The 51,426-nt window shown below is 58.3% G+C and carries 46 protein-coding genes, 2 tRNA genes and 1 pseudogene; 32 read left to right on the top strand and 17 right to left on the bottom strand.

The window, feature by feature from the left end; genetic code table 11:
- Nucleotide 1: 1 nt before the first annotated feature.
- From AC2FNU_RS07745 to AC2FNU_RS07735, 3 genes are read left to right on the top strand one after another with little or no spacing between them, the layout of a single operon-like run.
- A complete protein-coding gene (locus AC2FNU_RS07745; protein WP_496786806.1) occupies nt 2-835 on the top strand; it encodes a dihydrodipicolinate synthase family protein in 834 nt (277 codons plus the stop codon).
- A gap of 5 nt (nt 836-840) precedes the next feature.
- On the top strand, nt 841-2,337 hold the full coding sequence (locus AC2FNU_RS07740) for an aldehyde dehydrogenase (RefSeq protein WP_496786803.1): 1,497 nt from the start codon (nt 841-843) through the stop codon (nt 2,335-2,337).
- Nucleotides 2,334-3,674: an NAD(P)/FAD-dependent oxidoreductase gene (locus AC2FNU_RS07735; protein WP_496786800.1), complete on the top strand. Its 1,341-nt coding sequence runs from the start codon at nt 2,334-2,336 to the stop codon at nt 3,672-3,674. Before AC2FNU_RS07740 ends, AC2FNU_RS07735 begins: the two co-directional genes overlap by 4 nt.
- 3 nt (nt 3,675-3,677) lie before the next feature.
- On the opposite strand, the gene AC2FNU_RS07730 is transcribed toward AC2FNU_RS07735, so the two are convergent.
- The 4 genes from AC2FNU_RS07730 to AC2FNU_RS07715 all read right to left on the bottom strand — a co-directional run bounded on the left by AC2FNU_RS07730 (nt 3,678) and on the right by AC2FNU_RS07715 (nt 7,876).
- Nucleotides 3,678-4,412 (bottom strand): SDR family NAD(P)-dependent oxidoreductase, encoded by a 735-nt coding sequence (locus AC2FNU_RS07730; protein ID WP_496786798.1) that lies wholly within the window; start codon nt 4,410-4,412, stop codon nt 3,678-3,680.
- The gene (locus tag AC2FNU_RS07725) at nt 4,409-5,140 is read right to left on the bottom strand and encodes an SDR family NAD(P)-dependent oxidoreductase (protein WP_496786796.1); all 732 of its coding nucleotides are present in this window, start codon (nt 5,138-5,140) and stop codon (nt 4,409-4,411) included. The genes AC2FNU_RS07730 and AC2FNU_RS07725 overlap by 4 nt, the downstream gene beginning before the upstream one ends.
- Nucleotides 5,141-5,154: 14 nt before the next feature.
- A complete protein-coding gene (locus AC2FNU_RS07720) occupies nt 5,155-6,258 on the bottom strand; it encodes a mandelate racemase/muconate lactonizing enzyme family protein (RefSeq protein WP_496786794.1) in 1,104 nt (367 codons plus the stop codon).
- Nucleotides 6,259-6,328: 70 nt separating this feature from the next.
- Entirely contained in the window at nt 6,329-7,876 is a 1,548-nt protein-coding gene (locus tag AC2FNU_RS07715) for a trimethylamine methyltransferase family protein (protein WP_496786792.1), read from the bottom strand.
- A 229-nt stretch (nt 7,877-8,105) separates the two neighbouring features.
- On the opposite strand from AC2FNU_RS07715, the gene AC2FNU_RS07710 reads away from it, so the two are divergent.
- The 3 genes from AC2FNU_RS07710 (at nt 8,106) to AC2FNU_RS07700 (ending at nt 10,706) form a co-directional block, all read left to right on the top strand.
- A complete protein-coding gene (locus tag AC2FNU_RS07710; protein WP_496786790.1) occupies nt 8,106-9,572 on the top strand; it encodes a flavin-containing monooxygenase in 1,467 nt (488 codons plus the stop codon).
- A complete protein-coding gene (locus AC2FNU_RS07705) occupies nt 9,573-10,574 on the top strand; it encodes an alpha/beta fold hydrolase (protein WP_496786788.1) in 1,002 nt (333 codons plus the stop codon). It begins immediately after the preceding gene.
- A 55-nt stretch (nt 10,575-10,629) separates the two neighbouring features.
- Nucleotides 10,630-10,706, top strand: a tRNA-Met gene (locus AC2FNU_RS07700).
- Between the two features lie 201 nt (nt 10,707-10,907).
- Here AC2FNU_RS07700 and AC2FNU_RS07695 read toward each other — a convergent pair.
- The gene (locus AC2FNU_RS07695; protein ID WP_496786786.1) at nt 10,908-11,483 is read right to left on the bottom strand and encodes a ZrgA family zinc uptake protein; all 576 of its coding nucleotides are present in this window, start codon (nt 11,481-11,483) and stop codon (nt 10,908-10,910) included.
- 207 nt (nt 11,484-11,690) lie between these two features.
- Here AC2FNU_RS07695 and AC2FNU_RS07690 point away from each other — a divergent pair, with 207 nt between their 5' ends.
- The 10 genes from AC2FNU_RS07690 to speB all read left to right on the top strand — a co-directional run bounded on the left by AC2FNU_RS07690 (nt 11,691) and on the right by speB (nt 22,703).
- Complete coding sequence (locus AC2FNU_RS07690) at nt 11,691-12,962, top strand: imelysin family protein (protein ID WP_496786784.1); 1,272 nt, start codon at nt 11,691-11,693, stop codon at nt 12,960-12,962.
- A 79-nt stretch (nt 12,963-13,041) separates the two neighbouring features.
- Entirely contained in the window at nt 13,042-13,335 is a 294-nt protein-coding gene (locus tag AC2FNU_RS07685) for a (2Fe-2S)-binding protein (RefSeq protein WP_496786809.1), read from the top strand.
- A complete protein-coding gene (gene bfr / locus AC2FNU_RS07680) occupies nt 13,283-13,768 on the top strand; it encodes a bacterioferritin (protein WP_171091394.1) in 486 nt (161 codons plus the stop codon). The genes AC2FNU_RS07685 and bfr overlap by 53 nt, the downstream gene beginning before the upstream one ends.
- A gap of 13 nt (nt 13,769-13,781) precedes the next feature.
- Nucleotides 13,782-15,275 (top strand): di-heme oxidoreductase family protein, encoded by a 1,494-nt coding sequence (locus AC2FNU_RS07675; RefSeq protein ID WP_496786782.1) that lies wholly within the window; start codon nt 13,782-13,784, stop codon nt 15,273-15,275.
- Nucleotides 15,276-15,278: 3 nt separating this feature from the next.
- Complete coding sequence (locus AC2FNU_RS07670) at nt 15,279-16,289, top strand: imelysin family protein (protein ID WP_496786781.1); 1,011 nt, start codon at nt 15,279-15,281, stop codon at nt 16,287-16,289.
- A gap of 3 nt (nt 16,290-16,292) precedes the next feature.
- Nucleotides 16,293-17,378 (top strand): DUF1513 domain-containing protein, encoded by a 1,086-nt coding sequence (locus tag AC2FNU_RS07665; protein WP_496786780.1) that lies wholly within the window; start codon nt 16,293-16,295, stop codon nt 17,376-17,378.
- A gap of 102 nt (nt 17,379-17,480) precedes the next feature.
- Entirely contained in the window at nt 17,481-19,370 is a 1,890-nt protein-coding gene (gene speA / locus AC2FNU_RS07660) for a biosynthetic arginine decarboxylase (protein WP_496786778.1), read from the top strand.
- A 25-nt stretch (nt 19,371-19,395) separates the two neighbouring features.
- Entirely contained in the window at nt 19,396-20,619 is a 1,224-nt protein-coding gene (locus tag AC2FNU_RS07655; protein WP_496786776.1) for a saccharopine dehydrogenase family protein, read from the top strand.
- A 75-nt stretch (nt 20,620-20,694) separates the two neighbouring features.
- A complete protein-coding gene (gene nspC / locus AC2FNU_RS07650; RefSeq protein WP_496786774.1) occupies nt 20,695-21,864 on the top strand; it encodes a carboxynorspermidine decarboxylase in 1,170 nt (389 codons plus the stop codon).
- On the top strand, nt 21,861-22,703 hold the full coding sequence (speB, locus tag AC2FNU_RS07645) for an agmatinase (RefSeq protein ID WP_496786772.1): 843 nt from the start codon (nt 21,861-21,863) through the stop codon (nt 22,701-22,703). The genes nspC and speB overlap by 4 nt, the downstream gene beginning before the upstream one ends.
- Here speB and AC2FNU_RS07640 read toward each other — a convergent pair.
- Nucleotides 22,700-23,290: an HD domain-containing protein gene (locus AC2FNU_RS07640; RefSeq protein ID WP_496786770.1), complete on the bottom strand. Its 591-nt coding sequence runs from the start codon at nt 23,288-23,290 to the stop codon at nt 22,700-22,702. The two genes, speB and AC2FNU_RS07640, sit on opposite strands and share 4 nt — an antisense overlap.
- A 101-nt stretch (nt 23,291-23,391) precedes the next feature.
- Here AC2FNU_RS07640 and AC2FNU_RS07635 point away from each other — a divergent pair, with 101 nt between their 5' ends.
- Nucleotides 23,392-24,225, top strand: a complete 834-nt coding sequence (locus tag AC2FNU_RS07635; protein WP_496786769.1) for a LysR family transcriptional regulator — start codon at nt 23,392-23,394, stop codon at nt 24,223-24,225.
- Here AC2FNU_RS07635 and lptF read toward each other — a convergent pair.
- Entirely contained in the window at nt 24,222-25,361 is a 1,140-nt protein-coding gene (lptF, locus tag AC2FNU_RS07630) for an LPS export ABC transporter permease LptF (RefSeq protein WP_496786767.1), read from the bottom strand. The two genes, AC2FNU_RS07635 and lptF, sit on opposite strands and share 4 nt — an antisense overlap.
- Nucleotides 25,362-25,571: 210 nt before the next feature.
- On the opposite strand from lptF, the gene AC2FNU_RS07625 reads away from it, so the two are divergent.
- Both AC2FNU_RS07625 and AC2FNU_RS07620 read left to right on the top strand, forming a co-directional pair.
- Nucleotides 25,572-26,498 carry an alpha/beta hydrolase gene (locus tag AC2FNU_RS07625; protein WP_496786765.1) on the top strand — a complete coding sequence of 309 codons (927 nt, stop codon included), beginning with the start codon at nt 25,572-25,574 and terminating at the stop codon, nt 26,496-26,498.
- A 181-nt stretch (nt 26,499-26,679) separates the two neighbouring features.
- The gene (locus AC2FNU_RS07620; RefSeq protein WP_496786763.1) at nt 26,680-26,880 is read left to right on the top strand and encodes a hypothetical protein; all 201 of its coding nucleotides are present in this window, start codon (nt 26,680-26,682) and stop codon (nt 26,878-26,880) included.
- A gap of 128 nt (nt 26,881-27,008) precedes the next feature.
- On the opposite strand, the gene AC2FNU_RS07615 is transcribed toward AC2FNU_RS07620, so the two are convergent.
- A tRNA-Trp gene (locus tag AC2FNU_RS07615) sits at nt 27,009-27,084 on the bottom strand.
- Nucleotides 27,085-27,226: 142 nt separating this feature from the next.
- Between AC2FNU_RS07615 and AC2FNU_RS07610 the strand changes: the two genes are divergently transcribed.
- Nucleotides 27,227-27,931: a lysophospholipid acyltransferase family protein gene (locus AC2FNU_RS07610; protein WP_496786761.1), complete on the top strand. Its 705-nt coding sequence runs from the start codon at nt 27,227-27,229 to the stop codon at nt 27,929-27,931.
- Here the strand turns inward: AC2FNU_RS07610 and AC2FNU_RS07605 are convergent.
- The 5 genes from AC2FNU_RS07605 to AC2FNU_RS07585 all read right to left on the bottom strand — a co-directional run bounded on the left by AC2FNU_RS07605 (nt 27,928) and on the right by AC2FNU_RS07585 (nt 35,102).
- The gene (locus AC2FNU_RS07605; protein WP_496786759.1) at nt 27,928-28,173 is read right to left on the bottom strand and encodes a MoaD/ThiS family protein; all 246 of its coding nucleotides are present in this window, start codon (nt 28,171-28,173) and stop codon (nt 27,928-27,930) included. The genes AC2FNU_RS07610 and AC2FNU_RS07605 overlap by 4 nt on opposite strands.
- A complete protein-coding gene (locus tag AC2FNU_RS07600) occupies nt 28,166-30,421 on the bottom strand; it encodes a xanthine dehydrogenase family protein molybdopterin-binding subunit (RefSeq protein WP_496786757.1) in 2,256 nt (751 codons plus the stop codon). The genes AC2FNU_RS07605 and AC2FNU_RS07600 overlap by 8 nt, the downstream gene beginning before the upstream one ends.
- Complete coding sequence (locus tag AC2FNU_RS07595) at nt 30,421-30,900, bottom strand: (2Fe-2S)-binding protein (protein ID WP_117868038.1); 480 nt, start codon at nt 30,898-30,900, stop codon at nt 30,421-30,423. The genes AC2FNU_RS07600 and AC2FNU_RS07595 overlap by 1 nt, the downstream gene beginning before the upstream one ends.
- Nucleotides 30,897-31,763 carry an FAD binding domain-containing protein gene (locus AC2FNU_RS07590; protein ID WP_496786755.1) on the bottom strand — a complete coding sequence of 289 codons (867 nt, stop codon included), beginning with the start codon at nt 31,761-31,763 and terminating at the stop codon, nt 30,897-30,899. The genes AC2FNU_RS07595 and AC2FNU_RS07590 overlap by 4 nt, the downstream gene beginning before the upstream one ends.
- 126 nt (nt 31,764-31,889) lie before the next feature.
- Nucleotides 31,890-35,102 (bottom strand): reductive dehalogenase, encoded by a 3,213-nt coding sequence (locus tag AC2FNU_RS07585; RefSeq protein ID WP_496786753.1) that lies wholly within the window; start codon nt 35,100-35,102, stop codon nt 31,890-31,892.
- Between the two features lie 75 nt (nt 35,103-35,177).
- On the opposite strand from AC2FNU_RS07585, the gene AC2FNU_RS07580 reads away from it, so the two are divergent.
- Entirely contained in the window at nt 35,178-36,080 is a 903-nt protein-coding gene (locus tag AC2FNU_RS07580; protein ID WP_496786751.1) for a LysR family transcriptional regulator, read from the top strand.
- 38 nt (nt 36,081-36,118) lie between these two features.
- A pseudogene (locus AC2FNU_RS07575) lies at nt 36,119-36,487 on the top strand (SDR family oxidoreductase); the annotation flags it as partial.
- A gap of 5 nt (nt 36,488-36,492) precedes the next feature.
- Here AC2FNU_RS07575 and AC2FNU_RS07570 read toward each other — a convergent pair.
- The 3 genes from AC2FNU_RS07570 to AC2FNU_RS07560 form a co-directional block, all read right to left on the bottom strand.
- The gene (locus AC2FNU_RS07570) at nt 36,493-37,764 is read right to left on the bottom strand and encodes an NAD(P)/FAD-dependent oxidoreductase (protein ID WP_496786750.1); all 1,272 of its coding nucleotides are present in this window, start codon (nt 37,762-37,764) and stop codon (nt 36,493-36,495) included.
- A gap of 166 nt (nt 37,765-37,930) precedes the next feature.
- Nucleotides 37,931-39,088: an acyl-CoA dehydrogenase family protein gene (locus tag AC2FNU_RS07565; RefSeq protein ID WP_496786748.1), complete on the bottom strand. Its 1,158-nt coding sequence runs from the start codon at nt 39,086-39,088 to the stop codon at nt 37,931-37,933.
- A 140-nt stretch (nt 39,089-39,228) separates the two neighbouring features.
- On the bottom strand, nt 39,229-39,792 hold the full coding sequence (locus tag AC2FNU_RS07560) for a TetR/AcrR family transcriptional regulator (RefSeq protein ID WP_496786746.1): 564 nt from the start codon (nt 39,790-39,792) through the stop codon (nt 39,229-39,231).
- 304 nt (nt 39,793-40,096) lie between these two features.
- Between AC2FNU_RS07560 and AC2FNU_RS07555 the strand changes: the two genes are divergently transcribed.
- Nucleotides 40,097-40,561: a nuclear transport factor 2 family protein gene (locus AC2FNU_RS07555; protein WP_496786744.1), complete on the top strand. Its 465-nt coding sequence runs from the start codon at nt 40,097-40,099 to the stop codon at nt 40,559-40,561.
- Between the two features lie 11 nt (nt 40,562-40,572).
- Nucleotides 40,573-41,193 (top strand): pyridoxamine 5'-phosphate oxidase family protein, encoded by a 621-nt coding sequence (locus AC2FNU_RS07550; RefSeq protein WP_496786743.1) that lies wholly within the window; start codon nt 40,573-40,575, stop codon nt 41,191-41,193.
- 215 nt (nt 41,194-41,408) lie between these two features.
- Here AC2FNU_RS07550 and AC2FNU_RS07545 read toward each other — a convergent pair whose 3' ends face one another.
- Nucleotides 41,409-42,071, bottom strand: coding sequence for a TetR/AcrR family transcriptional regulator (locus AC2FNU_RS07545; protein WP_496786742.1), 663 nt, complete (start codon nt 42,069-42,071; stop codon nt 41,409-41,411).
- Between the two features lie 65 nt (nt 42,072-42,136).
- On the opposite strand from AC2FNU_RS07545, the gene AC2FNU_RS07540 reads away from it, so the two are divergent.
- From AC2FNU_RS07540 to AC2FNU_RS07505, 8 genes are all read left to right on the top strand, one after another.
- A complete protein-coding gene (locus AC2FNU_RS07540; RefSeq protein WP_496786740.1) occupies nt 42,137-43,453 on the top strand; it encodes a flavin-containing monooxygenase in 1,317 nt (438 codons plus the stop codon).
- Entirely contained in the window at nt 43,450-44,352 is a 903-nt protein-coding gene (locus AC2FNU_RS07535) for a bile acid:sodium symporter family protein (protein ID WP_496786738.1), read from the top strand. Before AC2FNU_RS07540 ends, AC2FNU_RS07535 begins: the two co-directional genes overlap by 4 nt.
- Nucleotides 44,349-45,281 carry an SDR family oxidoreductase gene (locus tag AC2FNU_RS07530; protein ID WP_496786737.1) on the top strand — a complete coding sequence of 311 codons (933 nt, stop codon included), beginning with the start codon at nt 44,349-44,351 and terminating at the stop codon, nt 45,279-45,281. Before AC2FNU_RS07535 ends, AC2FNU_RS07530 begins: the two co-directional genes overlap by 4 nt.
- The gene (locus tag AC2FNU_RS07525; RefSeq protein ID WP_496786735.1) at nt 45,278-46,042 is read left to right on the top strand and encodes an SDR family NAD(P)-dependent oxidoreductase; all 765 of its coding nucleotides are present in this window, start codon (nt 45,278-45,280) and stop codon (nt 46,040-46,042) included. Before AC2FNU_RS07530 ends, AC2FNU_RS07525 begins: the two co-directional genes overlap by 4 nt.
- A 78-nt stretch (nt 46,043-46,120) precedes the next feature.
- Nucleotides 46,121-48,589 (top strand): heavy metal translocating P-type ATPase, encoded by a 2,469-nt coding sequence (locus AC2FNU_RS07520; protein WP_496786734.1) that lies wholly within the window; start codon nt 46,121-46,123, stop codon nt 48,587-48,589.
- On the top strand, nt 48,586-48,975 hold the full coding sequence (cueR, locus tag AC2FNU_RS07515; protein WP_496786732.1) for a Cu(I)-responsive transcriptional regulator: 390 nt from the start codon (nt 48,586-48,588) through the stop codon (nt 48,973-48,975). Before AC2FNU_RS07520 ends, cueR begins: the two co-directional genes overlap by 4 nt.
- A gap of 39 nt (nt 48,976-49,014) precedes the next feature.
- Nucleotides 49,015-49,938: an NAD(P)-dependent oxidoreductase gene (locus AC2FNU_RS07510; protein ID WP_496786808.1), complete on the top strand. Its 924-nt coding sequence runs from the start codon at nt 49,015-49,017 to the stop codon at nt 49,936-49,938.
- A 108-nt stretch (nt 49,939-50,046) separates the two neighbouring features.
- Nucleotides 50,047-51,426, top strand: a 1,380-nt coding sequence (locus AC2FNU_RS07505) for a phosphotransferase (protein WP_496786729.1), incomplete at its 3' end; no start/stop codon positions are given.

The raw sequence follows: 51,426 nt of genomic DNA, 5'->3' as shown, positions 1-51,426 counted from the left end.
CCTGTCCGACGTGATCGAATACCTGATCAAGAACGGCGTGCATGGTCTGATCTCGGGCGGATCGACCGGTGAAAACTATGCCCAGACCGTGGAAGAACGGCTGGAGTTGGCCAAATTCACCCATAAGAAGCTGAATGGCAGACTGCCGTTAGTGGTTGGCACAGGTGCGATGCTGACGTTGGACTCGATTGCCCTTGCATCGGGCGCACGTGAGATTGGTGCGGATGCGATCCTACTCGCCAGCCCGCCCTATTCGGTACCGACCGACCGCGAAAACGCTCTGAACGCGCTGGCTATCGACAAGGCCGCGGACCTGCCCGTAATGCTGTACAACTACCCCCACCGCACCGGCACGATGATGGGTGAGGAGTTCCTTGACCGTGTAGGCCGTAGCCGAAACTTCTGCGGCATCAAGGAAAGCTCGGGCGATATCAACAGGGTGCACCTGCTGGCGCGGGACTATCCGCACATCCAGCTTGGCTGCGGCATGGATGACCAGGCGCTGGAATTCTTCGCCTGGGGTGCACCATTCTGGGTCTGTGGCGGGTCGAACTTCCTGCCTGCCGAGCATGTGGCGCTGTATCAGGCCTGCGTGATCGAGGGGAATTTCTCCAAAGGTCGCCGGATCATGTCGGCCATGATGCCGCTGATGCGGGTGTTGGAACAGGGTGGCAAGTTCATCCAGACCATCAAGCATGGCGTGACCATGAACGGGATCGATGCGGGTGCCATGCGGCCTCCGCTGAAGGGTCTGAACAAAGACGATAAGCGCGCGTTGGAACAGGTGACGCGCGTGCTCAAGAAGACAATCGCTGACATTGTGGCTGAGGGGTAAGAGACATGGATCTGCTGACACAGGACGAATACAAATCCATCGCCGCTGGCCTGACGCTGCCCACAGGCGCTTTCATCGACGGTGCCTTCCGCCCCGCGATTTCGGGTGAGACCTTTGAGACAGTGAACCCAGCCACTGGCGACAAACTGGCAGATATCGCGTCTTGCGGCGCAGCGGATGTGGACTTTGCTGTCGAAAAGGCGCGTGAGGCGTTTGACGATGGCCGTTGGTCGAAGCTGCACCCGTCCGAACGCAAGGATGTGCTGATCCGGTTGTGCAAACTGATGACCCGCAACGCGCGCGAACTGGCGGTGATCGAAAGCATCGACAGCGGTAAGACCATCTTTGATTGCGAAACCGTGGATGTGCCCGAGACGATCCACTGCCTGAAATGGCACGCCGAGGCGATTGACAAGATATACGATCAGGTCTCGCCCGCCAGCGACGATCACATCGCCATGGTGGTGCGCGAACCGATTGGTGTGGTCGGTCTGGTGCTGCCTTGGAACTTCCCGCTGCTGATGCTGGCGTGGAAAATCGGGCCTGCTCTGGCGGCAGGGTGCTCGGTCGTGGTGAAACCCGCGGCGGAAACCACGCTAACCGCCCTGCGTATGGCCGAGCTGGCGATGGAGGCTGGCCTGCCGCGCGGCGTACTGAACGTTGTCCCCGGTGGCGGCGCAGAGGTCGGCGAACCCATCGGGCGGCATATGGATATTGACATGGTCTCCTTCACCGGCTCGACCGTGACCGGCAAGCGCTTCCTGACCTATTCCGCCGAAAGCAATGCCAAAGAAGTGGTGCTGGAGATGGGCGGCAAAAACCCGGCCATCGTCATGGATGACGCTGAAAACCTTGACCGTGTGGCCGCGCATGTGGTGAACGGCGCGTTCTGGAACATGGGCGAGAACTGCTCGGCCTCTTCCCGACTGATCGTGCACAAGGATGTGAAGGCCGAGTTGCTGGAGCGTATCGCGCATCATGCCAAACAGTGGAATATCGGCGACCCTCTGGACCCCGAAACCCGCATGGGCGCGCTGGTCAGCGAAGGGCATTACAATAAGGTCTGCGGCTATCTGGATCAGGCCGAGAACGTGGTGATCGGCGGCAAAGCTGACAAAGGCTTTGTCGAGGCTACGGTGGTCGAAGTGCCCGGCAATGATGCAACTCTGGCGCGGGAAGAGATCTTTGGCCCGGTTCTGTCGGTGATCGAAGTGTCAGGCTTTGACGAAGCCATCAAGATCGCCAATGACACCGATTATGGCCTGTGTGCCTCGATCTTCACGGCCAATGCCAAGCGTGCCATACGCGGTGCGCGGGCCATTCGGGCGGGCACTGTGACGGTCAACAGCTTTGGCGAAGGCGACATCACCACGCCGTTTGGCGGCTACAAGCAGTCGGGCTTTGGCGGTCGCGACAATTCGGTCCACGCCCACGATCAGTACACCCAGTTGAAAACAATCTGGATCGATCTGGCCGATGACGCGGACGAGGCCGTGGATTGACGCGGTTCGAGGCCAAAAGACTACCCCGACAGACGGGCCCGGCGGGATGGAATGCCATCCTGCCACCCCAGACGCCTCTGCCGGAGCTGAACAAGGACCTGACCACTGACATCACAATTGTCGGCGGTGGGTTCGCCGGGCTCAGCACGGCGCGTCGGCTACATCAACTGGATCCAACACTAAAGGTTGTTCTGCTGGAAGCGGGCCGATTTGCGGATGGCTCTGCGGGGCGAAACTCGGGCTTCATGATAGACCTGCCCCATGATCTGGCCTCGGACAACTACGCGGGCGATGCGTTAGAGGCAGATCGTGCTGCCATTGCGTTGAACCGTAAGGCCATAGCTTTTGCGACCGACGTGGCCTCGGACTGTGCACTGCCGCAAGAGATGTTCGACCCCTGCGGCAAGTACAATGCAGCCGCCACCAAAGCGGGCGACGCGCACAATCAAGAGTTTGCAGAACATCTGACGAAACTGGGCGAGCCGCATACGCTCTATGACCAGCAACAGATGCAAGAGATCACGGGAAGTCCCCACTACACCTCGGGGCTTTACGCACCAGGAACAGTGATGATCCAGCCTGCGGCCTACGTACGGGCGCTGTCGGCCCAATTGGCTGATCAGATTGACGTGTTCGAGAATTCGCCCGTGACCAGCTTTGAAAAGCAGGGCGCTGGCTGGGTGGTGGACACAGCCAAAGCAAGGGTCAGCACCGGGCGGATCATTCTGGCCAACAATGGCCATCTCGAAAGCTTTGGGTTCTACCAACGGCAATTGATGCATATCTGCCTTTACGCCTCGATCTCGGCCCCGCTGACCGAGGCACAGATCAAGACACTGGGAGGACAATCGCGCTGGTCAGTGACACCGGCGGATCCGATGGGCACATCGGTACGGCGCATTGCCGGCAGCTACGGTGATCGCATCCTGATCCGCACCGGTTCCAGCTTTCATCCGACGATCGAAACCAGCGCGACGCGGATGCGCAATGCTGGCCGGATACATGACCGCAAGTTCAGGGAACGTTTCCCGCACCTGCCAGACGTCAAGATGGAGCACCGCTGGGCCGGAATGCTCTGCCTCAGCCGAAATGGGTCCGCAGCGTTTGGTGAGCTGGAGGACGGTGTGTTCTCGGCCTGCTGTCAGAATGGACTTGGCATCGCCCGAGGAACCCTGCAGGGCATGGGGATCGCGGAACTGGTGATGCAGGGCGGGTCAGAAATCGCAGATCACTTTCTGGCGCAGCCGGACCTTCCGCGCCTGCCGCCCGAGCCATTCGCCTCGCTTGGGGCGAACAGTTACCTGTTCTGGAAAGAATGGCGATCCGGCAAGGAATGATGGTCAGGGCAAGCTGAGTTTAGCCATACGCCCGCCATCCACCGTGTAAACCTGCCCGGTGATAAAAGCCGCATCCGCTGACGCCAGAAAGGCGACGAGCGCTGCAACCTCTTCGGGGTGGCCGGTCCGGGCCAAAGGGTGGATTTTGGCAACGTCACGACGGAATGCAGCGGGATCGGGCATGGATTCAATGAAATCCTCGTTCAGATCAGTATCGATCCATCCCGGTGCAATGGCATTGCAGCGGATACCTTCAGCCCCGTGATCCACCGCAACGGCGCGGGTCAGACCATGCAGCCCCGCTTTGGACGCGCAATAAGCCGCGTGACCGGGATTGCTGCCCAAACCTTCGATGGATCCTGTATTGACGATGTTGCCTTTGGTTTCGCGCAGATGCGGCAGCGCGGCTTTGATCATCAGGAACGGTGCGGTCAGGTTGACCGTCAGATTGCGGTGCCAGTCTTCAAGGCTCATGTCTTCGACCAAGGCTTCCTGCATCATACCCGCGTTGTTGACCAACACATCCAGGCGCCCAGCATCAGAGATCACTTCGCTGAGCACCTGTGCCGGGCTGTCGGGATCGGAGAAATCCGCTACGATGCCTTGAAACTCGCGGTCTTCTCCTCGTTGCGCGGTAAAGACCTGTGCGCCCTCATCCCGTAACCGACGGGCAATGGCCTGACCGATGCCGCTGCGCCCGCCTGTGACCAGCGCCACCTTTCCCTCGAACCGCTTCATGAAACGGGCTTCCCTCCGTTGACCTCAACCAGCGCACCGCAAACATAACGCGACGCGTCCGAGACAAGGAACATGATGACGTCTGCAATATCTTCGGGTTCGGCGATGCGGCCCAGCGGCACGGTCTGGCCCAACGCTGCCACGGCTGTATCGGGATCAAAGCCGCGCCTTTCAAAACCCGAGCGCAGCATAGGCGTATTCACCTCATTCGGGCACACAGCGTTGATGCGGATACCCTGATGGGCGTGGTCCATTCCCATACACTGGGTCAGGGACGCAATGGCCGCTTTGGTCATGCAATAAACCGCGTGATTGGGACCGGGGCGCAGCCCCCAACAAGACGCGGTGTTGACGATAGCCCCCCCTCCTGTTTTAGCCATGATCGGAATCGCCGCGCGACAGATGCGGAACGGGGCTTCGACGTTGACGCCCAGTGACAAAGACCAATCCGCATCTGACGTGTCAGTGACAGACCCGCGTGTGATGACGCCTGCGTTGTTGATCACGATATCGAGCCCGCCCAGCGCAGCCGCCGCGGCCTGAGGCAATTGGTCGGCATAGTCTGGATCAAGCAGATCGCCGGGCAGATGCGCGTCGGCCTCAATGCCAACGACCGACCGGTCCGCAACCGCGACCCGCGCTCCGGCTTCCCGCAAACGGTGAACGATTGACGCCCCGATGCCGCCAGCCGCACCAGTGACCAAAGCCGATTTTCCATTCAGGGTCATGAGATCATCCACAGTTAGAACGACGCGACAGGAGTTCCGAATTGGCTTTCATCAGGCACCACGCCCAGCCCCGACCCGGTTGGCAACGCAATATGCCCGCCCTTGATCTGGATGCCATTTTCGGGATCATAGTTGCCTTCGATATAAGGCGCAGCAAGCCAGACGCCTTCCAGCAGATCGGGCCGAACCGTTGCACCGACATGAGTGCAGGCTGCGGCGATGATATCCCCGCCCCAACTGTCATCGCAGGTGTGCGGAAGGTTGCGGGCCTCGCAAATGTCGCGGAAAGCGCGCATCGGGTGCAACCCGCCGATCCGAGTGACTTTCATCCCGAACCCATCGACCAAACCGGTCCCTGCGGCCGAAATCACTGTGTTCAGATCGGTGCTGTTTTCGTCCATGTAAATACCGTGCGTGACCTGAGGGCGAATCTTCTGCAGATCCTCAATGGTGTTACAGGGCTGTTCCATGATGAACGGGATTTCCGGACACTCGCGGCTGACGCGCAAAGCGTCGCGCGTGGTCCAGCCCCGATTGCCATCTACAGCCAGGCGCGTACCCGACCCTTTGACAACGTCCCAGACCTTGCGGATGGTTTCGATGTCGATCTCAACCGGGCGGCCCCCGACCTTGATCTGCAAACGCGGGTAGCCTTCGGCCATCTTTTCGGCGGCCAGCCGGGCAATATCGTCCGGCGCGCCAACGCCAGTGGCATAATAGGACGGCACCGTGTCTGTGGTTGCTCCGCCCAGCAGATCACAAACAGGAACGCCCAGATGTTTGCCCAACACATCATGCACTGCGATATCGATTGCCGCTTTGGCATAAGCGTGCCCGTTCAGCAGCCCATCCATCCGGCGATGCAAGGTTAGCGGCAGTGCTTCGGTGCCGATCAGGCCCGGGGCCATTTCGATCAAAGCTGCACGGGCCCCTTTTGCGTGCGCCTCAGCATATGTCGGGCCAACTGGGCAGGTCTCGCCCCACCCCACCAGACCGTTATCCGCAACGACTTTGACCAGCGTCGTATCAAGCGACCAGACCTGTGCGTTGGCCATAGTGTAGGGTCCGTTTTTAACCGGCAGCTCGTGGCTGTAGATATGGAGTTCGGCGATCTTCATGTTGCTCTGTTTTTCCTGAACGAAAAAGGGCCCGCCCGGATTGCGGGCGGGCCAGTACGGGGAGATTGTATCAGTAGGTCTGGTTCAACTCATCCGCTGCCGGGATTTCCCTTTCGCGGCGCGCGATATAGTCGAGAAGCGCTTCGTTCTTGGCTTCGTCCAGTTTTGGTTCTTGATATTCGGCCAACAGTTTTCGCGCGTGCTTCAAGGCGCGTTCAGTGATTTCCACTTCGCCCTCGGCCACCCATTGTTCGATCGAGTTGTTGTCAAAGAGTTCAGGCATAAAGAACGCCGTCTGGAAATTGTCCTGCGTGTGCGGGTGGCCAAGGTAGTGACCGCCAGGGCCTACATCGGGAACCGCCGCCAGAGCCTGATCAAAATCGTGCCATTTCGGGCCTTCCGCCATTCGGTAAGCCATCGCGCATTGCTCGGCATCCACCACGAACTTGGCAACTGAACAGTGCATGCCCGCCTCATTCCAGCCTGCCGAATGCCAGATATAGTTGGCTCCGGCGTGGATCACCGCGCTGAGCGTTGTGGCGGATTCGTATCCCGCTTGCGCGTCAAACGTCTTGGCCCCGCCCAGCGTGTTCGAAGTGCGCCATGGCACGTCGTAGAACCGCGCCATCTGACCGATCATGAAGTTCATAAGGCTGATTTCAGGTGTGCCCGCCATGGGCGCACCGGATTTCATCGACACGGTCGACAGGTAATGCCCCCAGATCGCAGGTGCGCCCTTGCGGATTACTTGCGTGTAAGCCAGCGCTGATAGCGCCTCGGCGGTTAGCTGCGCCACAGTCGCGGGCACCGACGCGGGAGTGTTCGCGCCACCCAAAACGAAGGGCGAGCACAAAACCGGCTGGTTGCGTCGACTGAAGGCACGCATCGCGCCCAGCATGGTTTCATCCCACACCAAAGGGCTGTTGCCGTTGCAGTTGCCGGTGGTGACTGGGTGGTCGTTGATAAAGCCTTCACCGAACAGGATATCGCACATATCCATCACATCCTCGGCATTCTTGGGCGAGGTGGTCATGCCCATGAAAGTTTTGTCCGAATATTTCATCGACGAATAGGTGATGCGCAGGTGCCGCTGGCTGATCGGGTGATCATAAGGCTCGACAATATGGTGAGCCGAGCTGTGAAGCGCAGGCATCATGTGCGACAGTTTGTGGAACATCGCCAGATCATCCAGCGTCGGGTTCCGGCGCACGTCATCCAGATCGCGCAGGAAAGGCGCGCCGGTCATCGGAACAAAGATCGAATGCTTGCCACCCAGCGCAAGGTTCTTTTGCGGGTCGCGCGCATGATAGGTGAACTGCGCTGGAATGGTCGAGATCAGCTCGCGCACCATGTTGCGGTCCAGAAAGACCAACTCTCCGACAACCTTGGCACCGGCTTTATTCCAGTCCTCCAGCGCAATCGGGTCGCGGAACTGGACACCGACATTTTCCAGAATGTCCATTGCGGCGTTGTCGATGCGTTCGACCTGGCTTCCGTCCATGACTTCGCAAACGGGGATGCCTCGGGTCAGGCCCGGCAACATGGCAAAATTCGGGGCGGTACGTTTGGCGCGGCGGGCAGAGCGTCCACCAGACCGCGCAGCAGTGCGAGTAGTCAAAGGGCAATCCTCCAATTTTCACACAAACTGGCGGATTCGCCGGGCGATTACCTCTCTGATTGCGATATGTGCTTGCAGGAAGCGACACGGGCCACATCCAGGGATTTTCGTGCGCGCGCAGCACAAGTGAACCTTTGGTTGCCTTTCGTTAAGTAACCTGCTTCACTGTCAAACAGGTGCATACATCTGCAACACGTACCCGTATGGTTGTTTCAGGAGGGGCGCAGAAATGCACCACACGACGGAAATGCTGATCATCGGCGCCGGTTTTTCAGGGCTGACCATGGCGCTTGAGGCCCGCAAACGTGGCCTCTCCGATATTGCGATTTTGGAAAAGGCCGATGATATCGGTGGCACGTGGCGCGAAAACACCTATCCCGGCGTTGCCTGCGATGTGCCTTCGCACCTTTATTCTATGGCCACCCATCCGAACCCGCACTGGAGCCGCGCTTATGCCGGGGGTGCCGAGATTCAGGCCTACCTGAAAGACGTCGCGCGACAGGAGGGGCTTTATGACCTGTGCCATTTTGGGCGCGAACTAAAGTCGGCCAGATGGGATGGCGGCCGCTGGCACGTTGAAACCGTCGATGGCGATCTGTGGTCGGCCCGCTTTCTGGTTTCTGCAATTGGGGCCTTGCATCATCCAAGTATTCCGGATCTTCCGGGCGCAGAAAGTTTTCCCGGCCCCCGTTTCCACTCGGCCCAGTGGGACCATGATGTGGATCTGACGGACAAAGAGGTTGCAGTTGTCGGCACCGGGGCGTCAGCAGTGCAATTCGTGCCAGAGATTGCCAAAATCGCGCGCCATGTCACCATCTTTCAACGCAGCGCGCCATACGTGATGCCGCGCCCGGATGGACCTATCGCGCCTTGGGTGCGCAAACTATACGCCCGTATTCCTTTGTTGCCACGTATCAGACGCAAGCTGATTTTTATGCTTTTTGAGTTCCGTCACCGCGTTTTCCGGGGCGAAGAACGGGCGATGAATTTCGCACTGAAGATGTGGCGAAAATCGCTGGAAAACGCGATCACCGACCCCGAAGAACGACGCGTTCTGACACCCAACTATCAGATCGGCTGCAAACGCATTCTCAGCTCGAATGACTGGTACCCGACGCTCGCCCTCGACAATGTCAGCGTCATTCCGCAGGGTGTTGCCCGTATCGACGGGGATAAACTCATTGCGGCGGATGGGACCGAGATCCGGGCTGACGCGCTGATCTGGGGCACAGGCTTTCACGTGACCAATGTGGTCGAGCGGCTGGACATCACGGGCTCTGATGGCCTGACACTACGCACCGCATGGGAAGACGGCATGAACGCTCATCTGGGCACTTCGGTCGCGGGATTTCCCAATTTCTTTGTTTTGCTGGGCCCGCATACAGGTTTGGGCCACAATTCGGTCGTGCTGATGATCGAGGCGCAGGTCGAGCATATCGGCCGAATTCTGAGCGAGATGAAGCGCAAAGGGTTTTCCGCAATCACACCTGACAAAACGAAACAGGCGGGCTTTACGCAGGAAATGGCGGATCGTCACACCGACAGCGTCTGGCAGTCCGGGGGGTGCACCTCGTGGTACATTGATGCGGACGGTAAAAACACAACTCTTTGGCCGGGCACCGTTGGCGAATACCAAAAACGCATGGCACAGTCGGGGTTGGAGCAATACAATCCCGTTGGGACCGGAGACAGCTAAATGACAATTGTTCTAAGCCTGATCGCAGCCTTTCTCGCCTTTCTTCTGGCTATGGCGTTGTGGACCCGACGGATAATGCGTCAGGGTCTGAAAACCGTACCACAGCTGGGTCAGATCGTACCCGTTCAGGGCGGCAGCATTCACTTTGTGGAAAAGGGCGATCCCAACGCACAAACCATTGTCATGATTCACGGCCTCGCCGGGCAGTTACAGCACTTCACGTACGCGCTGGTGGATCAACTGTCAGAGGAATACCACGTCATAGCGCTGGATCGACCCGGATGCGGATACTCGACACGTGATATGGCAGAATTGGCACATTTGCCGCAACAAGCCGCAATGATTGCCGAATTTCTGGAGACCAAAGGCGTGGATCAAGCCGTACTAGTGGGACACTCCTTGGGGGGCGCGGTGTCGCTTGCGCTGGCTTTGGATCATCCCCAGCGGGTGTCCGGCCTTGCTTTGTTGGCCCCGCTGACTCACAGGCTTCCTGAAACACCGGTGATCTTCAAACCGCTCGAGATTCGGACAGAGTGGCTGCGCAGCCTGATCGCCAACACGATCGCGGTGCCCATGGCCTCAAAAACAGCACCACACAGTCTGGGCGTGGCCTTTAGGCCAGAAACCCCACCCGATGACTTTCTGAACCGTGCAGGCGGCGCGCTTGGTTTGCGCCCTTCGGCATTTATCACCGCCTCGCAGGATGTCATGGGCCTGGATGCCAGCTGCGACGCACAGGTGGCCAGGTATCCCGAGTTGTCTGTGCCGGGGGGTATCCTCTACGGTCGTCAGGACGCGCTCCTATCCCCGGCGCTTCATGGACCTCCGATGACCAAATATGGCCTGAGTTACGAAGAACTGGACGGGCTGGGTCATATGATTCTGATTACAGAACCAGAAACATGCGCAGCGTTCATCCGCAGGATGGTAGAAGCGACGACAGCCCCTCATACGTCCACGCAGAAGGCGATGCCCGAAGCCGTGAAAGAAATCCCCGGTTAGGGTGATTTCCCTCTTGACCCTCCCCTGCCCCTCGCTTACATCGCCTCTCACTCAAGGCGGAGTAGCTCAGTTGGTTAGAGCAGCGGAATCATAATCCGCGTGTCGGGGGTTCAAGTCCCTCCTCCGCTACCAAAATCCCTGAAAACACAGTTATTGATGATGTCGTTGGTACGCGTTTTGCCTTTCAAAGGGCTACCGACACTAAATCTTTACTAAGCAGTCTCATGTTCAGAACCTGTAGTCTGATCAGCGACATGCGCCAGCCCCTCTTTTGGCTCAGGATTCCAATAGCCTAAATTCCCTGACGGCTTAATACGGTGGTCATTCTCTAATCTATGGCAGATCTATCCGGCGCTTATCGCGGGTCGCCTCATGGGTTTGCTCCGCCCCTTCCGTTTCAATGCGGACACGTAGTTTTTCCGTTCCGGCGAATTGCTCGAAATAGGCCAGTTCAATGCTGTTCAGCACGCTCATGTCCTGACATTGGATAACATAGTCTGCCTGAAACTCCGCGTGACTCTCGTCAGGCGATACCTCGGAACTCACACTACCGGGATCGCCGGAATCTGCAATATCGTGCGTGAGGATTACATTGGCAGATGTGGTGAAGCACCCCGCTTCGGCTGGGACGATAAACAGGTTCAGCGGTTTGGACAGTTCAGAAATCGCAATGGCAACTTGCGTACGCTCGTCGTCGTTTGAAACCGGAGCTTCAAATCCCACAATATCCATACTGGGAACTTTGAGCGTTAACGACAACCCGGCTTCGGAAAGGACAACATCCAGCTGACCGGTGCCATGGAGATGAGGCGCCGTTATCTGCGTCGCTTGCGCTGCAAGAGCCGCAGGAAACAGGAACAAGGCCAAAACTACACACTTCATTAACCAAACCGCCACAAACAGAATCACAACGCTGATTCTAGCGCGAATCAACCGCCGTGCAATTGCAACGACCCGTTCAGACCCCACCAGATATGGGGAGTTAAGCTGCGATGGGCCTAGAATATATTCCCGACAATAAAACTCAGGTTGACTTTACTGAGTAATTCACTCAGTTATTCAGACGCAATGCGAGCGGGCTATTCCCGCACAATCTGACAAGAAAGCACCAATTCCATGACCAAGTTGTTTTTTGCCGCCAGCGCTATGACATTTTGCGCAGCGACCGCCGCGTTCGCCGGTGACGCGCCAGCCAAAGCAGACGTACTGGAAAACTATGCCAATATTGCCGAAGCAAAATTTGATGACAGCCTGATCGCAGCCAAACGCCTGCAAGCAGCCGTTGATGCGCTGATCGCGGAACCTTCGGATGCCACATTGAACGCGGCTCGCGCCGCCTGGATCGCGGCACGCGTGCCCTATCAGCAAACCGAGGTTTACCGCTTTGGCAACGCCATCGTTGATGAGTGGGAAGGTAAGGTGAATGCATGGCCGCTGGACGAAGGTCTGATCGATTATGTCGATGCGGCCTATGGCGGCGCCACCGACGAGAACGAATTCGCCGTATTGAACGTCATCGCCAACCCGAGCTTCGAGTTGTCGGGGGAAGCTATTGACGCCGGCGAAATTACTCCTGAACTGCTGAGCGAAACGCTGCACGAGGCTGACGGCATCGAAGCCAACGTGGCCACAGGCTATCACGCGATCGAATTCCTTCTTTGGGGGCAGGATATGAATGGCCACGGCGCAGGTGCAGGCACCCGCCCGGCCACCGACTATGTGCAGGGCGATGACTGCACTGGCGGCAATTGTGACCGTCGCGCCCAATATCTGAGATCTGCGACCAATCTGTTGGTCAGTGATCTGGCCTGGATGGCGGATCAGTGGAAGGAAGGCGGCGCGGCCCGTGCCGCCCTGATGGAGAATGAGGCCGCGGGTGTCAGTGCGATCCTGACCGGTATGGGGTCACTGTCTTACGGTGAGCAAGCCGGTGAACGCATGCGTCTGGGGCTCATGCTGAACGATCCCGAAGAAGAGCATGACTGCTTCTCGGACAACACGCATAACAGCCATTACTATGACGGTCTGGGCATCCAGAACGTCTATCTGGGCAGCTACACGCGCATCGACGGCACACCGGTTTCGGGCGCGTCCCTGTCGGATCTGGTTACCGCAACCGACCCGGCGCTGGACACCGAGATGAAGGCGAAACTGGCCACAACCATGCAAGCCTTGGGCAAGATCAAGTCGACTGCCGAAGCGGGGTTTGCCTATGACCAGATGCTGGAACGCGGCAACCAAGGTGGCGAAGCCCTGATCATGGGGGGCGTCAACGGTCTGGTCGATCAAACCAAAACCATCGAACGCATCGTAACAGCACTTGAACTGGACGGCATCGCGTTTGAAGGGTCCGACAGCCTGGATAACCCCAACGCCGTTTTCCAATAACCCCTTAGCGGGCCGGGAAGATCTGTTTCCCGGCCCAAATCCCCACCTGATCGCCAGAAAAAAACCCGAACCAACGACAATGATTGTTTGCCACTGCACCAACATCTCTGACCATGAAATCCGCGCCGCTATCGACTGGATGCGTACGGCGGATCCACAAGCCATTATCACCCCCGGCAAAATCTACCATGCCCTTGGAAAGTCGGCGGATTGTGGCGGGTGCATGCCTCTTTTCCTAGACACGATGCGGGCAAGCGATAATCTGGAAGTCCCCATCCAACTGCGCGCCTTACGCGCAGCAGTAACTCAGGAGAAAGCAGATGAAGGGCGATCCAAAGGTCATCGAATATCTCAACAAATCTCTGCGGCATGAACTGACCGCAGTCAGTCAGTACTGGTTGCATTACCGGCTGCAAGAGGACTGGGGCCTAGGCCACATGGCCAAGAAAAGCCGCGAGGAAAGCATCGAAGAGATGCAGCATGCGGACAAGCTGATCGAGCGGATCATTTTTTTGGAAGGCCACCCCAACCTGCAGAAACTGGACCCGCTGCGCATTGGGCAAACGCCCAAGGAAACATTGGAATGTGACCTTGCTGCCGAACTGGACGCGCGCGCGCTTTATGCCGAGGCACGCGATCATTGCCGCGAAGTGGGCGACTATGTCTCAATGTCGCTGTTCGAAGGATTGATAGCGGATGAAGAAGGCCACATCGACTTCCTCGAAACGCAGCTCGACCTGTACGAAAGGATCGGCGAAGCAAATTATGCGCACCTCAACGCGTCAAAAATGGACGAAGGCGAGTAGCCTTTTTGCCCTTATGGTGGCCGCTTTTGCGGCCGCCCCTGCCCTGTCTGCGGATCTGAAGGATCTGCATTTGAACATCACCCCCCGAACAACGGATGAACGCGCGCGCATCGCTGTCGTCACAGCCCCACCGCAGGATTTCAGCGCGCCGCAGCCGTTTGAAAAGCTCTCTGCCGGTGCGGCGACTGTACGCGTGCGCAATGACGCAGATGCGTTTTCACAACCCTCTGGTAATCTGAGTTTCGATCAAGAGCTGGACTTTAAAGTCGGCAATGGGTTGTTCAAGAAAATATGGGTTTCATCACCCGCGTCCACGCTGGCCTCTGACGGGTTGGGGCCGCTTTTCAATGCGCGATCCTGCCAACGCTGCCATATCAAGGATGGGCGCGGCCACACTCCGAACGGGCCAGAAGACAAGGCGATTTCCATGTTCCTTCGGATCTCGATCCCCGGAGCGCCAGAAGACGGTCATGCCGAGATCGAAGATTACATCGCCACCCTGCCGGATCCCAACTATGGCGGACAGATGCAAGAGTTTGCTTTGGCGGGACATCGGGCAGAGTACCGACTGGATATCGCGTACAAGGAAATCCCTGTAGAGTTATCAGAGGGCGAAACAGCATCACTGCGCCACCCAAACTATCAGGCTGCCGATCTGGGCTATGGGCCGCTGCATCCCGATGCGATGCTGAGCCCTCGGGTCGCGCCTCAGATGATCGGGCTGGGTCTGCTAGAGGCGATCCCGGTTGAAGATCTGTTGGCCAAGGCTGATCCAGACGACATCGATGGCGACGGTATTTCAGGACGCCCGAATATCGTCTGGTCCGTCGAATATGGGGCACCAATGATGGGTCGGTTCGGACACAAGGCCGGTATGCCCACCATAATGGAGCAATCGGCAGCGGCCTTTGCAGGCGATATCGGCATATCCAGCCCGCTCTATCCCGCGCCGCACGGAGATTGCACCGAATTGCAGGTGAACTGCGTTGAAGTTTCGCATGGCGACAATGACGTGCGCGGGTTCGAGATTGATCAGCAAGGAATGGACCTAGTGGCTTTCTACAGTCGCAATCTCGGTGTGCCTGCGCGTCGCGAAGTGGATGACCCTCAGGTGCTGCGTGGAAAGGAAGTGTTCCACGCCACGGGCTGCGCGTCCTGCCATACGCCGTCACATGTCACTCACCGCATGGCAGACCGGCCCGAGCACAGTTTTCAGCTGATCTGGCCCTATACCGACCTGCTTTTGCATGACATGAGCGACGGTCTGGCAGACAATCGCCCCGAGGCCCGCGCGACAGGTCGCGAATGGCGCACACCGCCTTTGTGGGGCATTGGTCTGACCCAGCGTGTATCGGGCCACACACAATTCATGCATGACGGACGCGCGCGTAATCTGCTAGAGGCGATCTTGTGGCATGGCGGTGAGGCACAGGCTGCGCGCGACAGCGTTGTGTCGATGCCAAAGTCAGACCGCGATGCTTTGATCCGTTTTCTGGAAAGCCTTTGACCCATGCGTTACCTGCCCCTCATCGCTGCTTTGATCATACCCGTCGCCACACAGGCGCAGGATCGCGCGCCAATCCTGATGGATGTGACCGAAACGCATATCCTGCCCCTGTTCGACAAGTTGCCCGAGACAACCGGCGCACTCGTCAGCGCCGCTTTGGTAGATTGCACCCCGACCTCGCCCGCGCTGCGAGCCGCATATGATGCGGCCTTCGACAGCTGGATTTCCGCCAGCCATCTGCGATTTGGCCCAACCGAGGTAGATGACCGTGCATTTGCGCTGGCTTTCTGGCCTGACACGAAAGGGTTCACCGCGAAGGCGTTGTCACAGCATATCGCGACCGAGGATGACGCAGTGCAAAGCCCCGAAGCTTATGCCGAGACGTCCATCGCTGGGCGCGGCTTCTTCGCGTTGGAGCGGATGTTATACGATCCCGCGTTTGCCGAACAAGGTGATGCAGAATACCGCTGCGATCTTATTCAGGCGATCACGGCGGACATAGACGCCAACGCCCAAGCCATAACAGAAGGCTGGCAAACCTACGCGCCAAACCTGACCCAGCCCGGAGACAACAGCCCGTATCGGACGCAGGACGAAGCCCTGCAAGAGCTGTTCAAAGCCCTGTCTGCAGGGCTTGAGTTTACCGCAGATACACGACTGGGCCGCCCTTTGGGCACATTCGACCGGCCGCGTCCCAACCGGGCCGAAGCGCGCCGATCCGAGCGGTCCCTGCGTCACGTGGAACTGTCGCTAATCGCTCTGCGCGACCTGGCCGCCCGATTGTCCTTCGATTATCCCGAAGTCGCAGCCGAACTGGACGCCGCCTTTGCGCGCGCAATCGAGAACGCCCAATCCATTGACGATCCGGCGCTGGCCGGTGTCGCTGACCCGCACGACCGGTTCCGCATCGAAGCCCTGCAACAATCCATTCGGGATATTCGCGGTATTGCCTCCACCGAACTGGGTCCAACCCTGGGGATCAGCGCAGGTTTCAATTCGCTGGACGGGGATTGATCTGTGCCCTCACGTCGCCAATTCCTGACCGGCCTGGCCGCGACAACCCTGTCTCCGATCAAGGGGTGGGCGAGCGTCGGCGCACCTGACTTTCTGGCCGCAGGGCTGTTTCCCGATGGCTCGCACAGGTTGGCGGGTTTGGATGAAAAGGGTTCGACATTGTTCTCTTTACCCTTGCCCGCTCGCGGACACGCAGCCGCAGCGCATCCGTTCAAGGCGCAAGCCGTGGCATTTGCCCGCCGCCCCGGAACATTTGCCGTAGTCATTGACTGCACCACCGGTGCGCGGATTGCGCAGCTCACCGCCCCTGAAGCTCGCCATTTCTTTGGCCACGGCACATTCTCGGCGGACGGCACGGTTTTCTTCGCGACCGAGAACGACTATGAGGCCGGGGAAGGCCGCATCAGCATCTGGGATGCGGAAAGCTATGAACGTTTAGGTGAATTCTCCTCAGGTGGCATCGGTCCGCATGACATTCGCCTGATGCCGGATGGGCAAACTCTTGTAGTCGCCAATGGTGGGATCGAAACGCATCCCGAAACCGGGCGCACAAAGCTGAATCTGCCAGTTATGGCCCCTAACCTGACCTATCTGAGCCTGTCCGGCGCTGTTTTGGATCAGGTTTCGCTGCCTAAAGATCTGCACAAGAACTCGATCCGTCATCTGGCCGTTCGACAAGACGGGCTAGTAGGTTTTGCGATGCAGTGGCAGGGCAGCAGCGCGAAGCATCCGCCCCTGCTGGGCCTGCACCGCCGGGGCGAAAATGCTCGTCTACTGGCGGCCCCTGACAAGGATCAAAGCGCGCTGCAAGGCTATGCGGGCAGCATCGCCTTTGCGTCCGATGGTGCGACCATTGCCATCACTTGCCCGCGCGGCAACACATTGCATCAGTTCGACACAGCCAGCGGGGCATTGACGAATGCCTTTGCGTTAGAGGATGTGTGCGGCTTGGGTGCAGCAGCGGACGGGTTGGTCTTTACCACCGGAACCGGCCTGTTTGGCGTTTTGACCGGCGCTTCGCCTGCGATCCGCGCCCATAAGAAGTGCCAGTGGGACAATCATCTGATCCCGATCCGCCGCGTCGCGTAAAACTCGGTTTTCAATGTCACATAGTTTACACTTGGAAGAATCAAACTGCTGCCGTATTGGCGGGCGCGAAACTGGCACCCCCTACGTTAAGGACCGACTTGATTGAAACAGATGCCCGACGCACCGCATTCCATCTACGGGGTTGAGAAATGGGGCAAAGGCCTCATTGAGGTGACGAAGCAGGGCGAGATCGGCCTGCGCAATCCAATGGCACCCGATGCTGACGCGATTAGCCTGCCGGGCATCCTGAGCGATCTGGATGACCGGGGAATCAAAGCGCCGATGGTTCTGCGGGTAACCTCTTATCTGGAACACGAAATCGCGCATCTGAACGAAAGCTTCCGCGATGCCATCGCACGCGTGGGATACAAAGGGTCCTACCGCGGTGTATTCCCCATCAAAGTGAACCAACAGGCGCAGGTGGTCGACCGGATTGTCGAATACGGCAAGAAATACAGTTACGGGCTTGAAGCAGGTTCAAAACCCGAACTCGTTGTTGCATTGGCCCATCGTCTGGCCCCTGAAGCCTTGATCGTCTGCAACGGTGTCAAGGATGCCGAGTTCATCCAACTCGCTATCTTAAGCCGCAAGATCGGTTTCAACACAGTCATCGTTCTGGAAAGCCCGAAAGAGGCAGATACCGTGATCGAGGTCTACAATGAACTGGGCATCGAACCCCTGATCGGTGTTCGGGTCAAACTGACCAACCAGATCAGCGGCAAATGGGAAGAAAGTTCGGGGGACCGGTCTGCCTTTGGCATGAACACGGATCAACTGGTGGCGACAGTGGACAAGCTTAAAGAGGCCGGATTGTTGCACTGTTTGAAACTACAGCACTCGCATCTGGGCAGCCAGGTGCAGGACGTCAACGATGTCCGCCGTGCGGTGGGCGAGGCGTGCCGCTATTACACCGAACTGACCCGCGAGGGCGTGCCGCTGACCCATCTGGACCTGGGCGGCGGTATGGGCGTGGACTATACCGGTGAAAAGAAAGCCGCTGAAAACTCGATCAACTACACGGTCGAAGAATACTGCGCCAACGTCGTCGAAACCGTGGCCTACGCGATGGATGAGGCCGATATTGCCCACCCGACGCTGATCACCGAAAGCGGTCGTGCGGTCGTGGCAACCTCGTCGATGCTGGTGTTCAACGTGCTGGAAAGCACCCTCTATGACGCCCCCAATGGCCCCGAAGTTGAGCCAGACGATCACCATCTGGTCTCAGACCTCGCTGCTGTGCACGGTTACCTCAGCAAAGACCGCCTGCAGGAATGCTGGAACGACGCCAGCTTCTACCGCAATGAACTGCGCGCTCTGTTCCGCCGCGGCTATGTTGACCTGCGCCAAATGGCCCGCGCCGAACGCATCTACCTGTCATTGATGGCGCGCCTCAAAGCGCTGGCCGCCTCGGACGAGCTGGACACAGATGTGGACGAGCAGCTTGAGAAAGTCGCCGATATCTACCATTGCAACTTCTCGCTGTTCCAATCCCTTCCCGATGTCTGGGCCATCGACCAACTCCATCCCATCGTACCGCTTCAGGGCCTGAACCAGACACCCGACCGACGCGCAGTCCTGTCCGACATCACTTGTGACAGCGACGGCAAGATCGACCGCTTCATCCTGGCCGACGGCGTCTCACCCAGCCTGCCCGTGCATTCGCTGCCTGAAGACGACGAATACTTCATGGGGGTCTTCTTTGTCGGTGCCTATCAGGAAACGCTGGGCGATCTGCACAACCTGTTCGGCGACACCAACGTCGTCACCATCGACCTGCGCGCCGACGGTGGCTTTGACCTGCTGCACGAACAAGAGGGCGACACGATCAGTCAGGTCCTCTCTTACGTCGAGTTCGACCCACAAGATTGCGTCGCTGCCTTCCGCAAAATGGTGGACGAGGCGATCTCGACCGGCACTCTGAAAGCCAAGGACCGCAAAACCCTGATGAGCGCCTATCGCGACTCGATCAACGGCTACACCTATTACGAATAACCCCCTATGAGAGGAGATCACCCCCATGGGTTCACTTAATGGCAAAACTCTGGTTGTCGGCGCAGGCGGCGTATCCCACGCCGCCGTGCACAAGATGGCGATGAACTCGGACATCTTCACCGAAATCACTCTGGCCAGCCGCACGAAATCGAAATGCGACGCCATCGCCAAGGCGGTGAAAGAGCGTGTGGGTGTCGACATCGCAACCGCCGAACTGGACGCCTACAAGGTCGAAGACACGGTCAGGCTGATCAAGGAAACCGGGGCGGAAATCCTCGTGAACCTCGCCCTGCCTTATCAGGATCTGGTGCTGATGGACGCATGTCTTGAGGCCGGTATCCACTACCTCGACACCGCGAACTATGAACCCGAAGATGAGGCCAAGTTCGAATACCACTGGCAATGGGCCTATCAGGAACGGTTCAAAGAGGCCGGTCTGACCGCCATCCTCGGTTCGGGCTTCGATCCGGGCGTTACATCCGTCTTCGCGAAATGGCTGAAGAAGCATAAGCTGGACACCATCCGTCAGATTGACGTGCTGGACGCCAATGGCGGCTCGAACGATCAGGAATTCGCGACCAACTTCAATCCGGAAATCAACCTGCGCGAAGTGCTGGCCGAAGTCCGCCACTGGGAAGGTGGCGAGTGGAAACACTCCCCGGCGATGACCCATAAGGTCGAGTTCGACTTCCCCGCCATCGGCCCCAAGAACATGTACCTGATGTATCACGAGGAACTGGAGTCGCTCAGCACCCACTTCCCCGAGATCGAGCGCGCCCGCTTCTGGATGACCTTCGGTGACGCCTATATCACCCATGCCAAAGTGCTGGAAAACGTCGGCATGACCCGCATCGACCCGGTGATGCATGACGGTAAGGAAATCATCCCGATCCAGTTTCTGAAAACCCTGCTGCCCGATCCCGGTGATCTGGGCGCGGAAACCAAAGGCAAAGCCTGCATCGGCGATATCGCAACGGGTCAGGCCAAGGACGGCTCGGGCGAGAAAACCTTCTACATCTACAACATCTGCGACCACGAAGAATGCTATGCCGAGGTCGGCAGCCAGGCCGTCAGCTACACAACCGGCGTCCCTGCCATGATCGGCGCGGCACAGGTGCTGAAAGGCAACTGGACTGAGCCGGGCGTTTGGAACATGGAACAGCTGGACCCGGATGACTTCATGGCCATGCTGAACACCCACGGTCTGCCATGGCAGGTCCACGAACTCGACGGCCCGGTCGAGTTTTAATTTCATCTTTTCCTAAATACTCCGGGGGTCCGGGGGCAGCGCCCCCGGCCTCTCCATCACACGGAGACGCCGGTTATGTCCGACATGATGACCACACAAGCCGGCGACGCCGGCGCGTTCCGCAAATTCGACCTCACCCGCGTCCCCACACCCTGCTTCGTGGTCGACGAAAAAGCCGTCGAACGCAACCTGACCATCCTCTCCGACATTGGCAGGCAATCCGGCGCGCATGTCCTCAGCGCGCTCAAGGCGTTTTCGATGTTCTCGCTGGCCCCGCTGGTGCGCCAGCACCTCGGCGGCACCTGCGCGTCCGGTATCTATGAAGCCCGTCTGGGCCGCGAAGAATATGGTGGCGAGGTCGCCACCTTCTGCGCCGGATACAAAGACGCCGACATCGACGAAATCCTGTCGCTGTCCGACCACATCATCTTCAACAGCCCGGCACAAAAGGACCGCTTCCTCGCCAAGGCCCAGGCCGCCAACGTGCAAGTGGGCCTGCGGATCAACCCGGAGCACTCCGAAGGCGAGATCCCCAAATACGACCCCTGCGCCCCATGTTCACGTCTTGGCACACCGGTCAGCCAACTGACCGCCGAAACCATGACCGGTGTGGATGGGCTGCACATGCACACCCTCTGCGAACAGGGATTTGAGCCGCTGCAACGCACGTGGGAGGCCGTTGAACCCAAACTCAAACCCTTTCTGGATCAACTCAAATGGCTGAACTTCGGCGGCGGTCATCACATCACGCGTGACGACTATGACCGCGAAGGTCTGGTGAAATTCATCCAGGACATTCGCGAGACGTACGATGTCGATGTCTATCTCGAACCCGGCGAAGCCGTCGCGCTGGATGCCGGTATTCTGGTCGGAGAAATCCTCGACCTGCCAATCAACAGCATGAACCTTGCGATCACCGATATCTCGGCCACCTGCCATATGCCCGACGTGATAGAAGCCCCTTATCGCCCCGCCCTGATGGACGAGGCCGAGGCGGGTCATACCTACCGCCTGGGTGGTCCGTCTTGTCTGGCAGGCGACGTGATCGGGGATTACACATGGGACAAACCGCTGGAAATCGGCCAGCGGTTCGCTTTTCTCGATCAGGCGCATTATTCCATGGTCAAGACCAATACTTTCAACGGTGTTCCCCTGCCCACCATCGCCCTGTGGAACAGCGAAACGGACGAACTGAAAATCATCAAACAGTTCGGCTATGACGACTTTAAGGACCGCCTCTCATGAGCATTTTCCTCGACAGTGAATTGACCGAAGCCGAACGCACAGAGGACGCCCGATTTTGCGTTATTCCGGTGCCGCTGGAACGCACTGTCTCCTACGGCTCGGGCACCGCCATGGGCCCCGAGGCGATCATCGAGGCCAGCAACGAATTGGAACGCATCACCGGCCATGCCGAACCTTGCGTCGAGGGCATCTTCACCGAAGAACCACTGAACTGCGACGGCCCCCTGCCCGATGTCATGGAACGCCTCGCCCAACGCACCGAGGCCGCCATCCGTGCGGGCAAAATACCTGTCACTTTGGGCGGAGAGCATTCCCTCAGCTACGGCGCAGTCATGGGCGTGGCGCGCGCGCTGAATCAGCCCATCGGTATTGTGCAGATCGACGCCCATGCCGACCTGCGCAATGCCTATCAGGGCGAAAAGCACTCCCACGCCTCAGTCATGCATCTGCTGGCCGAAGAAGGCATTCGCCTCGCCCAATTCGGCGTCCGCGCCTTTTCCTCGGAAGAGGCCAAAAGCCGTTTGAAAAACCACGTCTTTCATATGGACGCCGAGGAACTTGTCACCCGCAACATCCACGCCGTAGACCTGCCCGAGGATTTCCCTGAACTGGTCTATGTCAGCTTTGACGTCGACGGTCTTGACCCCTCTCAGATGCCCGCAACAGGAACACCTGTGCCGGGAGGTTTGGGGTATTATCAGGCCTTGCGTCTGGTCGAACACGCCCTGAAAGGCCGCACATGCGTGGGCTTCGACGTGGTCGAACTGGCCCCGGACGGCAACGCCGCCTGGGACTTCACTGCCGCTCAGATCGTGTATCGCCTGATGGCGGCCTGTTAAGCCTCAGAGGTTTCGTTCAACTCCATATGCCCTTCGCCTTTGTTCAGGACACGGCGCAGCATGGGCTCGAAAAACTCCAGCGGTTTGGTCGGGTAATCCGGGTCGAACGCTTTCTGATCGTATTCGTGACAGAAATAGCGGCAGTCCTCCCAATAGGGGCTGTCGCGGTACTTGTCACGCGCATTGCGATCACCGCCGAGGTGATGGTTGTAGTAGTACCCCTGAAACACGCAGTGATGTTTGAGAATCCAGTAGGTCCGCTCGCTGACATAGGGCTTCATCATCGCCGCTGACAGCTCACCATGGTTGTAGGGCGACAGAATATCGCCGGTGTCGTGGATCAGGGCGGCAACTACCAGCTCTTCATCTGCGCCGTCCTCATACGCGCGCGTTGCGGCCTGCAGGCTGTGTTGATAGCGGTTCACGGGATAAGGTGTCCATTCCTCGTCCAACGACCGAATGGCGTCGAGTATACGGTCAGGCAAAGCGGCATTATATGCCTCTTCATACTCCATAACGGCGTCCCAGTCGGCCTTGGTCGCTTCTTCAAAACTGGTCCAGGTGGGTTTGTGGCTTTTGTCCAGCATGGCTGATCCTCCGGCGTGTTTCCTGAGCTAAAGACTACTGTGGCTTTGCTGTTCAAAAAAATGAATTGATTTTATCGGTTTGATGAAAAAATACTTTCGTTATGCAAACCAAAGCTCTTGAGACCTTTCTCTGTGTTGCCGAAACGGGTGGTTTCCACGCAGCGGCTCGTAAGATGAATGTGACTCAGACTGCTGTCAGCGCGCGCATTCGCCTGATCGAAGAAGAAACCGGCAGGCCATTGTTCACACGCGGTGCCGGGGGCACGGCACTGACTGAATTCGGCCGGCAATTCAAACCTTACGCGGAACAGATGCTGTCATTGTGGGCCTTTGCGTCGCACGATTTACCGATGCAGGCGCAGAGCCGCCCGGCGCTGCGCTTAGGCGGGCAACTCAGCATCTGGGACCCATTGCTGGTGGATCTCGCGGTACGCTTTGAACAGCGTTTTGACAAACTGTTGTTGACGCTGAACTACGATCACGATCTCGACATGGTCGAAGCGGTGGCAACTCATGTGTTGGATGCAACCGTCACCCATGAAAAACCTACGGACCGGCGTGTCACATGGTGCGAACTGGAACCTGAGGTTTTGTCATTAGTGCAGACACCGCAGAAGGAAACCGCCGAAGATGATTTGGTTTTCGTCAATCTTGAGCTGGGCGAGGTTTATCAGGATCACGTGAGATCCGCCGCACGACGAGCGTCCGGGCAAACTCTGTTTCTGGGCAATTGCATGATGGCGCTGCGCTATGTCCTGAAGCGCGGGGGATGCGGCTATTTCCCTGACTATGTTATTTCGGACCACCTCATCTCAGGCGAACTGGAACGCGTGAAAGATAGCGTCGCCTTGCCGTTGCCGATGTATCTGGTTACGCGCAGTGACCAGCCCGAGTTTGACGAACTTCGCAGTTGTCTGGCGGATCTGCGCGCCTAAGCGGGTGTCGCCATGGCTTTGTCCGAGCGCGCTTGCTTGCGCAGAATAGGACGTCCCGCAATCAGCAGGAAAATGCCCGAAATCAACACCCCCATTATGGCAGGCAGATAGAGCAGAATCCAAAGCTTTGGGTCATCTATGACGACCGGAGAAACAAACCCGCGCACACCTTCAAGCAGCACCAGAATGGTGAACGCACCCAGGATTTGCGGCCAAAGCCCGAACCGGGAAAAACTGCCCAACATCAGTGTTGAATACCCAGCCAGCGCAACGGCGACACAGATAGCAATCCAGGAAAACCGCTGGTGCAATTCTTCGACCAGCTTTCCTTCGTTATACCCTTCTGCGGCAGAAATCTCAGCCCGGTTTTGGATCAGCTCAAGCGTTGGAATGGCTTCCAGACTGCGCTGGGCCATTGGGCTGGCGCTGGTCAACTCCGATATGTCGTAAGACGCATCCTGAAACAGGGTCGAGGACAACCGCCTTCCCTCTTTGGTCAGCCGCAGCGCTACGCCATCGACCATGACAAGGTGAATACCGGTGTCATTGTTGACCAGATAAGCTGTGGCACTGGAATAGCTGACCGCGTTTTCCTGATCGCGCCGGTCCGAAACGAATACCTCATGCAGCGTTCCATCCAGATCAATACGCCCGATATACACCGTGACATCTTCGGCGGGGTGCAGAAACTCGCCTTCGTTCAACAACTGGGCCGTCACATCCCCTGCGACTTCGGCCTGCCGTATTTCCAGCTGCTCGACCGAGGCAGGCCGCAGGAAAACACTGATAGACGCCATCATCAGGCCAGTGATCGCACCAAACAGAACAACAGCACGGGCCAACCTGCGTGGGCTGGAGCCTGTGGCCAGCATCACCGTCAACTCACTTTCACGGCTAAGGCGGTTGGTGGCATAGACTGCTGCCGCAAAAACCGCCATCGGCATGACTGTACGGATCAGGGTTGGCAGCGTCAGCGCGGTAAATTCGAGAAACACCATTGCCGATTGCCCACCGCTAATGACACGGTCGAACAGGCTGACAGAGCGGGTGATCCAGAACACGCCCACCAACACAAGGGTGAAAAAGCCGAACAATATCAGCAATTGCCGCAGGAAATATCCGTCAAAACGCGACATGGGCCCTCGTGCGTGTGTTTGTTAATTTGCAGCGGACACTAGGCCATTCTGTCGGCAGAGGAAACAGGGATTGGCAGCCTGCATCGCGGGGTGCGCGTGCCGCAATTTACTGTCAGCGTCGACCGCCCGCGGTATCGAAAGGCACGGAACTTTGAAAAAAGCAGCACTTCGTGGCACATTTAACAGATTACTTGGAATGGAGTTTGAAGCATGGCCCTGTTTTTTTCCCGCCGCACATACAATGCACAAAAAAAGAAATTCACCTTCAAGCCTGCCGCAAAGACCAGATACGTACACATCACCCAACAAAGCCCGGGGGGTAAAATTCGTAAGGGCAGCATCATCAAGAAAGCCAAATGGCTGAATCTTGTCCGCCAAGAAGGCGGAGACTCTGACGTCCTGATCTATGTCCACGGGTTCAACACAAGCCAGAAAAGCATGCTGGATCGGTTGGCGAAAATTGAAAGTAATCTCAGGTCCGACGGGTATCAGGGGGCGGTCGTCGCCTTTGACTGGCCCAGCGACGGATCGGTTCACGCCTACGACTCTGACCGTAACGATGCCAAGACTGTAGCCCCACATCTGGTCGGGGACGGGATACTGCCGCTTCTGGGAATGTCTCCTCGCCCCAAGGTGCACCTCATTGCACATTCCATGGGGGCTTTGGTCGTCCTGCGCGCATTTTCGGACTTCGGGGATGCCGCCGGACCGGGAAACAAGATCTGGTCGGCGGATCAGGTCGTGTTCGCGTCTGGCGATGTCGATTCAAAGTGGTTGGAAAAAGGCGCATGGGGGGATCTGGTGCTGAAAAAGCGCAGCAAGCGCTTCACCAACTATTACAGCGGCAAAGACAAGGTTCTGGCCCTGTCCGGGGGGATTGTACACGGCGGGCGGCAGCGGGCGGGTCGCGTCGGGATGCCCAAGCTGACCTCGAAAGGTCATTGGGATATTTTTTGCGACCACCAATACCTGCGAGAGGTTCCCAAGGGTCAGCGCAAGTTGATGAAATCTCATCGCTGGTGGTTCGACAGCAACGGGTTTTACCAAGACCTCGCCCTGACGATCGACGGCCATCCGGCAAAAACGATGCCGACCCGGCAGAAAACGAATATCGGAGACCAGGCATTGGTGGTCTGATCACTCGGTTGCCCAACCTCTCTTTGGGGCTGAAGCGCTGTCGCAAAGTTAACTGGAGATGAACGACATATTTGCTGCGCGTTCACATGGCCACTGCATAATGTTCTGTGCGGAGGTGGCCAATTCGCTTGCCATGTCCTTTAGTGAAACGGTTTTGACTGCCTGCGGAGCATTGACGCCAATGCATAAACCTTCGACACCAGAAGCTGCGGCACTAAACGCTCACATACTCAAGAAGACCGACGCGGAATACGACGTCGCAATGTGGGCCGCGTGCGCCTTGGCGGCACTTCATATGAAAAGAACTGATTTGTTTCAGGATTATCGGCAAATCTGGGCTCAGAAACTGGGCGCCATGTCCCAGCCCGAGAAATCGGACTGACTGCAAACTCTGCGCAAGAAGCACTGAAACCCGTCTTTGGCGGTCGACAGTGTTTACACCTAAATCGCGCGCACAGAGTCTTCTGTGGGCTGCACGCATCCCGGTCAAGTTCTCGCTTAGGATTTAAATGGCAGGGGCAGCAGGGTTCGAACCCGCGACCTACGGTTTTGGAGACCGTCGCTCTACCAACTGAGCTATACCCCTGTGGTGAGCACCCAGATATGCCAGCCGCGCAGCGGACTCAAGAGGCTTTTTCAGATTCCACACCACTATCTGATCCGACAAACAAGTTGCGCAAAATGTGCAGTGCGCTAAGACAAGGTTCGGTCAGCTAAAGGAAGCCCGTGTGAACCTCCGCAAGAAGATCGCAGACAGCGAAGTTGTGCTGAACTGGGTGGCACGTCGGATCGCCAGCTATATTCGATGGGTCAACCGCAACACGCGCTGGCAGCGCATCGGGTATGAAGAACTGGACCAATTGGCCGAACAGGGTGAGCCGGTCATCGTTGTCCTGTGGCACCAGCGGCTGGCGCAGTCCCCGTATTTCTTTCCACTGGACAAGGGCAGGATCTGTTCAATCACATCCGCGGCCCGCGCTGGCAGCATGGTGGGTCGGGTGCAGGAACAGTTCGGCATGGACACAATCGCCATGTCCAGCCACAAGCGCCACGTGGCATTGTCGCGCGAAGTGCTTGGGAAGATGAAACAGGGCATTTCCATTGGTATTGCTGCCGATGGGCCGCGTGGGCCAGAACGGGTTCTGTCGACTGTGCCTCTGGTCTGGGCGCGCACCTCGGGCAAACGTGTGTTTGGTATCACTTTTTCTGCAAAACACGGGCGCGAGGCCGGTACATGGGACCGCCTGCTGATGCCACGCCCCTGGCGCAATGAAGGGGTGTTTTTGTGCCGCGAATGGACCGAAACGGTGCCGCGCAAGGCCAGCGAAGAAGAATTTGAGGCCCTGCGCCTGAGCCTTGAGCAGCACATGAATGACATCACGGCAGAAGCCGACCGGTTGGTGGGGCGTGAGCCGTGGTCGCCTGACGCTTAACCGCCCCTGAGGCGTTGCATCAGATAAACCTCGCTGCCTTCCGGGATCGGTTCAGTCAGCCCCGTGGCGATGACGCGCCCATCAATCGCGATGGAAACGCCCGCAGCGATGGGGGCCTGCAATTGCGGATGGGCCTGAACCAACGCCCGCAAAAGTTCGCCAGTGGTTTTGGCCTCAACCTCCACCACCTGTTGGCCCCCGGTCAATGACCGGAGGCCGGACCAAAGGTGGACCTCAACCATTGTCCTTGAGCGCAGCCAGAATACGCGGTGGCGACATGGGCAGTTGCTTCAACCGCACGCCCGCCGCATTGGACACTGCGTTGGCGATGGCCGCCAGTGGCGGCACGATGCCTGTCTCACCCACGCCGCGCACACCAAACGGGTGGCCGGGGTTGGGCACTTCGACAATCACCGTGTCAATCATCGGCAGGTCGCTAGCAACGGGAATGCGATAGTCGAGGAAGATCGAGTTCTGCAACCGCCCGTCCTCGCCATAGATGTATTCCTCGTTCAGAGCCCAACCGATGCCTTGCGCGGCTCCACCCTGGAATTGACCCTCAACATAGGTCGGGTGGATCGCCTTGCCGGCGTCCTGAATGACCGTGTAACGGGTGATCGAGGTCTTGCCGGTTTCAGGGTCGACTTCGGCATCGACGATATGGGTCCCAAAGGACACGCCCGCACCTTCCGGGGTTGCTTCAAAGTGGCCCGAGATCGGACCACCGGTTGACCCCATATCCGCAGTGATGTCGGCCAAAGGCATCGGGTCAAAATCGCCCGCGTTGGGGCCCGAGGGCACCGCGCAACCGTCTTCCCATTTCACTGCATCCACCGGAATTCCCCATTTGGTCGCCGCGCGTTCACACAACTTCTCAACTGCGTGTTTCGCGGCCTTGATCGTCGCCAAACCCGAAGCATAGGTCACACGCGAGCCGTGGCTTACGTCGTTGTAACCCAGTGTCGCGGTGTCGGCGACGGTCACGCGGATGTTTTCGTAGGCGATGCCCAGAACCTCGGCCGCCATCAGCGCCATCGACGCACGTGACCCACCAATGTCGGGCGTGCCGACCATCAACTGGGCCGAGCCATCCTCGGACAGGGCCAAAGACACGCTGGTCTCACCACCATGATTGAACCAGAACCCACAAGAGATCCCGCGCCCCTGCCCCGGTTTCAGCGGTGCCGCGTAATGCGCATGCGCCTTGGCAGCCTCAAGCGTTTCGACCAGACCAATGCGTTCATAGGTCGGGCCGTAGCTGGCCTTGGTCCCCTCATGGGCTGCGTTTTTCAGGCGCACATCAATGGGGTCCAGACCAAGCTTGTTGCACAGCTCATCAATAACCGACTCGACTGCAAATGCCCCCATCGGCGCACCCGGCGCCCGGTACGCTGCCTGCTTGGGCCGGTTCGACATCACGTCATAACCGATCTGCTTAACGTTGGTCAGATTGTAGGGCGCAAAGGCGCACATGGCGGTCATATCGCCCGGCGCACCCGGGAACGCCCCACCTTGCAGGCGGAACACGCCTTGAGCCGCCGAAATTGTACCGTCCTTTTTCATCCCGATCTTTACGTCCATCGACGCAGAAGAGGTCGGGCCAGTGGCGCGGAACACTTCTGAGCGCGTCATGACGATCTTAACCGGACGATTGGCCTTGCGGCTCAGCGCCAGTGCAACAGGTTCAATGAAAACTGTGGTTTTGCCACCAAACCCGCCACCAATTTCAGACGCGGTGACACGCAGTTGCGAGGTTTCGATGCCCAGCAACGCAGCACAGGTTTTCTGCGCAATCCAGTGGCCTTGCGTTGTGCACCACAGCTCGCCTTTGCCGTCGTTGCCCAGCATGCCCAGACAGGCGTGTGGCTCGATGTAACCCTGGTGCGTCGCCTCGGTCACAAAGCTGTCTTCGATGACCAGATCGGCCTCGGCAAAGCCAGCCTCGACATCGCCGTGACCGCTTTCATGGTAACGGACAACGTTGGGGTGCATCCCTTCGGGCACGGAATAGTCTGCCGCGCCTTCGCGGATGACGGGTGCGTCCGAAGCCATTGCCTTGTCCACGTCGGTGACATGGGGCAGCACTTCGTATTCGACCTCGATCAGCTTGAGCGCATCACGGGCCGCAAGCGCAGACGTCGCCGCAACAGCCGCCACCGCGTGACCGTCATACAGCGCTTTCTCACCAGCCATGACGTTTTCCAGAACATTCCAGAACTCGCCTTCCAGCCCCGGCTTGAAGGGCACATCTGCAAAATCCGCCCGGGTTACAACGGCTTTGACATCCTTATGCGCCTCGGCCTTAGACGTGTCGATCTTCACGATCCGCGCATGGGCGTGAGGGGAACGGAGAACAGCGCCGTGCAACATTCCCGGCGCTGAGATATCCGCGCCGAACTTGGCGCGGCCTGTTACCTTGTCCAGACCGTCAGGACGGTTGGGGCGGGTGCCCACAAAAGTGAAACCTGATTTACGATCGTCCAGAGCCATTACGACGCCTCCCGCATCTCAGCCGCCGTATCCATCACGGCGCGAATGATTTTGTCGTACCCGGTGCAGCGGCACAGGTTGCCTGCCAGCCAGTACCGGGTTTCCTCTTCAGTCGGGTTCGGGTTCTTCTCCAAAAGCGACTTGGCCGCCACCAGAATACCCGGAGTGCAGATACCGCACTGCAAAGCAGCGTATTCGATCATCTTCTTTTGCAGCGGATGCAGAACGTCGCCATCTGCAATGCCTTCAACGGTTTCGATCTGCTTGCCCTCGGCCTCGACGCCCAGCATCAGGCAGGAACAGACCAGACGACCATCAACGGTGACGGAACACGCACCGCAATCCCCGGTGCCGCAGCCCTCTTTCGCGCCGGTCAGGTTCAGCTTATCGCGCAGACAGTCCAGCAGGGTTTCGCGCGGGTCACAGAGGTATTCAACCGCGTCTCCGTTCACGGTGGTGGATACGTGGAGCTTGCTCATGCGTTTTCTCCCTTCGCGCGGGCATAGGCGATTTTCGCGGCGCGCTTGGCCAGAACGCCAGCGACTTCGGTACGGAATGCGATCGTGCCGCGCTTGTCGTCGATCGGGTTGCAGGCGGCAGAGGCGGCGGCAGACAGCGCATCCAGCGCGGCATCGTCCAGCGTACTGCCGACAAGGGCTTTCGCGCAGTCCTCGACCAGCAGAACGGTGGGGGCAACCGCCCCCAGCGACACCCGAGCCTCGGTTATGGTGTCTCCGTCCAGACGCAAACTTACGCCGACGCCAACAACGGCGATGTCCATTTCCGTACGCGGAATAAAGCGAAGATAGGCATCACCCGCGTTGTCGCCCCGGGCGGGGATGTTGACGGCCGAGATGACCTCGCCCTTCTTCAGTGAGGTCTTGCCGGGGCCGGTTGGGATATCCTCGACTGCAACCTCACGGGTGCCGTCAGGGCCAGTGACCGTGACGGTCACACCCGCTGCCACCATCGCGGGCACGGAATCAGCCGCCGGAGATCCGTTGCACAGGTTCCCGGTCAAAGTTGCGCGCCCCTGCACCTGTGTCGATCCGATCAGATCCATCGCCTCAACCACACCGGGCCAGTCTTTGCCCAATTCCGGGTGCTCGCTCATCTCCGCACCCGTCGCGGCCACACCCAGTGTCCAGCTGCCATCAGCATTGCGGGTGATGTCGTGTACACCGTTGATTTTCTTGATGTCGATCAGCGTGTCGGGCGTTACAAGTTCCGAGCGCAACTGCACCAATACATCGGTGCCACCCGCCAGAAACCGTGTGATGCCCGTCGCATTTGCGGCCAGAGCCGAAGCTTCGGCAAAGCTGGCGGGGCTGTGATAATCCATGAAGCTACCTCGTACCTGTTGGTCAGGAATATCTGGGTTCGCGGCGACGTTAATTCACCCCTCGTCCGGCGTCCATGGGGTCAAACGACTAAAATTGATCTTCAAAGTTTTGCTTTTGAACAGCGATCAGAGATCGATTTCAATCACTCCATCCGGTTCCGCGGCTCGGCTTTGGCACAGGATCATAGCCCCTTCGCGCTGTTTCTTGGACAAAACGAAATCCCGGTGCTCGACGTCACCCGAAAGAACGCCGCATTTGCACACCCCGCAGATACCGTCGGAACATTTCACGTCCACGTGAAACCCGGCCTCGTTCAGCACTTGCGCCGCATCCTTGTCTGCAGGCACTGGCAGCGCTTTGCCAGAACGCGCAAGCTTGATTACAAACGGATGGTTTTCATATTCGGGCATTTCAGGAACCGAGAAATATTCCAAGTGTCGGGCTTCGTCGGGGAAGCCTTGCTGCTCAGCCGCCTGCATGACTCCGTCCATATAACGATCAGGCCCGCAGGTGTAGACATGCCATCCGTCCTGATAGCCGGTCAGGATCGCATCCAGATCGGCGCGGGTACCTTCATCTGAGAAATGATAGTGCACGCGATCTGCCCAGGGCATCGCGGCCAGATCCTCCAGATACCCTGCTGAGTCCCGTGTGCTGGAAGAGTAGTGTAGTTCGAACTCATAGCCCAGCGCGTGCAGGCGATGGGCGAAGGCAATCATCGGAGTGATGCCGATACCACCGCCCATCAGGAAGGTTTTGGTGGCCCTCTCATCCAGCTCAAAGTGGTTGATCGGCTTCGAGATGAAGACTTTGCGCCCTTCGTTGAAAATGCGATGCAATAGTGCCGAACCACCACGCCCTTCATCTTCGCGCAGCACACCGATCTGATAGGCCGACCTGTCTGAGGGATCGCCGGACATCGAATATTGCCGCAGGAATTCCGGAGCGACCAATACGTCCAAATGTGCGCCCGCTGCCCATCCCGGCAGGGGCGCACCGTCCAGCGATGAGAATTCATACTTCGTGACATCGGCAGTCATCTTGTCGACCTTGGTCACAGCCACACGCATCACCGGTGCATCACCGGCTATCTGATAGTGATGGATGACTGACATATCCCCGCTGGCCTTGCGGGCCTTGTATTCATCGGCTGTCACCATGGCCTCGTAGGCCGCAATCCCGGCCTCACGATCCATAGCAAAGGGATAGGGCCACGGGTGCGGGGCAAGGTAGGCGGGATAGACGGCCAGCGTCTGATCTTCGTATTTCAGGTCCAGATCCGTTTGCAGGTCACGCCGGTTCAATGGATGCGTTGTGGGGCGATAGGACCCGTCCGGCTGAAGCTCGATGTCCCACCACCATTTCTTGATGTCATTCAGACCGCCATTGCCGACCGCATCGTCCAGTTTGGCCAGCGCGGGCGCGGCAGAGGGGATGTTCATCGCGGCCCAGCGGAACGGGCGTTCCTTGAAGATGCCTTCCAGATTCCAGGGGCAGGTTTTCATGCACCGCCCGCACATCGCCCCTCCTGGTGTTGTCACACGGTAAGTGGCGCATTTCTGACTGTCGGATTTCCAGATTTCGTAGCCGTTGAACATCAGCTTCGGCCCGGCCGTGATCGCCCCCGAAGGGCATTCGCGCGCGCACTTGTTGCAAGACTCGCAAAAGCTTTGCAGCCCGAAGTCAATCGGCTTGTCATACTCCATCGGCATATCGGTGGTCACAGCCCCGGACTTCAGTCGTGGGCCGAGATAAGGGTTCAGGATCACCTCTCCGATACGACTGACCTCACCCAGACCGGACAGCAACAGAAGCGGCGGTTGCAGCACCTCGCCATCCATCACCGTATGCGCTTTGGCCTTATAGCCGAGGTTGCGAATTTGTTGTGCAATCACCCCACCCAGCAAAGAAAAGCGCAGATAGGCACGCATGGATTGGGCCACGCTGATCCAATCGTCGCCGCTGGCCCCTTCCATCGTTTCATAGCCCTGATCGATGATCATGCTGATGGCCTGATCATGGGGCGGGACGATTTCTTCGCCCGTCGCATCGTGGGAGTACCACGCCCAGTCCGGGCAGCGACTTAGACCTACCGCATCAACCCCAAGGAAATAGGTCGCTGCTTTTACATTCGCCGCATTCCGAGCGGCATCAGTTGGCTTTGCAACCTCGGCGCTTTCACCATCCTGCAACAATACAAACGCACCCAAGGCGCGCCGCTGAGCAAAGCTGGGCGCTGCCTTGCGAACGTAGTACCCGCCTTTCGCAGCGTCCTGCAGCGACTTGCCCATATCGCCGAACTGAGCACGGGCAAACATGTCGGCACGTTTGGGTACACGGGCGACGTTTTCTTCGTCGATATACGTGGTCGGCGTCTCGACCCGTTTGAGTTTCTCGAACGGATGGGCTCCGTCCACATAGCGCCGTTTGGAATACGGATCCCGGTTCAGGGCATTTTTGGCAAAGCCAGTTCCCAGCCACCATGCCGGCCCTTGTGTGTGAAACCAGGGCTGTTGCGCCATGGGCTTGAGCGGACGGTCATGTGCTATCGGCATTTCGGTCGTCACAGCGGCCAACCCGAAACGATTGCCCAACCAAGGTACGACGATCTCGCCTTCTTCGACAGACGCTAAGCCAGCGGCCACAGCCAGCTTGCCCAAATCAACGTCCGAGGACATCATGCTGTGCGCCCGGGCGTCGAAGCCCAGAAGGCGGATATAGTTGGCGATAACCACTGCATTCTCGGTGGCCAGCAAACAGGCGCGATGATCCTGCGCGTCGATGATCCAATTGGCACCCGGCTCGGACGGATCCGGATCACGGTTGTGTTCGTACAGAAACACGATGCTGTGCCGGTGGCTGTCCATCGGTCTGGGCGCCGCCTCCATACTGTCTTTCAGATCGGCCATGATAACGTCGATCCCCGAGGCCAGCGTCTTGGTCTGCCGGGTACGCAAAGCTTGGGCAAGCCGGTCGATATCCGGGTTACGGCGCGGTTCGTTGAGCAACGCATCAGATGGCATGGGCCCGCAGCCCATCATTGACGCATCGTTGAAATACCCGAATGCTTTCAGATGGTTGGCGCATTCCAGCGGATCTGACGGTATCTCGGACACAACCGGGTTTACCAGCCCGTCGCGGATCGCGTCCATCATCGCCTGAAACTCGCCCATCGCATTGACGATACTGTCTGGCTGATCCGGTCGGTGAAAGCTCAGGTCGGCCATCGAAGGCACAAGCGACAGGTTCGGCGCGTCGTCCATCCGGGCCAACCGCTCCAGCGGGTAGCGTCCCATGTGAACGGGCCGATTCTTGTCCGAGAAAAAGCGGATCCCCATCGCATATCTCCTGTTGCTGCCAATTTCGTAACTCAGCATGGACAGCAAAACCATTCATACTTAATCATAAATGGTATGAGCAAAATCGATTTCAGTGACCTTGACGGCAAGGTTCTTCGCACGTTTCTGACGATACTCGAGGAAAATTCGGTCTCGAAAGCTGCGGACCGACTTGGAGTATCGCAATCGGCGATCAGCCATACGCTGTCCAAGCTTCGGCAAGTTTTGGGCGACCCGCTTTTTGTTCGTTCAGGTCAAGGCCTGACCCCGACCGAGCGCGCCTTGGCTCTGAAGGAGCCCACGCAAAAGGTGCTGGATGGGATGCGCGCGCTGACCGAAGGTCGGCCGTTCGATCCGTTGTCTGAACAGATCAACATTCGCATCGCCACCAATGATATGCCACGTGAGTTGCTCTTTCCGCAGCTCCTTCGTGAAACCCGCGCCGAAGACGTGCGTCTGCAACTGGAATTCATCCCCTCGGGCGTTCCCGATCCTGATCTGCTGCGCAGCGACCGGTGTCAGTTGATGCTGACCCCGCTACCGCCGGACGGGCCTGATATCTTTCAAAAATGCATACTCGAAAGCCCGCTTATGATCTTCTACGACGCGACACAACGTACACCGCCAGACAGTTGGCGGGCCTATTGCGACCGTGATCATGTCGAGGTGCGTTTTGCAGATGGGCGCAACGCGCGTGCCGTAATGCGCGGCGTCGATCAAAGCCAGATCAGACCAGCGATTGTGACCCTGCCACATTTCAACGCGATTCCGGCCTTTGTTCAGGGCAGCGACCTGATCTCAACCGACACTGCGCTGATGCAACAAGGACCGCTTGCAACGTTGGACTGCGCGCCTCTGCCTTTTGATTGCCCACCTGTCTCAATCTACATGGTTTGGCACCAGAGATCGGCAAATGATCCAGCGCATCGCTGGTTGCGCGCACGGATCGAGGCCATCGCAGCCTCCCTTCAAACCTGAGACAACAACCCGTTGCGCATGATGTCGACCAATTGTGACCGACGCGGCTTGTCACCCCGATCATGCAAGCGCAGGGTAGCGGCGCGATCATCAATATCTCAGCTTTTGCCGCATTCGAACCTGATCCGGTATTTCCAACCTCGGGCGTGTTCCGGACCGGGTTGGCCGCCTTCACCAAGCTGTTCTCGGACAAATATGTCGCCGAAAACATCCGAATGAACAACGTTCTTCCGGGCTTCATCGACAGTTTGCCCGAGAAAGAAGAGTTCCGCAGCCGTATTCCAATGGGGCGCTATGGGCATAGCTATGATGAGATCGCCTCGGTCGTGGCCCTGCTGGCATCCGAAGGGGGCGGCTACATCACCGGACAGAACATCCGTGTGGATGGTGGTATCACCCGGTCTGTCTGTACTCAGAAGCGTGCCTTTACCAAATGTGTCAGCGCCGCGCCGGATTCAAAGAAGGCGCGGCGCACGCGTGTCCAGCTTTCGCGATGCTCGGGCACGGCGGGCACGGGTAAACGTGTGGGATCTTCGGCAAGAAGGCTTTCAGCCATCATTCGACCAAACACCGTGCCGGGTCCGATGCCGCGACCGGAATACCCGTGGGCAGCCAAAGCGTTCGGGCCGATCTGCGTGATCTTCGGTATATGGTCTGACGTCATGGCGATCCGCCCGTGCCAACCCTGTTCAAACGGCTGGTCGGTCAACTGCGGATAAAGCTCTGCCAGTTTGCGGCGGACCCACCCTTTGTGCGCGCTCTGACCTGCATGTCCCAGATCGCCCATACCGCCAATAATCATCCGCCCTGCCTGATCCATGCGGAAAGACGTCATGATCAGACCAGTGTCCCAGCACCCTTCTGCTTGCGGTAAAATACTCGCGCGCAAATTATGCGAGAGCGGGGCGGTAGCGTACTGGAAATAGTAGACCGGCACATAAGCTGGTGCGGTGTTTGACAAACCAAGATGATAGGCGTTGGTCGCCTGAATGACGGACTTTGCTCGTACCACCCCTTTGGGTGTGGTCAGCACCCATTGGCCGTTTTCATGACGCATGGTCTGCACCGGGCTTTGCCCATGTATCTGCGCCCCGGCTTGCGCAGCCGCTCGCGCCAACCCCACCACGTAAGCCAGCGGTTGTATGGTTCCGGCGCGGGGGTCGAACAGTGCCCCATGGAAGGCATTGCTGCCGGTCCGGTCACCCGCCTGATCCGCTGACAGCAGCTCCACCGGCGCACCTGACGCGCTCAGCTGAGCATGGCGCGTCTGCAGGTCCTTCAGCCCGGCAGCAGAATGCGCGCAATGCAGGGTTCCGTTGCGCACAGGTTCACAGGCGATTTTGTACTCTTCGATCAGCGCGAACACGTCTGACGGCGCTTGGGCCAGCAGATCAATCAGGCGGTCACCAGCCACCTGTCCGATATGAGCGCGGATTTCGTCCGGCGGAAGCCAGAGGCCGGCATTGGCCAAACCGACATTGCGGCCCGATCCGCCGAAGCCTATCTCATATGCCTCAAGCAAACAGACCGACGCGCCACTACGGGCTGCCGTCAATGCCGCTGAACATCCAGTGTATCCGCCCCCAATGACGGCCAGATCAACTTCGGTGTCGACGCACAGAGGTGGGGCTGAGACCGTTTCGGAGCAGGTGCTGCGCCAAAGAGCATTTTCGGGATCGTTCACGTCTGGCCTCTGAGTCTTTTGCGCGGATCATCTTATCGAAAACAAACCTTTGCAAGCGGAGTCGCTCAGGCGCAGTTGCAACGAAAAAGACCTCTTTGATGCATATGCACCAAAGAGGTCTTTTTTTAAGAAATGATGGAAACGGGCGGAAGCCGCCCGGAAACCGTCAGACGTCGATCGATCGTGCGATCAATTCCTTCATGACCTCATTGGTACCGCCGTAGATCATCTGAACCCTCGCATCCGCATAAAGGCGTGCAATCGGGTACTCCATCATGAATCCATAGCCGCCGAACAGTTGCAGACATTCATGCATGATCTCGTTCTGCACCTCGGATCCCCAGTACTTCGCCATCGAGGCGGTAGCCGCGTCCAGCTCTCCGGTTTCCAGCTTGGCAACACAATCGTTGATGAAGCTGCGCAGAACCTCGGCTTTGGTCTTGCATTCCGCCAGCTTGAACCGGGTGTTCTGGAAGTCCATCACCCGTTGCCCAAAGGCCTTGCGTTCCTGAACGTATTTCACCGTTTCAGCGATAGCGAAATCAATCGCGCCCAGCGCCATGATCGCGATGTTCAGCCGTTCCCACGGCAGCTGTTTCATAAGCTGGTAAAAGCCCTGCCCTTCCTCGGCCCCTAGCAGGTTGGTCATCGGCACCTTGACGTCTTCAAAGAACAACTCGGCCGTATCGTTGCCCTTCATGCCCAGTTTTTTAAGGTTCCGTCCCCGGCGAAAGCCTTCCGCCCCTTCAGTTTCGACCACGATCAAAGACACACCACGCGCGCCTTCGGATTTGTCTGTCTTGGCTGCCACGATGATCAGATCAGCAGACTGCCCATTTGTGATGAAGATTTTCGAGCCGTTCAGCCGATACGAGTTTCCGTCTTTCTCGGCCACTGTCCGCACAGCCTGCACGTCTGATCCAGTGCTGGGTTCCGTCATCGCCAACGCACCGACCATTTCGCCCGAAGCAAGTTTGGGAAGCCATTTGTGTTTTTGATCCTCGCTTCCATAGGCCGTGAGGTAGTGCGTCACAATCGACTGAATGCCATAGCCCCAACCGGCATCGCCGCGCGCGCCCTGTTCATAGGCTGTGATTGCGTCGAAGCCCATACCGCCACCGACACCGCCATATTCTTCGGGGATCGCCCCCGCCATCAGCCCGGTTTCACCTGCCTTGCGCCAAAAGTCGCGATCCACCACGCCGTTTTCGACCCAGGTTTCGATATTGGGCGACAGTTCATCATCCATGAACCGGCCTGCCATATCCGCAAACATGCGGTGTTCGTCGGTGACCCACGCTGCGGTGGAAGTGAAAAGTGGCATCGAACGCTCTCCAGACAATCTTTCCTATAAGCCTAGCGTTCTGCCTGATTCACGCCAATGCATGTGACGCCGCGTCTCGCCGTCGAACAACGCAACGTCCCTTGCCCAAAATTAAAAGAACAGTTTTTTCTTGAGCAGGTTCAGGACAATGCTGTTGCCAGCAGGTCTGCCGCTGCATCCTTGGCGTCTTGCGCCGGATCGCACTGTTGAAGCAAAACGGCCGAGACAATTGCCCCTTCCTGCAAGACAACGATCTGACAGGCCAGTTTATGCGGATCCTGAGCACCGGCTTGTTCGGCAACCGAGGTGAAATGGTCCAGCAGGAATTGCTTGTGTTCCGCAGCCTGTACATGGATCGGGTGATCCGGGTCCTGGAATTCAGCACCTGCCTTAATGAACATGCACCCCCGGAACTCGTCTTCTTCGAACCACTCTTTCAGCGCATCAAAACTGGCGAGGATTTGCTCGGATGGCGTTTTTGCCATCTCGTCAATCCGCCTTAGAAACCAATCGCGAAAGCTTTCGTCCCGCAAACGCAGGGCCGCAAGGATCAGCTCTTCCTTGGTGCGGAAGTGCTTGTACATCGACGTTTTGGACACACCCGTTTCCACCACCAGCTTGTCCATGCCGGTTGCGTGAAACCCATCGCGATAAAAGACCTTCAGGGCCTTGCTTACCAGTTCGTCCCGTTTGTTTGGGCGCATGATTCGGCTCCATAGTGTACCGTTCTGTACATATTAGCCCGAAACGCGAAGTACAATAACTCCACATCAACAACTTGATTTTACTTGTATTTTCTGGATCCAACAGTCTCAAACTGAAATTTTTTGAAGTTTACCCTTGCAAAAGTTAACAGATCAGTACACTTTGAGATCGAAAGTTAACCGATCTGTACACCAGAGGATTTGACCGATGAAACGTCGTGCCAGCATTTTTCCACCTCAGTACGTTCCGTTCCTTCTGACCATGGCCCTTCTGGCCGCTTCACTCACTTGAAAGCTCATGCCCGTGTCTCGCACTCCTCTGCCCCCATTCACGTTTGAGACCGCAACTCAGAAAGTGCGGATGGCGGAAAACGCCTGGAACAGTCGTGACCCCGACCGGGTGACGCCCGCCTATTCCGAAAACAGTCAATGGCGAAACCGGGCTGAGTTTCTGTCAGGTCATGCCGATATCCACGCCTTCCTGACGCGCAAATGGCGCAAGGAACTGGACTATCGCCTGATCAAGGAACTCTGGGCCTTTGCAGGACATCGCATTGCAGTACGCTATGCTTATGAATGGCGAGACGACAGCGGCCATTGGTTCCGCTCTTATGGCAACGAGAACTGGGAGTTTGCCGAAGACGGGCGCATGTCGCACCGCCACGCCTCACTGAACGATCTTCCGATCTCCGAAGGTGACCGCCTGTTCCACTGGCCGCAGGGCGAACGCCCCGAAGATCATCCCGGACTGTCAGACTTGGGTCTTTGAAAGGACTTACCATGCCCCGTGCCTTTTCCGAACGCGCCTTCACCCCAGCCGTCCGCGCCCATCAAGAGCGGATGGGATCGGCAAAAACCTATGCCAAGTTCATCGAAAGTGGGCCACAGCAAGGCCACTTGATCGGCGAGCCCGAGAAAGAGTTCATTCAGGCACGTGACGGGTTCTATCAATCCACTGTGTCCGAAACCGGCTGGCCCTATGTGCAGTATCGCGGTGGACCTGTGGGATTTTTGAAAGTGCTGGGCCCGCAGACCATCGGCTACGCGGATTTTTCCGGCAACAAGCAGTATATCTCGCGCGGCAACCTGGATGGGAATGATCGGATCGCGATGATCCTGATGGATTACGCCAACCAGCGCCGCCTGAAGATCCTGGGACGTGTCGAATTTACTGAAGGCGAAGCCGCTGCAGCCAGATTGTATCCCGAAGGGGCCGAGGCCCCGGCGGAACGGGCAGCAATCATCCGCGTCGAGGCGCTGGACTGGAACTGCCCGCGTCACATCACCCCTCGCTTCACCGAAGCCGAGCTGCGCCCCCATCTGAACACGCTTGGACAACAGCTGGCCCAGCTGCAGGCCGAGAATGAACGACTGAAGCAGGAATTGGCAAAGTCCAGCTAACGCGTTGGGCGATGCCGGGTTTTCGATTTACAGGAAAGGAATTTGCGCAATGGTTCGTTCAGTCGTTCAACTCTCGGTCGTGTGTCTTGCAGCGGCGGCCTTGATATTGCTGATCCTGATGTTTGGGTTTTTCGCGTCACCCAGCGCCGTGCGCACGTCTCCTTCCGTATTCAGCACAATGCTATTTGACCACCTGCAGCAAGAGTGAAAGGCGATCAGCCCCGACTGGTTTTGACCATCGCAGCAATACCTGCGGCGCAGAACTCGACCAAAGGTTCAATATCAGGCTGATCACCGCCCCGCGACAGCGCCCTGACCCGCCAACCGCTGTTGAGATGCGCCAGCATGGCTGAAACCGAATACACCTGACCGCTGGCCAACACTGCCGGATCGACGTCGGGGTAAAGCGCAGCAATCTCGGCAATAAAGTGCTGTGCCGTCGGATCGAAACATTCTGCTGCAATGTCGCTCCACCGTGGATCGACCGACACATGCGCGACCAACCGGCCATAGGCCATCCATCCCGGACCACCCGTTTCAGCCAGTTCCACATAGGGCCGGATAAAGCTGTCCAGAATGCTGCGCAAGGTCAGCGGCCCCTCGGCCTTCGCTTTGTTCAGCGCGTCGATCCGCAACTGCGCCAACTCATCCGCGCGTCTGGCAACGGTTCGATAGAATAGCTCCTCTTTCCCACCGCCGTGATGGTGCACAAGACCAATCTGCACCTCGGCCAAAGCGGCGATATCTCGGATCGAGGCGCCTTCGAATCCCCGTTCAGCAAAAACCAATTCCGCCGCGTCCATGATCCGCGCCCGCGTCTCCAAAGACCGCTTGGATGGCGCTCTTTGCCTTGGTTTTTCTCTGTTTTTTAGAGTCATGATTTTCACCTTGCCTTATTTTGGTCGTTCGTTCAAGTTAAGCCTCACGAACTTTGGGAGGGTTCATGGAAGAAACGCGCGACGCATTCGCCCTGATCGGGGCGGGGCCGATGGGATTGGCCGCGGCCAAGGTGCTGAAAGAACAAGGCATCGCATTTCAAGGGTTCGAGCTGCATTCGGATGTGGGCGGTCTGTGGGACATCGATGCCCCCAGATCAACCATGTATGAAACGGCGCATCTGATCTCGTCCAAGCGTATGACCGAGTTCGAAGATTTCCCGATGGATGAGGCTGTGGCCGAATACCCTTCTCACCGTGCGATGCGCGACTATTTCCGTGCGTTTGCAGATCATTTCGGGTTGCGTGAGAACTATAGGTTCAATGCCGAAGTCACCCAGATCACACCACTGGGCAACTCGGGAGACGGTTGGCGCGTGTCTTGGAGGGATGCCGGAGGCGACCATCAAGCCGACTTCGAAGGGGTTATGATAGCAAACGGCACCCTGTCGGAACCGAACATGCCTGAATTTCCCGGAACCTTCGACGGCGAATTGATCCATGCCTCGCAATACAGGTATCCCAGCCAGTTCGACGGCAAACGCGTGTTGGTTGTAGGCGCGGGCAATTCCGGCTGCGACATCGCAGTGGATGCGATCCACCATGCAAAACGCTGCGACCTGTCGATGCGGCGCGGGTACTATTTCGTCCCGAAATACGTCTTTGGCAAACCTGCTGACACGATGGGCGGCAAGATCCGCCTGCCCATGTGGCTGAAGCAAAAGGTCGACAGTCTGATCCTCAGCTGGTTCGTTGGAAATCCGCAGAAATACGGCTTTCCCAAACCCGATTATCAGCTTTACGAAAGCCACCCGGTGGTGAATTCACTGGTCCTGTATCACGCGGGCCATGGTGATCTGCGCATTCGCCCCGACATCGACCGGTTTGAGGGTCACACCGTTCACTTCAAGGACGGTTCCAGCGAAGACTATGACATGATCCTCGCCGCAACCGGATACAAGCTGCACTATCCGTTTGTCGACAAGGACCTGCTGAACTGGCAGGGCGATGCCCCGCATCTGTACCTGAACACCATCCACCCCAAACGGGACGATCTGTTTGTGCTGGGCATGGTCGAGGCCACGGGCCTGGGCTGGCAGGGGAGACACGAACAGGCCGAGATGGTGGCGCGCTATATCAAGGGTCTTCAAAACGGTTGCCCGGCGGCGGCCGATCTGAAAACCGAAAAACAAAAAGACTACACGCGCGCCACCGGGGGCATGAACTATATCGACCTGCCCCGCATGGCTTATTACGTCGACAAGGCCACCTATAGAAAAGCAGTCACCGGCTGGATCGACCGGCTGCGGAAAGCCGCCGCATGAGTGGTATCGACGAAGTCACGCTGAATTTCAGCCCGGCGTCTCTGTCGCTGCTGAACGCTATTCTGGCCATTGTGATGTTCTCGATCGCGATCGACCTGACGCCTCGGGATTTTGATCGCCTGAGACGCGCGCCAAAACCGGTGATTGTCGGGCTGGTGTCTCAGTTCGTCGTCCTGCCTGCACTGACCTTTGCGCTGGTCTGGATCACAGAACCACGTGCATCCATAGCATTAGGGCTGATCCTTGTGGCGGCTTGCCCAGGAGGCAACATCTCGAACTTCATCACGCATCGCGCGGGCGGCAATGCGGCTCTGTCTGTGTCGATGACAGCGTTCGCCACCATCGGCGCAATCTTCATGACGCCTTTCAACATCGCGCTTTGGGGCGGGCTGTATCCACCAACCCGAGCGATCCTGCAGCAAACCCAGATCGATCCGGTGCAAATCGCCATTCTCGTCGGCTTGATGCTGATCCTGCCCCTTGTTCTGGGCATTGCGTTGAATCAGCGTCGACCTGCCCTGACCGCCCGTCTGCGCGCGCCGTTGCAATACCTGTCGATGGGTATCTTCGCAGCCTTCATCTTGCTTGCCCTGGCGGCCAACTGGGGGTTCTTCCTCAGCTTTGCCGGGGCTGTTGCCGGGCTTGTGATCCTTCACAACGCCCTGGCACTGGGGGGCGGTTGGGTCGTGGCCACTCTGACCCGGCTATCCCCCTTTGATCGTCGCGCAATCACCATAGAGACCGGCATTCAGAATTCAGGGCTTGGACTGGTCTTGATCTTCGCCTTTTTCCACGGGCTGGGCGGCATGGCAGTTGTTGCCGCGTTCTGGGGCATCTGGCACGCGATTTCCGGTATTGCGCTTGCGTCGGTCATGGCCCGAACCGAGGCCGCACGATGACCCGCATTCTGATAACAGGTGCTGCCGGAATGGTCGGGCAAGCGCTGTTGCCTGAACTCGAGGGGCATGAGGTCTTTGCCACCGACCTCAAACGCCCGGAGGCTTTGCCGGAATACATCGCCTTCCTGCCCATGGACGTGACAAGCGACGCCCCTGCCCGCGTGATCACCAAGGTCAAGCCGGATGTCATCGTGCATCTGGCCTCAATCGTGACGCCCTCGCCCAGGATGGGGCGCGCGGCGGCATACGCTGTTGATGTCGAAGGCACGCGCAAGGTGGTGAATGCGGCGATTGCCAACGGGGTGCGTAGGCTGGTGGTCACATCGTCCGGAGCGGCATATGGTTATCACGCGGACAACCGCGTTCCGCTGCGCGAACGTGACCCGTTGCGGGGCAATCCGGAATTCCCTTATTCCGACCACAAGAGACAGGTCGAGGAATTGTTGGCGGAAGCCCGAAGCGCTGCCCCTGATCTTGAACAGGTCGTTCTGCGTGTGGGGACGGTGCTGGGTGCTGGCACGGAAAACCAGATCACCGCCCTGTTTCACAAGCCCCGCCTGCTGGCCGTAACCGGCAGCGAAAGCCCTTTTGTCTTTATCTGGACACACGATCTGGCCCGCATCCTGCGGCGCGCAGCGACAGACGGGCCACCCGGTATCTTCAATGTCGCCGGGGACGGCGCGATGGGCGTTACAGATCTGGCCGATGCCTTGGGGAAATCGGTTCTGCGTCTTCCTGCTTGGGCGCTGAAGGCGGCTTTGGCCGTGGCGCGCCCGCTTGGGTTGTCTCGCTATGGGCCGGAACAGGTGCGGTTTCTGCAATATCGACCGGTTTTGGACAATTCCGCCCTCAAATCAGAATTCGGCTATACGCCCGAAAAAACCAGCGCCGAGGTGTTCGCGTTCTGGCAAAAGCAGGCCGGGCTATGAAGACAGCTGTCATATCAGGTGGGGCAGGCGGTTTGGGGCAAGCCCTGAGCCATGCCCTGCAAGCCCGCGGTTGGCGGGCCGTGTTGCTGGACCTTGATGTCTCAGGTTTGGACACCGGGCCAAACCAGTTGCCAATCGCTTGCGATCTGACAGACCCCGATCAGCTTGCTGACGCAACGCAAACGGTGATCAAATCCAGCGAGAGTATAGATCTGGTCGTCTACAACGCCGGGGTCACGCAAATTCGGGGGTTTGATCAGTCCGACGCCGCCAGCCACCGAATGGTGTTCGACATCAACTATTTTGCAGCCGTTGAAATGGCCCGCGCGTTTCTGCAACCGGTCCGGGCCTCGAAAGGAACGCATCTTGCGATTTCGTCCGTGGCCGGGTTTGCACCGCTCTATCACCGAACGGCCTATGCTGCCTCGAAACACGCGCTTGAGGGGTTCTTCAAGTCACTTCGCTCCGAAGAAGCACCTCATGGTGTTCAGGTTCAGATCGCGGCACCGTCCTTCGTGGCCACTAACCCGGGCAACGCACAGGAGCAGGCCGACGGAACCGCAAGACCCGGATCGGCAAAGGACGGTATGGACGAGATGAGCCCTGAAGCCGCCGCCAAAGCGATCCTGCGAGGATTGGACAAATCGCAGCCGATGATTCCGGTTGGTCGCGTGGCGCGTTTGTCCTGGTGGCTGAACAGCCTCTCACCGCGTCTGTATCAACGCCTGATGGAGCGCAAAATACGCGGGCCAGAGACATAGAATTTTGCCATGACCCCTTGACCTTCCCGTGACTGGAACCCTCATTTGAAGGGCAAGGCAAGCTGCGGAACGAGTCGCATGGCATATGAAACACTCACAGAACTCAAAATCACCGGCATGGGCTGCGCGTCCTGTGTGGGCCGTGTCGAAGCGGCCCTGCGTGATGTGCCCGGTGTCGATGCGGCCTCGGTCAACTTTGCGACCAAATCAGCGCAAGTGTCGTTTAACGGGCCGGTAACAGAACTTACTGCGGCGCTGGACGCGGCAGGGTATCCGGCCCAAACCGACCGCGTAGATCTGAGCGTCGAAGGGATGAACTGTGCCTCGTGCGTGGCCAAGATCGAACGCACGCTGGCCGCCAACCCGGGTGTGATCGACGCGCAGGTCAATCTCGCCACTCAAACCGCCACAGTGACATACGCAGCGGGGGTAACCACGCCAGAGCAGTTGGCACAGGTCATCACCGGAATCGGATACCCCGCGCGCCTTCAAAACGCCCAGGAACCTGAAAGCCGCGAAGGTGACGAAATTCGCAATCTGAGCCGCACCACGATGCTTGCCGCCGTCCTCGCGCTGCCCGTGTTTATTCTTGAGATGGGTGGGCACATGATCCCCGCATTCCATCATTGGGTACACGCCACCATCGGTGTGCAGACCAGTCAGCTTATCCAGTTTGCTCTGACCTCGGCCCTGTTGATCGGTCCGGGACGGGTGTTTTACCGCAAGGGCATCCCATCGCTGTTGCGCGGCGCACCTGACATGAACGCGCTTGTCGCGTTGGGGACCGGGGCGGCCTATCTTTTTTCCGTGGTGGCCACATTCGCCCCAGGCGTGCTGCCGCAAGGCACCGCCAACGTCTATTTCGAAGCCGCAGCAGTCATCGTTGTACTGATCCTTCTGGGCCGACTTATGGAGGCGCGCGCCAAAGGCAGAACCGGGGCCGCAATCCGAAAGCTGGTAGGCTTACAGCCCAAAACCGCGCGGGTCGAAGTGGATGGCCGAACAGAGGACCGCCCGATTGCTGACATTGCTGTGGGTGACATTCTGCGCGTCCGTCCGGGCGAACGCGTGCCAGTAGACGCTGATGTGCTTGAAGGCACGTCTTACGTCGACGAAAGCATGATCACTGGCGAGCCTGTTCCGGTCGGAAAATCGCAAGGGGCCGCTGTTGTTGGCGGCACGGTGAACGGGACCGGAGCCTTGCGGGTAAGTGCTGCGCGCGTTGGGGACGACACGGTTCTGGCTCAGGTCATCCGCATGGTGCAGCAGGCACAGGGGGCCAAACTGCCTATTCAAGGGCTGGTCGACCAGATCACCTATCGTTTTGTTCCCGCCGTCATTCTCGTTGCTGTGATCACTGTCATACTTTGGCTGGTTTTCGGTCCCAGCCCCGCCCTGCCGCCGGCGCTGGTGGCAGGTGTTTCGGTGCTGATCATTGCCTGCCCCTGTGCGATGGGACTGGCGACGCCCACGTCTATCATGGTGGGCACCGGACGTGCGGCAGAACTGGGGGTATTGTTCCGCAAAGGCGACGCATTACAGCAGCTTCAACAAGCACGCATTATCGCGCTGGATAAAACCGGAACTCTCACTCTTGGCCGTCCCGAGCTGGAAAGCGTTATGACGGTGAACGGGTTTGACCGGGATGAGGTCGTGCGGCTCGCTGCATCCCTCGAAGCACAGTCAGAGCATCCGATTGCATCGGCGATCACCCGGGCGGGCCCTTCTGCTCTGCCAGAGGCGTCGAATGTGCAGTCGATCACCGGGCTGGGTGTGCAGGGTCTCGTTGAAGGCCGGGACGTACTGGTCGGGTCGTACAGGCTGATGGAAAACCGTGGGATCGATCTTGGCCGCTTGGCGGAGGAGGCCGAGGCGCGCGCCTCTGAAGGGGCAACGCCGCTATTCGTTGCCTTAGATGGGCAGGCCGCGGCCACGATTTCTGTGTCCGACCCGATCAAGCCCGGCACCGAAGAAGCGCTGCAAAGGTTGCACCAGATGGGGCTGACTGTCGCCATGATCACCGGGGACAACGCGCATACGGCTCAAGCGTTGGCTGATCGGTTGGGAATCGATCATGTCACTGCCGAGGTGTTGCCGGACGGCAAGGTAGATGCGATCGCGGCCCTGCGGGATAGGTTCGGAACGCTGGCTTTTGTTGGCGACGGGATCAACGATGCCCCGGCGCTTGCATCTGCAGATATCGGTATCGCCATTGGGACAGGTACGGATGTGGCCATTGAAACGGCCGACGTCGTTCTGATGTCCGGCGATCTGCGCGGCGTTGCAAACGCAACCGAAATCAGCCGTCGCACAATGCGAAACATTCGCCAAAACCTCGGATGGGCGTTTGGCTACAATGTCCTGCTCATCCCGGTGGCCGCTGGCGCGCTGTACCCGTTTGGCGGTCACCTGTTGTCGCCTGCGATGGCAGCCGGCGCGATGGCGCTGTCCAGCGTATTTGTGGTCTCGAATGCTCTGCGCCTGCGTCGCGTCCACGCCAGCCTGCCGGAAACCCCGGCCTTGGCCAGCAGCGAGGTGCCCGCATGAATATCGGAGACGTGTCCGCCCGCACAGGCCTGCCCGCCAAGACGATCAGGTATTATGAGGACATCGACCTGATAAAGCCTCTGCGCGACGACAACGGGTATCGCCGGTTTCGCGATCAGGACGTGCATAAACTGAACTTTCTGGGCCGCGCCCGCGCGCTTGGGTTTACCATCGAGGATTGCAGGACTCTGTTGGCGCTGTACGAGGATGAAACGCGCGCCAGCGCAGACGTAAAACAGGTCGCTCGGGATCATCTGGCGCAGATCGAAGCCAAGATCGCGGACCTGAACGCCATGCGCGACACGCTGAGTCATCTGATAGACGCCTGCGCCGGGGATGACCGGCCCGATTGTCCGATATTGCAGGATCTGGGTGGGAAAGGCTGACTTGGGGTTGCCCTTTGGGCGCAGCTTTGCTTTGTCTTCATCGAAGATTTCGGCCCCAGACAACGGTCGAACAGCCGAGAGGATCACAAAATGGCAAAAGTCGCGTTCCTTGGCCTGGGTGTCATGGGCTATCCCATGGCCGGATTTCTGAAGGCCGCAGGTCATGACGTCACCGTCTACAACCGCACCACCGCCAAGGCTGAAGCCTGGGTGGCACAGCATGGCGGTGCCATGGCAATCACTCCGAAAGATGCCGTCAAAGATGCCGATTTTGTCATGGCCTGCGTCGGCAACGATGACGATCTGCGCATGGTCTGCACAGGCGAGAACGGCGCGTTTCATGGCATGTCGGATGGGGCCATCTTTGTTGATCACACAACGGTTTCCAAAGATGTCACATTAGAGCTTTACGCGGCAGCAGCAGCGCAAGGGTGTGCCTTTGTCGACGCTCCGATCTCGGGCGGTCAGGCCGGGGCGGAAAACGGGGTCCTGTCTATCATGTGCGGCGGCGATCAGGATGCCTATGATGCTGCGGAACCCCTGATGCAGGTTTACTCAAAAATTTGCCGCCGTATCGGAGAGAGCGGCACGGGCCAGATGACCAAGATGTGCAATCAAATTGCCATCGCCGGTGTCGTGCAGGGCCTCAGCGAAGCGCTGCATTTTGCGGAAAAGGCTGGCTTGGACGGGCGCTCTGTGGTCGAGGTGATCAGTCAGGGTGCGGCAGGAAGCTGGCAGATGGTGAACCGGCACGAGGCGATGCTAGACGATCATTTCGATTATGGCTTTGCCGTGGACTGGATGCGCAAAGACTTGGGGATTTGTCTGGATGAAGCCAATTCAAACGGGGCTTCTTTGCCTCTGACGGCTTTGGTCGACCAGTTTTACAAGGACGTGCAGAAACTTGGTGGCGGGCGCTGGGATACGTCGTCGCTGTTCAAACGCCTGCGCGCTTTGGACTGAGGGGTCAGGGGGCTGTCTGCCCCCTCTTGGCCCCTTGGGCCAATTCACCCCCGAAGGTATTTTACGCCAGATGAATAGGATCCCGGGTGTGACGGGATGGAGAACGACATGAGCGAATTGGTGAAGTTCTGGGCGGATGCGTTGCGTCGGCATTGGGGGCTGGACGCACGGTTGACGCGGCTGGATGGCGAATATGACCTGAACTTCCTGGTGCAGGCCACCAATGGACAGGATTATGTGCTGAAGGTTATGCGTGCGGGCTGCGAGGCGGATCTGGTAGACCTGCAGATACAGGCACTGGCTCATATTGCGTCGGAAGCACCGGGTTTGCCATTTCCCAAAGTGTTTCCTGATTTGAATGGCGATCTGTTGCCCGAGATTGCGGATTCTGAGACCCAGCCGAGGCTGGCCTGGTTGCTGGAATGCCTGCCCGGGCAATGCTACGCAAAGGCGGCACCAAAATCCGAAGAATTGATCCTGAAACTTGGGCGCGTGCTGGGGGCAACCGATCGGGCCCTGGAAGGGTTCCAGCATGAGGGGTTGCATCGGGTCGATTTCAAATGGGACTTGATGCAGGCGGGTTGGATCGAAGACAAGCTGGACGCGATTTCAGATCCGACGCGGCAGGCTTTGCTAAAGGAAATCTGCGACGGGTTTGCAGCGATTTCCGGCACCCTTGCAGATCTGCCAAAACAGGCCATTCACAATGATGCCAATGACTATAACATTCTTGTCGACGGGGAGTTGAGCGAGCGGCGGCGGATCTCGGGCCTGATCGATCTGGGTGACATGTGCGCGGCGCCGCGAGTCTGCGATCTGGCGATTGCCGGGGCCTATATCGTGTTGGACCATCCCAAGCCGGAACGGGCGTTGGCTGCGTTGGTGAAAGGTTATCACGCAGCAATCAGACTAAGCGCGAGTGAGGTAGATCTGATCTGGCCGTTGCTTCGGATGCGGCTTGCGGTGTCGGTCGTCAACTCGACCCTGATGGCCGCCGAGAACCCGGATGATCCTTATGTGACCATCTCTCAAGCGCCTGCATGGCGGTTTCTTGAGAACGCTTCGGTCAATGGCGGGTTGATGTCGGCGCGCTTGCGGGCGGCTTGTGGATTGCCGGTGGTCGATGGGGCAGAACGTATCCATGCCTATCTACAGGAGCATCGCGGTCAGTTCGCCCAGATGTTCGATCAGGATCTGAGCGATGTGCCAATGGGTTCACTGTCGGTTGAAAACTGTGTCTGGCCTCAGAACCCGTTCCACATGCCTTTGGCCGAAGCCGCACGGGTAGGCGAGGAATATGGGCAGGATCTGTGGCTGGGCTATTACAACGAGCCCCGCCTGATCTATGCCGAACCGGGGTTCCGCAAGGGCCCGTGGAAAGCCTCGGACCGGCGGACAGTGCATTTGGCCGTGGATGTGTTTGCGCCTGCCGGGACGGTGCTGCACGCACCGATGAGCGGGCGGGTGGAAGTGGTTGAGAACCGTGAC

It is taken from the genome of Ruegeria sp. BHSB064, from assembly GCF_059613205.1.
The sequence above is the reverse complement of the archived record's forward strand: the minus strand, read 5'-3'. Positions and strand labels throughout refer to the sequence as shown.

What these genes read in the sequence shown, in the direction of transcription:
- AC2FNU_RS07740 (WP_496786803.1), top strand. Translation starts at nt 841, where the DNA reads ATGGATCTGCTGACACAGGACGAATACAAATCCATCGCCGCTGGCCTG.
- AC2FNU_RS07730 (WP_496786798.1), bottom strand. Translation starts at nt 4,412, where the DNA reads ATGAAGCGGTTCGAGGGAAAGGTGGCGCTGGTCACAGGCGGGCGCAGC.
- AC2FNU_RS07725 (WP_496786796.1), bottom strand. Translation starts at nt 5,140, where the DNA reads ATGACCCTGAATGGAAAATCGGCTTTGGTCACTGGTGCGGCTGGCGGC.
- AC2FNU_RS07720 (WP_496786794.1), bottom strand. Translation starts at nt 6,258, where the DNA reads ATGAAGATCGCCGAACTCCATATCTACAGCCACGAGCTGCCGGTTAAA.
- AC2FNU_RS07710 (WP_496786790.1), top strand. Translation starts at nt 8,106, where the DNA reads ATGCACCACACGACGGAAATGCTGATCATCGGCGCCGGTTTTTCAGGG.
- AC2FNU_RS07705 (WP_496786788.1), top strand. Translation starts at nt 9,573, where the DNA reads ATGACAATTGTTCTAAGCCTGATCGCAGCCTTTCTCGCCTTTCTTCTG.
- AC2FNU_RS07690 (WP_496786784.1), top strand. Translation starts at nt 11,691, where the DNA reads ATGACCAAGTTGTTTTTTGCCGCCAGCGCTATGACATTTTGCGCAGCG.
- AC2FNU_RS07685 (WP_496786809.1), top strand. Translation starts at nt 13,042, where the DNA reads ATGATTGTTTGCCACTGCACCAACATCTCTGACCATGAAATCCGCGCC.
- bfr (WP_171091394.1), top strand. Translation starts at nt 13,283, where the DNA reads ATGAAGGGCGATCCAAAGGTCATCGAATATCTCAACAAATCTCTGCGG.
- AC2FNU_RS07675 (WP_496786782.1), top strand. Translation starts at nt 13,782, where the DNA reads ATGGTGGCCGCTTTTGCGGCCGCCCCTGCCCTGTCTGCGGATCTGAAG.
- AC2FNU_RS07670 (WP_496786781.1), top strand. Translation starts at nt 15,279, where the DNA reads ATGCGTTACCTGCCCCTCATCGCTGCTTTGATCATACCCGTCGCCACA.
- AC2FNU_RS07655 (WP_496786776.1), top strand. Translation starts at nt 19,396, where the DNA reads ATGGGTTCACTTAATGGCAAAACTCTGGTTGTCGGCGCAGGCGGCGTA.
- nspC (WP_496786774.1), top strand. Translation starts at nt 20,695, where the DNA reads ATGTCCGACATGATGACCACACAAGCCGGCGACGCCGGCGCGTTCCGC.
- speB (WP_496786772.1), top strand. Translation starts at nt 21,861, where the DNA reads ATGAGCATTTTCCTCGACAGTGAATTGACCGAAGCCGAACGCACAGAG.
- AC2FNU_RS07640 (WP_496786770.1), bottom strand. Translation starts at nt 23,290, where the DNA reads ATGCTGGACAAAAGCCACAAACCCACCTGGACCAGTTTTGAAGAAGCG.
- AC2FNU_RS07635 (WP_496786769.1), top strand. Translation starts at nt 23,392, where the DNA reads ATGCAAACCAAAGCTCTTGAGACCTTTCTCTGTGTTGCCGAAACGGGT.
- lptF (WP_496786767.1), bottom strand. Translation starts at nt 25,361, where the DNA reads ATGTCGCGTTTTGACGGATATTTCCTGCGGCAATTGCTGATATTGTTC.
- AC2FNU_RS07625 (WP_496786765.1), top strand. Translation starts at nt 25,572, where the DNA reads ATGGCCCTGTTTTTTTCCCGCCGCACATACAATGCACAAAAAAAGAAA.
- AC2FNU_RS07620 (WP_496786763.1), top strand. Translation starts at nt 26,680, where the DNA reads ATGCATAAACCTTCGACACCAGAAGCTGCGGCACTAAACGCTCACATA.
- AC2FNU_RS07605 (WP_496786759.1), bottom strand. Translation starts at nt 28,173, where the DNA reads ATGGTTGAGGTCCACCTTTGGTCCGGCCTCCGGTCATTGACCGGGGGC.
- AC2FNU_RS07600 (WP_496786757.1), bottom strand. Translation starts at nt 30,421, where the DNA reads ATGGCTCTGGACGATCGTAAATCAGGTTTCACTTTTGTGGGCACCCGC.
- AC2FNU_RS07595 (WP_117868038.1), bottom strand. Translation starts at nt 30,900, where the DNA reads ATGAGCAAGCTCCACGTATCCACCACCGTGAACGGAGACGCGGTTGAA.
- AC2FNU_RS07590 (WP_496786755.1), bottom strand. Translation starts at nt 31,763, where the DNA reads ATGGATTATCACAGCCCCGCCAGCTTTGCCGAAGCTTCGGCTCTGGCC.
- AC2FNU_RS07585 (WP_496786753.1), bottom strand. Translation starts at nt 35,102, where the DNA reads ATGGGGATCCGCTTTTTCTCGGACAAGAATCGGCCCGTTCACATGGGA.
- AC2FNU_RS07580 (WP_496786751.1), top strand. Translation starts at nt 35,178, where the DNA reads ATGAGCAAAATCGATTTCAGTGACCTTGACGGCAAGGTTCTTCGCACG.
- AC2FNU_RS07565 (WP_496786748.1), bottom strand. Translation starts at nt 39,088, where the DNA reads ATGCCACTTTTCACTTCCACCGCAGCGTGGGTCACCGACGAACACCGC.
- AC2FNU_RS07560 (WP_496786746.1), bottom strand. Translation starts at nt 39,792, where the DNA reads ATGCGCCCAAACAAACGGGACGAACTGGTAAGCAAGGCCCTGAAGGTC.
- AC2FNU_RS07550 (WP_496786743.1), top strand. Translation starts at nt 40,573, where the DNA reads ATGCCCCGTGCCTTTTCCGAACGCGCCTTCACCCCAGCCGTCCGCGCC.
- AC2FNU_RS07545 (WP_496786742.1), bottom strand. Translation starts at nt 42,071, where the DNA reads ATGACTCTAAAAAACAGAGAAAAACCAAGGCAAAGAGCGCCATCCAAG.
- AC2FNU_RS07540 (WP_496786740.1), top strand. Translation starts at nt 42,137, where the DNA reads ATGGAAGAAACGCGCGACGCATTCGCCCTGATCGGGGCGGGGCCGATG.
- AC2FNU_RS07535 (WP_496786738.1), top strand. Translation starts at nt 43,450, where the DNA reads ATGAGTGGTATCGACGAAGTCACGCTGAATTTCAGCCCGGCGTCTCTG.
- AC2FNU_RS07530 (WP_496786737.1), top strand. Translation starts at nt 44,349, where the DNA reads ATGACCCGCATTCTGATAACAGGTGCTGCCGGAATGGTCGGGCAAGCG.
- AC2FNU_RS07525 (WP_496786735.1), top strand. Translation starts at nt 45,278, where the DNA reads ATGAAGACAGCTGTCATATCAGGTGGGGCAGGCGGTTTGGGGCAAGCC.
- AC2FNU_RS07520 (WP_496786734.1), top strand. Translation starts at nt 46,121, where the DNA reads ATGGCATATGAAACACTCACAGAACTCAAAATCACCGGCATGGGCTGC.
- cueR (WP_496786732.1), top strand. Translation starts at nt 48,586, where the DNA reads ATGAATATCGGAGACGTGTCCGCCCGCACAGGCCTGCCCGCCAAGACG.